The sequence below is a fragment of the Thioclava dalianensis genome, from assembly GCF_000715505.1.
Classification (GTDB): Bacteria; Pseudomonadota; Alphaproteobacteria; order Rhodobacterales; family Rhodobacteraceae; genus Thioclava; species Thioclava dalianensis.
In genome coordinates, this window is record NZ_JHEH01000022.1 from 1 (window position 1) to 55,028 (window position 55,028).

47 protein-coding genes and 2 pseudogenes are annotated in these 55,028 nt (G+C 61.6%); 20 read left to right on the forward strand and 29 right to left on the reverse strand.

Annotation, left to right across the window (positions count from 1 at the left end):
• Positions 1 to 245: 2OG-Fe(II) oxygenase (locus tag DL1_RS14840; RefSeq protein WP_038067867.1), on the forward strand; the 245-nt coding region annotated here is incomplete at its 5' end.
• Positions 246 to 504: 259 nt separating this feature from the next.
• Here DL1_RS14840 and DL1_RS14845 read toward each other — a convergent pair.
• Positions 505 to 1,326 (reverse strand): LysR family transcriptional regulator, encoded by an 822-nt coding sequence (locus DL1_RS14845; protein WP_162178762.1) that lies wholly within the window; start codon positions 1,324 to 1,326, stop codon positions 505 to 507.
• 117 nt (positions 1,327 to 1,443) lie between these two features.
• Here DL1_RS14845 and DL1_RS14850 point away from each other — a divergent pair, with 117 nt between their 5' ends.
• Genes DL1_RS14850 through DL1_RS22250 form a run of 3 tightly spaced genes read left to right on the forward strand, consistent with a single transcriptional unit; the run spans position 1,444 to position 4,119 of the window.
• Positions 1,444 to 2,619, forward strand: coding sequence for an MFS transporter (locus tag DL1_RS14850; protein WP_245739595.1), 1,176 nt, complete (start codon positions 1,444 to 1,446; stop codon positions 2,617 to 2,619).
• Between the two features lies 1 nt (position 2,620).
• Positions 2,621 to 3,919 carry an SGNH/GDSL hydrolase family protein gene (locus tag DL1_RS14855; protein ID WP_038067871.1) on the forward strand — a complete coding sequence of 433 codons (1,299 nt, stop codon included), beginning with the start codon at positions 2,621 to 2,623 and terminating at the stop codon, positions 3,917 to 3,919.
• Positions 3,916 to 4,119, forward strand: a complete 204-nt coding sequence (locus DL1_RS22250) for an SDR family NAD(P)-dependent oxidoreductase (protein ID WP_038067873.1) — start codon at positions 3,916 to 3,918, stop codon at positions 4,117 to 4,119. Before DL1_RS14855 ends, DL1_RS22250 begins: the two co-directional genes overlap by 4 nt.
• 296 nt (positions 4,120 to 4,415) lie before the next feature.
• Here DL1_RS22250 and rsgA read toward each other — a convergent pair whose 3' ends face one another.
• The 4 genes from rsgA to DL1_RS14880 form a co-directional block, all read right to left on the reverse strand.
• The gene (gene rsgA, locus DL1_RS14865) at positions 4,416 to 5,363 is read right to left on the reverse strand and encodes a ribosome small subunit-dependent GTPase A (protein ID WP_342726682.1); all 948 of its coding nucleotides are present in this window, start codon (positions 5,361 to 5,363) and stop codon (positions 4,416 to 4,418) included.
• 474 nt (positions 5,364 to 5,837) lie between these two features.
• On the reverse strand, positions 5,838 to 6,725 hold the full coding sequence (locus DL1_RS14870; RefSeq protein ID WP_038067876.1) for a DMT family transporter: 888 nt from the start codon (positions 6,723 to 6,725) through the stop codon (positions 5,838 to 5,840).
• A 243-nt stretch (positions 6,726 to 6,968) separates the two neighbouring features.
• Entirely contained in the window at positions 6,969 to 7,622 is a 654-nt protein-coding gene (locus DL1_RS14875) for a potassium channel family protein (protein ID WP_038067877.1), read from the reverse strand.
• Position 7,623: 1 nt separating this feature from the next.
• Positions 7,624 to 8,796 carry a low temperature requirement protein A gene (locus DL1_RS14880; protein ID WP_038067878.1) on the reverse strand — a complete coding sequence of 391 codons (1,173 nt, stop codon included), beginning with the start codon at positions 8,794 to 8,796 and terminating at the stop codon, positions 7,624 to 7,626.
• A 197-nt stretch (positions 8,797 to 8,993) separates the two neighbouring features.
• On the opposite strand from DL1_RS14880, the gene DL1_RS14885 reads away from it, so the two are divergent.
• From DL1_RS14885 to DL1_RS21265, 3 genes and pseudogenes are all read left to right on the forward strand, one after another.
• A complete protein-coding gene (locus tag DL1_RS14885) occupies positions 8,994 to 9,383 on the forward strand; it encodes a hypothetical protein (RefSeq protein WP_038067880.1) in 390 nt (129 codons plus the stop codon).
• A 416-nt stretch (positions 9,384 to 9,799) separates the two neighbouring features.
• Positions 9,800 to 12,160, forward strand: coding sequence for a Tex family protein (locus DL1_RS14890; RefSeq protein ID WP_038067882.1), 2,361 nt, complete (start codon positions 9,800 to 9,802; stop codon positions 12,158 to 12,160).
• 68 nt (positions 12,161 to 12,228) lie between these two features.
• Positions 12,229 to 13,070: pseudogene (locus DL1_RS21265) on the forward strand (IS5 family transposase).
• A gap of 155 nt (positions 13,071 to 13,225) precedes the next feature.
• Here DL1_RS21265 and DL1_RS14900 read toward each other — a convergent pair.
• Positions 13,226 to 15,391, reverse strand: coding sequence for a sensor domain-containing protein (locus tag DL1_RS14900; RefSeq protein ID WP_038067884.1), 2,166 nt, complete (start codon positions 15,389 to 15,391; stop codon positions 13,226 to 13,228).
• 665 nt (positions 15,392 to 16,056) lie between these two features.
• On the opposite strand from DL1_RS14900, the gene DL1_RS14905 reads away from it, so the two are divergent.
• The 6 genes from DL1_RS14905 to DL1_RS14930 all read left to right on the forward strand — a co-directional run bounded on the left by DL1_RS14905 (position 16,057) and on the right by DL1_RS14930 (position 22,863).
• Positions 16,057 to 16,845 (forward strand): CPBP family glutamic-type intramembrane protease, encoded by a 789-nt coding sequence (locus tag DL1_RS14905; RefSeq protein WP_038067885.1) that lies wholly within the window; start codon positions 16,057 to 16,059, stop codon positions 16,843 to 16,845.
• 27 nt (positions 16,846 to 16,872) lie between these two features.
• On the forward strand, positions 16,873 to 17,481 hold the full coding sequence (locus DL1_RS14910; protein WP_038067886.1) for a lysozyme inhibitor LprI family protein: 609 nt from the start codon (positions 16,873 to 16,875) through the stop codon (positions 17,479 to 17,481).
• A gap of 88 nt (positions 17,482 to 17,569) precedes the next feature.
• Positions 17,570 to 17,905 carry a hypothetical protein gene (locus tag DL1_RS14915; protein WP_038067888.1) on the forward strand — a complete coding sequence of 112 codons (336 nt, stop codon included), beginning with the start codon at positions 17,570 to 17,572 and terminating at the stop codon, positions 17,903 to 17,905.
• A 57-nt stretch (positions 17,906 to 17,962) separates the two neighbouring features.
• Entirely contained in the window at positions 17,963 to 18,796 is an 834-nt protein-coding gene (locus tag DL1_RS14920) for an SH3 domain-containing protein (RefSeq protein WP_038067890.1), read from the forward strand.
• A gap of 129 nt (positions 18,797 to 18,925) precedes the next feature.
• Complete coding sequence (locus tag DL1_RS14925) at positions 18,926 to 20,854, forward strand: alpha/beta fold hydrolase (RefSeq protein WP_038067892.1); 1,929 nt, start codon at positions 18,926 to 18,928, stop codon at positions 20,852 to 20,854.
• A 20-nt stretch (positions 20,855 to 20,874) separates the two neighbouring features.
• Entirely contained in the window at positions 20,875 to 22,863 is a 1,989-nt protein-coding gene (locus DL1_RS14930; RefSeq protein WP_038067894.1) for an alpha/beta fold hydrolase, read from the forward strand.
• Between the two features lie 32 nt (positions 22,864 to 22,895).
• Here DL1_RS14930 and DL1_RS20960 read toward each other — a convergent pair whose 3' ends face one another.
• Positions 22,896 to 23,834 carry a helix-turn-helix domain-containing protein gene (locus tag DL1_RS20960; RefSeq protein ID WP_051693592.1) on the reverse strand — a complete coding sequence of 313 codons (939 nt, stop codon included), beginning with the start codon at positions 23,832 to 23,834 and terminating at the stop codon, positions 22,896 to 22,898.
• 491 nt (positions 23,835 to 24,325) lie between these two features.
• Between DL1_RS20960 and DL1_RS21270 the strand changes: the two are divergent.
• Positions 24,326 to 25,320, forward strand: a pseudogene (locus DL1_RS21270) (IS481 family transposase); the annotation flags it as partial.
• Here the strand turns inward: DL1_RS21270 and DL1_RS14950 are convergent.
• From DL1_RS14950 to phnC, 6 genes are all read right to left on the reverse strand, one after another.
• Positions 25,317 to 25,934: an LbetaH domain-containing protein gene (locus DL1_RS14950; protein ID WP_038067898.1), complete on the reverse strand. Its 618-nt coding sequence runs from the start codon at positions 25,932 to 25,934 to the stop codon at positions 25,317 to 25,319. The pseudogene DL1_RS21270 and the gene DL1_RS14950 overlap by 4 nt on opposite strands.
• A 9-nt stretch (positions 25,935 to 25,943) precedes the next feature.
• Positions 25,944 to 26,594 carry an SDR family NAD(P)-dependent oxidoreductase gene (locus DL1_RS14955; protein WP_038067900.1) on the reverse strand — a complete coding sequence of 217 codons (651 nt, stop codon included), beginning with the start codon at positions 26,592 to 26,594 and terminating at the stop codon, positions 25,944 to 25,946.
• 4 nt (positions 26,595 to 26,598) lie between these two features.
• Positions 26,599 to 27,966: a phosphonate ABC transporter, permease protein PhnE gene (gene phnE, locus DL1_RS14960; protein WP_081856358.1), complete on the reverse strand. Its 1,368-nt coding sequence runs from the start codon at positions 27,964 to 27,966 to the stop codon at positions 26,599 to 26,601.
• Positions 27,963 to 28,829 (reverse strand): phosphonate ABC transporter, permease protein PhnE, encoded by an 867-nt coding sequence (gene phnE / locus DL1_RS14965; protein ID WP_038067902.1) that lies wholly within the window; start codon positions 28,827 to 28,829, stop codon positions 27,963 to 27,965. The genes phnE (DL1_RS14960) and phnE (DL1_RS14965) overlap by 4 nt, the downstream gene beginning before the upstream one ends.
• A 77-nt stretch (positions 28,830 to 28,906) precedes the next feature.
• Positions 28,907 to 29,818: a phosphonate ABC transporter substrate-binding protein gene (gene phnD, locus DL1_RS14970; RefSeq protein ID WP_038067903.1), complete on the reverse strand. Its 912-nt coding sequence runs from the start codon at positions 29,816 to 29,818 to the stop codon at positions 28,907 to 28,909.
• Positions 29,819 to 29,874: 56 nt separating this feature from the next.
• Positions 29,875 to 30,696, reverse strand: coding sequence for a phosphonate ABC transporter ATP-binding protein (phnC, locus tag DL1_RS14975; RefSeq protein ID WP_038067904.1), 822 nt, complete (start codon positions 30,694 to 30,696; stop codon positions 29,875 to 29,877).
• 487 nt (positions 30,697 to 31,183) lie between these two features.
• On the opposite strand from phnC, the gene DL1_RS14980 reads away from it, so the two are divergent.
• The 3 genes from DL1_RS14980 (at position 31,184) to DL1_RS14990 (ending at position 33,067) form a co-directional block, all read left to right on the forward strand.
• Positions 31,184 to 31,690, forward strand: a complete 507-nt coding sequence (locus tag DL1_RS14980; protein WP_143081673.1) for a DUF6634 family protein — start codon at positions 31,184 to 31,186, stop codon at positions 31,688 to 31,690.
• Between the two features lie 92 nt (positions 31,691 to 31,782).
• Positions 31,783 to 32,547 carry a metallophosphoesterase gene (locus tag DL1_RS14985; protein WP_038067908.1) on the forward strand — a complete coding sequence of 255 codons (765 nt, stop codon included), beginning with the start codon at positions 31,783 to 31,785 and terminating at the stop codon, positions 32,545 to 32,547.
• 133 nt (positions 32,548 to 32,680) lie between these two features.
• Complete coding sequence (locus DL1_RS14990) at positions 32,681 to 33,067, forward strand: hypothetical protein (RefSeq protein ID WP_038067909.1); 387 nt, start codon at positions 32,681 to 32,683, stop codon at positions 33,065 to 33,067.
• Positions 33,068 to 33,545: 478 nt separating this feature from the next.
• On the opposite strand, the gene DL1_RS14995 is transcribed toward DL1_RS14990, so the two are convergent.
• The 3 genes from DL1_RS14995 to DL1_RS15010 form a co-directional block, all read right to left on the reverse strand.
• Positions 33,546 to 34,607 (reverse strand): LPO_1073/Vpar_1526 family protein, encoded by a 1,062-nt coding sequence (locus DL1_RS14995; RefSeq protein WP_038067911.1) that lies wholly within the window; start codon positions 34,605 to 34,607, stop codon positions 33,546 to 33,548.
• A 475-nt stretch (positions 34,608 to 35,082) separates the two neighbouring features.
• A complete protein-coding gene (locus tag DL1_RS15005; protein ID WP_038067913.1) occupies positions 35,083 to 35,655 on the reverse strand; it encodes a hypothetical protein in 573 nt (190 codons plus the stop codon).
• Between the two features lie 221 nt (positions 35,656 to 35,876).
• On the reverse strand, positions 35,877 to 36,932 hold the full coding sequence (locus DL1_RS15010) for an SMEK domain-containing protein (RefSeq protein WP_038067914.1): 1,056 nt from the start codon (positions 36,930 to 36,932) through the stop codon (positions 35,877 to 35,879).
• A gap of 160 nt (positions 36,933 to 37,092) precedes the next feature.
• Between DL1_RS15010 and DL1_RS15015 the strand changes: the two genes are divergently transcribed.
• Positions 37,093 to 38,160: an IS110 family RNA-guided transposase gene (locus tag DL1_RS15015; RefSeq protein ID WP_038067915.1), complete on the forward strand. Its 1,068-nt coding sequence runs from the start codon at positions 37,093 to 37,095 to the stop codon at positions 38,158 to 38,160.
• Between the two features lie 417 nt (positions 38,161 to 38,577).
• On the opposite strand, the gene DL1_RS15020 is transcribed toward DL1_RS15015, so the two are convergent.
• The 12 genes from DL1_RS15020 to DL1_RS15075 all read right to left on the reverse strand — a co-directional run bounded on the left by DL1_RS15020 (position 38,578) and on the right by DL1_RS15075 (position 51,664).
• Positions 38,578 to 39,660 (reverse strand): ketopantoate reductase family protein, encoded by a 1,083-nt coding sequence (locus DL1_RS15020; RefSeq protein WP_211250637.1) that lies wholly within the window; start codon positions 39,658 to 39,660, stop codon positions 38,578 to 38,580.
• Positions 39,657 to 40,427 (reverse strand): glucose 1-dehydrogenase, encoded by a 771-nt coding sequence (locus DL1_RS15025; protein ID WP_038067938.1) that lies wholly within the window; start codon positions 40,425 to 40,427, stop codon positions 39,657 to 39,659. The genes DL1_RS15020 and DL1_RS15025 overlap by 4 nt, the downstream gene beginning before the upstream one ends.
• A gap of 33 nt (positions 40,428 to 40,460) precedes the next feature.
• Positions 40,461 to 41,318 carry an intradiol ring-cleavage dioxygenase gene (locus DL1_RS15030; protein ID WP_038067918.1) on the reverse strand — a complete coding sequence of 286 codons (858 nt, stop codon included), beginning with the start codon at positions 41,316 to 41,318 and terminating at the stop codon, positions 40,461 to 40,463.
• 14 nt (positions 41,319 to 41,332) lie between these two features.
• A complete protein-coding gene (locus DL1_RS15035; protein WP_038067919.1) occupies positions 41,333 to 42,397 on the reverse strand; it encodes a maleylacetate reductase in 1,065 nt (354 codons plus the stop codon).
• A 60-nt stretch (positions 42,398 to 42,457) separates the two neighbouring features.
• Positions 42,458 to 44,980: an ATP-binding cassette domain-containing protein gene (locus DL1_RS15040; RefSeq protein WP_211250639.1), complete on the reverse strand. Its 2,523-nt coding sequence runs from the start codon at positions 44,978 to 44,980 to the stop codon at positions 42,458 to 42,460.
• 84 nt (positions 44,981 to 45,064) lie between these two features.
• Positions 45,065 to 46,132: a substrate-binding domain-containing protein gene (locus DL1_RS15045; RefSeq protein ID WP_038067922.1), complete on the reverse strand. Its 1,068-nt coding sequence runs from the start codon at positions 46,130 to 46,132 to the stop codon at positions 45,065 to 45,067.
• Positions 46,119 to 47,147, reverse strand: a complete 1,029-nt coding sequence (locus DL1_RS15050) for an ABC transporter permease (RefSeq protein WP_211250640.1) — start codon at positions 47,145 to 47,147, stop codon at positions 46,119 to 46,121. The genes DL1_RS15045 and DL1_RS15050 overlap by 14 nt, the downstream gene beginning before the upstream one ends.
• 28 nt (positions 47,148 to 47,175) lie before the next feature.
• Positions 47,176 to 48,156 carry a zinc-dependent alcohol dehydrogenase gene (locus tag DL1_RS15055; protein ID WP_038067924.1) on the reverse strand — a complete coding sequence of 327 codons (981 nt, stop codon included), beginning with the start codon at positions 48,154 to 48,156 and terminating at the stop codon, positions 47,176 to 47,178.
• Between the two features lies 1 nt (position 48,157).
• A complete protein-coding gene (locus DL1_RS15060; protein WP_038067926.1) occupies positions 48,158 to 49,192 on the reverse strand; it encodes a Gfo/Idh/MocA family protein in 1,035 nt (344 codons plus the stop codon).
• Positions 49,192 to 49,476: a YciI family protein gene (locus DL1_RS15065; protein WP_038067927.1), complete on the reverse strand. Its 285-nt coding sequence runs from the start codon at positions 49,474 to 49,476 to the stop codon at positions 49,192 to 49,194. Before DL1_RS15065 ends, DL1_RS15060 begins: the two co-directional genes overlap by 1 nt.
• A gap of 10 nt (positions 49,477 to 49,486) precedes the next feature.
• Entirely contained in the window at positions 49,487 to 50,563 is a 1,077-nt protein-coding gene (locus DL1_RS15070) for an SDR family oxidoreductase (RefSeq protein ID WP_038067929.1), read from the reverse strand.
• A 33-nt stretch (positions 50,564 to 50,596) separates the two neighbouring features.
• Positions 50,597 to 51,664 carry a 2,3-butanediol dehydrogenase gene (locus tag DL1_RS15075; protein ID WP_038067930.1) on the reverse strand — a complete coding sequence of 356 codons (1,068 nt, stop codon included), beginning with the start codon at positions 51,662 to 51,664 and terminating at the stop codon, positions 50,597 to 50,599.
• Between the two features lie 202 nt (positions 51,665 to 51,866).
• On the opposite strand from DL1_RS15075, the gene DL1_RS15080 reads away from it, so the two are divergent.
• Both DL1_RS15080 and DL1_RS15085 read left to right on the forward strand, forming a co-directional pair.
• Positions 51,867 to 52,781, forward strand: a complete 915-nt coding sequence (locus tag DL1_RS15080) for an NAD(P)-dependent oxidoreductase (RefSeq protein WP_081856360.1) — start codon at positions 51,867 to 51,869, stop codon at positions 52,779 to 52,781.
• A 26-nt stretch (positions 52,782 to 52,807) separates the two neighbouring features.
• Positions 52,808 to 54,520 carry an extracellular solute-binding protein gene (locus tag DL1_RS15085; protein WP_162178763.1) on the forward strand — a complete coding sequence of 571 codons (1,713 nt, stop codon included), beginning with the start codon at positions 52,808 to 52,810 and terminating at the stop codon, positions 54,518 to 54,520.
• Positions 54,521 to 54,615: 95 nt separating this feature from the next.
• On the opposite strand, the gene DL1_RS15090 is transcribed toward DL1_RS15085, so the two are convergent.
• On the reverse strand, positions 54,616 to 55,028 hold a 413-nt coding region (locus tag DL1_RS15090), incomplete at its 5' end, for an integrase core domain-containing protein (RefSeq protein WP_038067943.1).

Sequence of the window (55,028 nt, forward strand, 5' to 3'; positions counted from 1 at the left end):
CGGATATTGGCGGCGGGCCGATTTCGGCCAAACGCAAGCTGACGCTGGTGCTACAACTCTCGCCCCCGGATGCCTATGAAGGTGGCACGCTGGAGGTGATGCCCGGTGCGCAGGTGCTCGAGGCCAGCCGGGCGCAGGGCTGTGTGACCGTGTTTCCCAGCTTCACGCTGCATCAGGTCACCCCGGTCCGCAGCGGCGTGCGTCATTCGCTGACCGTCTGGGCGCACGGGCCTGCGTTCCGGTAGGATGGAGACAAACGTGCGGCTTGCGTCACGACAGTGATCCCGGACGGAACGCCAGAGTTTCACAGCAATGCGCATCGCTTTCCGACATTCCACTGACGGTCGTGTCGAAACGTTCGATCAAGTCTTTGCGGATCTTGAGCCGGGTGCGCTGCTCACTCGCCATGTCGATGCAAATTTATCTGAAAGAGCGCGGAATGAGAGCGCCGCAGGGCACGCGCGCTGGTCAGCCCCGCCGCAGACAGCAAAGGTCGCCGATGGGTTAGCCGTCAACGCGCCCTTCACGAACCAAGTACTCGACAACGCTCGAGACGCGGGCGGGCAGTGCTGCCGCTTTGCCAAGGTAGACGACATGGAATTCTTCGCGGGCGACGGGCGCGTCCGGCACGACCTGCAAACGGCCCGTCGCAAGCTCGTCCCGCACAAGGAACCGGCCCACGCGGGCCGTCCCGTTGCCATGCCGCGCAAGGGCCGCAAGGGTATTGCCGTCGGTGGCGCGCAGCCGCGCACCGGCCTCGCGCCAGATCGGATCGCGGCGCGCATAGGCAAAGCCAAGGGGCCCGACCGGGCCTTGAGGCGCGCGCACGGCGACAATCTCGCTGACACCGAGGGACCGGGCCCGCATCGTCGAATCCGGCAGCGGACCGGCTCTGATCCCGAGGTCGACCGGCTGCCCGCCCATATCGATCAGACCATCCCCGATCAGCAACTCGATCTCGAGATCCGGATGCGCACTGAGCAGAGCGGGCAGGATCGGCGCAAGGATGTGGTTGGCATAGGCGGAACTGGTCGCAATGCGGACCGTACCGGCCACGGGACCGCAACCCACTTCGCGTTCCGCCTGATCCAGCGCATCCAGAATGCCGCGGGCCGAGCGCGCAAAGGCCTGCCCCTCGTCGGTGATGGAGATGCGGCGCGTTGTGCGCCGCATCAGCGTGACGCCCAGCCGCTGTTCAAGCCGGGTCATCATCTTGGACACGGCGGAGGGCGTCATCCGACGCGTGAGGGCTGCAGCGGAAAAGCTGCCCTCGTCAACAACGGCCAGAAAGACGTCCATTTCCTGCAGGCGATTGGTGTCTCGCACTGGTGCAACCTATGAATTGAAGGCACAAGTATTGTTACTCATCCGCCAATTTATTCACAAGAGATGACCTGCCACTCTTTCCGTGAGCCGAGACACGCATCACAAGGAGACAGTCAGGTGGCACTTTCAACACAGGCAAGCCCTGCGGCAGATCCCGCGCGCTTGCCCCCGCTCATCGCACTCGGGGTCGGGGCTTTCGGCATCGGGCTTACGGAATTCATCATCATGGGGTTGCTGCCGCAGGTGGCGCATGACCTCGGCGTCGGCCTGCCCTCTGCGGGGCTGTTGATCACGGGCTACGCACTTGGCGTGACCTTCGGGGGGCCGGTTCTGGCGATTATCGCGAGCCGCCTGCCCCATCGGGCGGTGCTGATGCTGGTGATGGCGATCTTCACCGCAGGGAACCTGCTTTGCGCCCTCGCGCCGGGGTTCGCGCTGGTCTTGGCGGCGCGGGTGATCACCGGCTTTGCCCACGGGACGTTCTTCGGGACCGGGTCGGTCGTGGCACAGGCCATCGTGCCGCCGCATCGCAAGGCCTCGGCCATCGCCACGGTCTTTACCGGGCTGACCTTGGCCACCGTTCTGGGCCTGCCCTTCGGCACATGGCTGGGGCAGATCTTCGGCTGGCGCGCCACGTTCTGGGCCGTCGCAGGCATCGGCGCTCTGGCCCTTGCCGCCATCGCCCTATACGTGCCGCAGACCGAGGCTGGCACGCCCCTGAAGATGCGACAGTTGGCGCTCTTCCTGCGGCCCGCACCGCGGCGCGCGCTTGCGATGACGGCCTTGGGCTATGCCGGGGTCTTCATGGTGTTCACCTATATCACCCCGCTGCTGACCGAGGTCGCAGGCGTGCCCGAGGCGCATGTTGCGCTCTACCTGCTGCTGTTCGGGCTGGGAATCGTCGGGGGCAATGTCGCGGGCGGACGGCTGGCGGATCGCTGGCCCGGGACTTCGGTGCCCTTGGTGCTGGCGGCTCTCGCCGCAGGGCTTCTGGTATTGCGTCTGGCGCTGGACCTGCCTGTTCTGACAGCCCCGGCGATGCTTCTGCTTGGCATGCTGGCCTTTTCGACGCTCGCCCCGCTTCAGTCCCAGATGATGGCCCGCACCCCCGCTGGCACCGACACGCTTGGGTCCACCTTGAACATCTCCGCTTTCAATCTGGGCAATGCCATCGGCGCTTGGCTCGGCGGCCTGGCGATCACGGCGGGCTTTGGCCTCTCCGCGCTGCCCCCGCTCGCCGCCCTGCTGCCCTTGACCGCTCTGGCTTTGGCCTTCCTCCCGGAAAGGAATTGACATGCGCACGCTGACGCAAGCGACCGCCACCCTTCTGAGCATGAGCCTCGCCGCGCCCGCGCTTACCGAAAGCTGGACCCCGGTCTGGATGGCCAGCCCGCAAGCCGTCTGGAGTGACACCTCCGTCTTCGAGACAGGGCTGCCGGGCAGCATCGCCGGCGCGACGATCCGCCAGCCGCTGACGCTTGGCCACGCGTCCGTCTTCGAGACAGGGCTGCCGGGCAGCATCGCCGGCGCGACGATCCGCCAGCCGCTGACGCTTGGCTACGCGGCGGATCGGCTGCGGCTGGTGCTGTCCAACATCCACGGCACCCGGCCCCTGCCAATTGATGCGGTGACCTTGGCCCGCAGCGGCGGCGCGGCAAGGGTCGAGGCCCCGCAACCCGTCCTGTTCGGCGGCAGGCCCAGCGCCCTCATTGCGCCGGGGGCAGAGCTTGTCTCCGACCCGGTGCCCTATCCGGTCGAGGCCGGGGACCGGATCGCCGCCACGCTGAGATTTGGGCCGACCGCCCGGGCCGAGGACTTCCACTGGGATGCCCGCGAGACCAGTTATCTGATCGATGCGGATCTGTTGGCCCCGAAGGTGCTGGCCGAAATCCCGGCGCGGCTGACCCTCAGCGCGGTACTATCGGATCGACCGGCACGGCAGGTGGTCATCGCCATGGGCGATTCAATCACCGACGGCAATGGCGCCCCGATGGATGCCATGGCGCGCTGGCCCGATTATCTGGCCCGCGCCCTGTCCGGGCAGGAGATCGCGGTGGTGAATGCAGGGATCTCCGGTGGCCGCCTGCTGAGCGACGGCATGGGGCGCAGCGTGCTGGCGCGGCTCGGGCAAGATGCGCTCGCCATGCCGGGGGCGGATACGCTGGTGCTGCTGATCGGCACCAATGACATCGCATGGCCGGGCACGCCGTTCGCGCCCGAAGCGCCGCCGATGCAGCTCGACCGCCTTCAGGCCGGGTTCCTGCAGGTCGCGGCCCGCGTTCATGCGCAGGGCATGCGGCTGATCCTTGGCACCATCCCACCGTTCGAGGGCGCACTGCCGGACACGCCGATGGCGGCGAGCTACTGGAGCCCCAAGAAAGACGCGCTGCGCCGGGAGGTGAACGACTGGCTGCGCGGTGCAGATTTCCATGACGGGCTCGTGGATTTCGACCGGGTGCTGGGCGCTGAGGATGACGACGCGCGCCTGAACCGGACCTATGACAGCGGCGATCACCTTCACCCGGGCGCCGAGGGCAACCGGGCCATGGCAGAGGCCGTGGCACCGACTCTCTTGAAAGGACCGCCCCCATGAAAATCGATCTCAGCGGCAAGACCGCACTCGCCACCGGTTCAACCAAAGGGATCGGTCTGGCCGCAGCCAAAGGCCTCGCCGAGGCGGGGGCCGACATCATCTTGCATGGTCGAAACCCCGATGAGGTCGCCGATCTCGCCCGGACGCTCGGTGCGCGCGGCACCGCGGTTCAGCTCGACACGGCCGAGCGCGGCGCCTAGCTTGCAGCCGTTGCCGGAGAGGTCGCGCATATGATCGTCTAGGCCTGCGCACCGCAGGCATCTGCGACCACCGGCGCCAGCCTGAGGGTCGACGGCAGGTCATGGCAATGAACCCGATGGGGGCGTTCCTTTCACGCATCCATGTCGCTGCATTTGGCAAGAACATGCTGCGCATCGCATCCTTGACGAACGCCACGAAACCCTAGGCGGGGACGGAATGTGCCAGTGCGTTGGCCTTTTCTCAGATATCGCTCAACGCCTCGGTGTCGGTTGCTGTGTATTCTCCGATCATTGTCCTACTTTCGATTGTTCTTCTGGATCGCTCGGATCGCTTTCCGCAGGGCTTTGCCGTCGGATTTCCGTTCCGACAGCGAGGCCGAATTGAACCGCTCTTCCGCCACCAGCTTGGTCCACCGAGCCAGACGATCCGGTGCGATCTCGCCTCTTTCCACGGCGTTCTTGATCGCACAGCCGGGCTCCGTGTCATGAGAACAGTCGCGAAACCGGCATTGGCCGATCAGAGCGGCAATGTCATCAAACACATCTGCGATGCCGTCTTGCGCATCCGTCAGCTGAAGCTCGCGCATGCCTGGCGTGTCCAGAACGGCACAGCCATTCGGCAAGAAGTGAAGCTGCCGCCGGGTGGTGGTGTGCCGACCCTTTGCGTCATCGTCCCGGATCGCGCCGGTCTCCACGGCCTGACCGCCCATCAGGGCATTGACCAAAGTGGATTTTCCAACGCCGGATGATCCCAGAAAAGCGATTGTCTGACCCAGCTTGCACCAATCTTTCAGCTTCGCTGTCGGCTCTTGCCCAAGTGCATTGACCGCCAAGGCGAACACCCGCCGGGAAATTGCCGAGGCCGCTTGCACGTAAGGATCGATATCCTCGCAGAGATCGGCTTTGGTCAACAGGATCACGGGCGTGACATCCGCTTCAAACGCCATCGCCACATAGCGTTCCAACCGCGCCACGTTGAAGTCTTGATTGCAGGACGTGACGATGAAGACCGTATCCACATTTGCGGCAATCATCTGCAGCCTGCGATCCGTTCCCGGCGCACGCCGTTTGAACAGGCTCTTGCGATGAAGCACTGTGCTTTCTGCCGGATGCTCCTGATCGAGCAGCAGCCAGTCGCCCACTGTCGCATCAGGCCCGGGCGGAATGAGCTGGTCGACGCCATCCCCAAAGACGTGCAACCCGTTGCGGTGGACTTCGGCCACGCGCACAGGCGGAGTTGCCATCAGATCATCAGTACTGGTTTGCTGGGCAAAGAACGGCTGCCATCCGAGTGTTTCCAGCTTGGACCGCGCGCGCATTACCGTTTTGCCCTCGCCAAAAGGCGGCAAAAATTGGGAATAGTCCCGTATCATTGTCTTGAACTTTCATGTTCCGGCCATGGGCAGACGCCTAGGCAATAATAACGTGTCTGATTGGTTTAAAAACATCTTTCACCCGCGCAGCGCGGATGTTGGAGGCTGTTCAGTTTTGCACCGGGAGGACGTTCTGCCTCCCCACATTATCGGGGCATGAAATCTCCATTTCCATCAAACACGGATAGAAAATTCGCCGGAACTTAGCAAGATGGGCAGCTGTTCCCGACATTCGTGATCGTCAACGCATAAGGGAAAATGGGCTCAAGCCGACCGTCGCCGCGCTCTGCGCTCTTTCGGCCAATCACGCGCAACGTCGCACCAAGCCAAAGAGGAACATTCCCGCTAGGCTTCTCCGGCGTGCCTTTGCTCGCGAAAGATCGTGAACATGCCGCTTGCAGCGATGACCGCGGCGCCGATGATCGTCAGCGTGTCGGGGCTCTCACGCCAGATAAGCCAGCCGAAAAGCGTGGCCCAGAGGAGGCCCGTGTAGTCCAGCGGCGCCACCACGACCGCCGGGGCTCGACGAAAGGCCTGCGTTATCATCGTCATCCCGGCTGTGCCGAATATGGCAATCCCAGCGAAGAGCCAGAAATCCTGAGGCCGGACCGGGATCCAGACGAATGGTACGATAAACGCACTCACCAGCGCCCCTGCGCCCGTGATGTAGACAAGCAAGGTCCAAACGCTCTCGCGGCTGTCGACCCATCGTGCGCTGAGCATCAGCAAAGCGTAGACGAGCGCAGTTGCCACGGGCAGCAGTGAAATCAGTTGGAAGGTTGCACCGCCCGGGCGGATGATCACAAGAACCCCGAGAAAGCCTATCAACACCGCGAGCCAGCGACGCCAACCGACCTCTTCGCCCAAGAAAAGGGCTGAAATCAGGGTTATGAAAAAGGGCGCGACAAAAATGAGCGCGGTCGCCTCGGCCAAAGAGAGGTAGATAAAGCTGGTGAAAAACATCATCGCAGCCGCGACCCAAAGCGCGCCGCGCAGCAAATGCGCAAGCGGGCGATGCGAGCGCAATGCGGAACGCCCCTCCATGATCAATGCGATGGCGATGGTAGCAGGCAGCGCGATCACGTTGCGCAGAAAGAGGATCTGGAGCGGCGAGTAGCCGGCGGTCAGCGTCTTTGCGATCGCGTCATTGGCACTCAGGCAGGCCACCCCCAAACACATCAAGACGATGCCGCGCGTGTAGGGTCCGGGCAGATTGGAATTTGCAGAGCTCAACGACGCCTCCCCGATTGGCATGCTCCCAAGGATGGCGCACACGGTCCAGACTTACAGCGCCGATCCAAGGACCAAAAGGGACCTGGCCGAGCCGCCTTTCCTCGGCACGATATGCGGACGCACCGGAAGGCAGCTTTCGGGATCACCATTAAACCGGTTCGGATCCCAAGGGCTGATCCCACTCTCATCGGAGACGCCATCTCGGCTGGCTGGCTCTCAGACCTGAGTACGCCCCAAGCGCCGCTATCCCCGGCTGGCATGCAGCCCGACGAGCCGCGACAACAAGATCACCGTATAAAGCGTCCCGCCAATGGCCTCGAAAGTGACGAAGGACTGGGCGTAGAATCCGACCGGAGTGATATCGCCATAGCCCAATGTGGTGAGCGTAACGTAGCTGAAATAGATCATCTGCTGCCAGTCGATCGCGGCACCGGAACTGGCCACGAAGGAGCCCGGCGCGCACCATTCGATGAAGGCCAGCACGGCCGCAAAGCCCGACCCGATGACGAGATAGAGTGAGGTCGCCGAGAGAAGCACATCCGTCATCACCGTCTTGGTTCCGAATGTGTAGCGCGCCAACACGACGACCATGCCGAGATGATAGGCGATGGAGGTCGCATAAACGCTCAGCGCCGCCCCGTTCGAATGCGCATAAGAATTCAGCAGGCCCGCGATGAACACGGCAAGCCCTGCCCCGCCCACAATGCCGCGCAAGAGGCGGTGATCTGTCAGCGCCCAAGTCGCCACCACGAAGATCGCAGCATAGAAACCATAGAATAGACCGGGCCAGATGCCCCCTGCCGCAGAGAGCGGATAGGTCAGATTGTGAAGCAGGAGCGCAGCCAGAAAGCCTGCATTGGCGACAACCTTGTAGCGGGCCGTGGGGATGGAGAGCATCTCAGGCAGCCTTCCGGTGCCCGAGCGCGGCCATGGCCAGCATGATCAGCAAGACGCCCGCACCCAGCCACAACCCGGTCAGATGCAGGCTCAGCGCGCCCCACCCCCAGCCCGCCAGCGCCGCCACCGCCAGCAGGTACAGCCCGCGCAACTGCGCTGAGGTCACGTGATGAAAGATCGTGCAGCCCAGAAGAAACAGGGAGGGCCCGGATGCGGCGATGAGTGCGGTCTCGACATGGATCGCATCATGGGGATGCGCCACGATCATCTCGATGGCAACCGCGGTCACGATGGCCCCGCAGACCGCGACGCCGTGCGCATAAGCCAGACCCGCGCGGGCAAGGCTGGTGTGATCCGCCGAATGTGCGAACCGGTGTTCGCCCGGCTCGGAGAGGTCAACGAAATAGATCCACCAGAGCGTCACGATCAGCAAGAACCCGATCAAGGCGGCCAGCCCCGTGTCGAAATGGATCTCGTGACGGACCAGATATCCCCCCAAGAGAAGAATGGATTCCCCAAGCGCGATGATGAAGATCAGCTGGTTGCGCTCGAAGAGGTGCAACCCCTTCAGCGTCCAGCTCGACATCGGGGTCGCGCCCTTCCCGGGCAGCCAGAAGCCTGCATAGGGGGCTGCATAGTCGATCAGCACCGCCAAGATCCATAACTCCAGCCGGACCGGCGCAACGAAGGCTCCGAGGATCCAGAACACCCCCGAAATCGCGCTCCAAGCCCCGAGCTGCGCGTAGTTGCGCCCCATGACCTGACCGCGAAACACGAAGGCCATATACCCGGCCCGGATCAGCGCCATGGCGACATAGGCGAAAGCGAATAACTCGGCGCGTTCGCTGAACGCCTTGGGCGCTGCCACCGCCATCAGCAGCGCACAGCCCATCAGCACGATCATCAACCCGCGCCCGCTGGGATGGTCGGGGTTAACCCAATTCGCAGCCCATGCGGTGTAGTTCCAAGCCCACCAGACGGCGGCGAAAAGCGTCACATATTCCAGCGCGCCCAACCAGCTTGCATGCTCCAGAAGGTAGTGCGAGAGCTGTATGATGGTGAAGACATAGACGAGATCGAAAAACAGCTCCATCGTGGTCACGCGGGGCGTGTCTTCGGCACTGAGGTCACGTAAGGCACCTGTCGGAACAAGGCGGTTCAATAGGCTGGACATGAAGGTTCCCTGCTGGCTTTTCGCGATTATCCCTCAAATCCGTCTCCATTCAACTACCGGAATTCTTGGGGTGATCTGCCCCCGCTCATCCAAAGCCCTTTGACGCGGTTCGATCACAGCCTCTGTGCCTAGGCCCCATTTTGCGCGCCGCTCAGCGGTCCGGGGCATGCAGCGGTTGAGACCGACCCAGAGCAGCCATGAGGCGCCGCGCCCGTCTCGTCCGCGCCCAGATCGAGAACCACGACACCCGGTCTGAGGAGAGAACATCTCGGCACCTCATCGACCCGATCACGTTCGATGATCAGAGACTCGCGGCCGGGGAGTTTATCTCGGCAGAGTGTTCCTATGTCCTCCGCCCCGTCGGGCCGAGCGATCCGACCGACAATTTCACGATCATCTTGACCAAGATCGGATGGGACGACATCGTCGGCATTACATCGCTCGGAGCTTTGCAGAAGGGCATCGGTCACCAGCTCATTTCGGGCGAAGACAGCCATCCGCAAGCCGAGGAATCCTCTCTTTATGTGTGTTTTGCGCCCGGCATCGAAATCTCGACGCCGAACAAGTGTCGGGCAACTTGCTCCTGACAAACGAGGCCGGTCCGCTACCGCTTGCCTGGGTCGGGCGCCGGACGCTTCATTTCAACGGGTCGAAAGCAGTTCACCGCATGATCCGAAATCCTTGGGGCGGTCTGGACGGGACCTGCACCGCCGCCACCTCGTCACGTCTCCGCAGCAGCCGATCTTGGCATGAGCAACCGCCGTCTTGTTCGGTGCCGCGGAGTTGCGCGGCATTCCAACACCGCGCAGTGGCTCCCGGTTTGGCGCCCGTCCGCTCGACCTGACGCACGGGGGCTTCGGCGGCTCCTTTCCCAGAAAACCCCCGTCTCGTACCGATCCGAGTTTCTGAGCGCCGTGCAATCCCGCCTGCCCTCGGTCTTGCCCCTTTTCCCCACCCGCGGAGGCGGGTATTGCTGGCGGCCCGACTGCATCAGGAGAGAGCCTTGGCCCAGAGTGATTCCGCCCCCGTCCAAGCCCGCATCGCGCAGACCATCGCCACGGATATCGCGGCGCGCCCGGCGCAGGTGACCGCGGCGATCGGCCTTCTTGATGGGGGCGCGACTGTGCCCTTCGTTGCGCGCTATCGCAAAGAGGTCACCGGCGGGCTTGATGACACGCAGCTGCGGCTGCTCTCGGATCGGCTGGGCTATCTGCGCGAGATGGAGGCGCGGCGCGAGACGATCCTCAACTCGATCCGCGAACAGGGCAAGCTGACCGACGATCTGGCCCGCGCGATCGGACGGGCCGAAAGCAAAGCCGCGCTTGAAGATATCTACCTGCCCTTCAAGCCCAAGCGCCGCACCAAGGCGATGATCGCGCGCGAAAACGGGCTCGAGCCGCTCTGCCGCGCGATTCAGGACGACCGGAGCGCCGTGCCCGAGGTCCTGGCGGCGGGCTACATCACCGAGGCCGTGCCCACGGCGAAGGACGCCCTGCAGGGCGCGCGTGACATCCTGACCGAGGAGCTGTCGGAAAATGCCGATCTGCTCGGTGCCCTGCGCGACTTCATGCGCGCCGAGGCCATCATCACCGCGCGCGTCGTTCCCGGCAAAGAAGAGGCGGGCGCGAAGTTCTCGGATTACTTCGACCACCGCGAGAAATGGGCCGACATTCCCGGTCACCGTGCGCTCGCCATTTTGCGCGCGGCGAAGGAAGAGATCGTCACGATGGAGATCGCGCCCGACCCGGAGACCGGCGAAGACCGCGCGATCAGCAAAATCTCAGCGACCCTCGACACCCAAGCCGGGCGTCCCGGCGATCTGTGGCTGCGCGATGTGGCACGCTGGGCGTGGCGCGTGAAATTCTCGGTCTCGCTTTACATCGACCTGCTGGGCGAGCTGCGCCAGCGCGCCCATGAGGAGGCGATCAAGGTCTTCGCGCGCAACCTGCATGACTTGCTGCTGGCAGCCCCCGCCGGGCCGCGCGCGACGCTGGGTCTTGATCCCGGCATCCGCACCGGGGTGAAGGCTGCGGTGGTCGATGCGACCGGCAAGCTCTTGGAGACCGCGACGCTCTATCCGTTCAAGCCGAAGATGGACCTGCGCGGGGCCGAGGCCAAGATCATCGAGATGGTCAAGCGCCACGGGGTCGAGCTGATCGCCATCGGCAATGGCACCGCCAGCCGCGAGACCGAACGGCTGGTCGTCGATACGCTCAAACTGCTGCCGCCGGGGGTGAAAGCGCCGACGCATGTGGTCGTCTCGGAAGCCGGTGCTTCGGTCTATTCGGCCTCGGAACTGGCTGCGCGCGAATTCCCCGATCTCGATGTCAGCTTGCGCGGCGCGGTCTCGATCGCGCGGCGACTGCAGGATCCGCTGGCGGAGTTGGTGAAGATCGAACCCCAAAGCATCGGCGTCGGGCAGTATCAGCATGACGTTGATCAGCGCCGCCTGTCGCAGGCGCTTGAGGCAGTCGTCGAGGATGCGGTGAACGCCGTGGGGGTCGATCTGAACATGGCCTCTGCGCCGCTTCTGGCGCAGGTGGCGGGGCTCGGTCCCGCGCTGGCGCAGGCCATCGTCGCGCATCGGGACGCGCATGGGGCCTTCCCCTCGCGGCGCGCTCTGATGAAGGTGGGCGGGCTTGGCCCCAAAGCCTTCGAGCAATGCGCGGGCTTTTTGCGCATCCGTGACGGCGACGAGCCGCTCGATGCCTCCTCTGTCCACCCCGAAGCCTATGCGGTCGCCCGCAAGATCGTGCAAAGCTGCGGCCGCGATATCCGCGAGATCATGGGCCAGCCGACCGCGCTGAAAGGCCTGAGCGCGGAGCAGTTCGTGACCGGCGATTTCGGCCTGCCAACGATCCGCGATATCTTTGCCGAGCTGGAAAAGCCCGGTCGCGACCCGCGCCCCACCTTTAAGACCGCGCAATTCACCGACGGGGTCGAGGATATCAAGGACCTCAAGCCGGGGATGAGCCTTGAGGGAACCGTGACCAATGTCGCGGCTTTCGGCGCGTTCGTGGATATCGGAGTGCATCAGGACGGGCTGGTGCATGTCAGCCAGCTCGCCGATCGCTTCGTGAAGGATCCGCACGAGGTGGTGAAAGCGGGCGATGTCGTGCGCGTGCGCGTGACCGAGGTCGACATCCCGCGCAAACGGATCGGCCTGTCGATGCGCAAGCAATCCGAGGGTGGCACGAATGCGCAAGGGAAAGGCCCCACGCTGCAAGGTCACGACCGAGGCAAGCCCAATCCGCAAGCCCCCCGTGGCAAAGGCCCCGGCAAAGGGCAAGACAAGGCGACCGCGAAAGACAGCGGCAACGGCGCGTTGGGCGCCGCGCTGCGCGACGCGATGAACCGGCGGTAGGGTCAGCTCAGGACCCATTGATTTCTGTTGCGTCGCGTGAGTCACGGCTCCGAAAATGGAGCGGTGACGTGAGCGATCTCTACTGGCTGACCGACGCGCAGATGGCGCGTCTGGAGCCCTATTTCCCGACGTCCGACGGTAAGCCGCGCGTAGATGACCGCCCTGTTCTGAGCGGGATTACCTTCATCAATCGCTATGAGTTGCGGTGGCGAGATGCACCTGCGGATAAGGTCCGCCCAAGCCCCTGTACACTCGCTGGACGCGATGGAGCGAATATGGCGTATTTGGACGTATCATGTTTGGCTTGGCCGCCGAGCAGGGTGAGAAGAAGACGGCCATGATCGACGCGACCTATCTGAAGGCACGTCGAACGGCGACCAGCATGGCCGCCAAAAAAGGGGGGCGTGGTCGTCTGATCCATTGCCCGGCAGGGCATTGCGCAGCAATGGGCCGAGAGGGGGGCGAGCCAAAGGCGGCGTGAAAACGAAGCTGTAGGCCATCTGCGACAGCCAAGGGCGCCCACTCAGCTTCTTCGTCACCGCCGGTCAGGTCAGCGACGACATCGGAGCACGGGTATTGTTGGGTGGCTTGCCAAAGGACGGCTGGCTGCTGAGCGACCGCGGCTCCGACGCGGACTGGATCCGGGAAGCGTTGAAAGACAAGGGGATACGCGCCTGCATCCCGGGCCGAAAGCAGCGACAAACAACTGTCAAATACGATAAGCATCGCTACAAACGCCGCAACCGCCCCTCTCGGCACCTCGCGTGCCGTGATGCCTGCCGGGCAGCGATGCGAGATCATCTTCGGTAGGCTGAAGGACTGGCGACGCGTCGCGACCCGAGACGACAGGTGCCCCAAGGTCTTCCTCTCCGCAATCGCGCTCGCAGCTACCGTCATCTATTGGCTATGAGCCTAGCTGCGGATGTGGCCCGGATTCGATGTCATCCCGATATCCACCCCTTATAAGCGTGATCGAGCGCAATGATTTCAAATGTCGCCGGTTTGACCCTATCCACTCCGTCCCGCGCGCGATGTCGCGCGGGCCAATATCGCAAGAGGCCTCAATCAGCGGTACGGGATCAAAGACTCGCACAGGGGCGAGTTCGATCTGAAGTTGATTTCTGTCTGCGCCGAAGGCTGCAGCCATCGGGCCGAAAAGACCTTCTCGGGCAAGGGCCGGTCGAAAAAGAAGCCCTGCCCCGCGCCGCATCCTAAGCCCTGTAAGATATCGGCCTGCCTCTCATTTTCGATCCCTTCTGCGACCACCTTGCACCCCAGCCCCTTGGCCAAGGCGATGGTGGCCTCTACGATCTTCAACGTCTTGCTGTCCGTCGAGAGGTCGGCAACGAAGAAATTATCGATCTTAATCTTGTCGACCGAAAACTGCATCAAAAGGGCGAGCGAGGAATAGCCCGTGCCAAAGTCGTCGACGACCAGCTTCACGCCCATCTCCTGTAGCTGTGAGACCACCTGTTGCGCCGCCTCCGGTGCCTTCAACATGACGTTTTCCGTCAGTTCGATTTCGATCTGATCCGGGCGGACGCCGTGGTATTCGCACATGTCGATGATATCTCGGACGATCGAGCCGTCTTCGAGTTGTTCCGCTGCCACATTGATGGAAACCGGACACGGAACGGTATAGCCCCCCTCTTCCCATGCCTTGATCGCTCTGCAAGCTGCCCCCACAACCCACCGGCCCAGAGCACGAAGCATGCGGTATTCCTGCGCGATCGAAACGACGTCCGCCGGGGACACCTTGCCAAGTTCGGCATCAGTCCATCGCAGCAGCGCCTCAACGCCAACCAAGCGACCGGAGTTAAGATCGACGAAAGGTTGGAAAGCCAGTCGAAGGCTACCCTCATCTAGGGCCAGTGCCAGACGCTCGGACATCCTTTGCCGCGCCTTGATGCGCTTCTTCATATCCGCGTCATAGGCCGAAAAGCCGATTTTGCGTATTTTGGCATCATACATTGCGATATCGGCGGCCTGCAGCAAGTCCCGCGTGGAGGTGCAATCTTCTGGGTAGCGCGCCATCCCGATGCTGGCCTCGATCCGATGGCGATGACCGTCTATCACGATGGGACGGCTTAGCGTGGTCAGCATACTCCTGATGTGAATGGCGACCGCATCTGGATCGACTGCATCATGGAGCACGACGAATTCATCCCCTCCAAGCCGGGCAATAAGACGCGCGTCCGGCATGGCCGCCCTAAGACGGTGGGACGTCACTTTGAGTACCTCGTCACCGGTGGCATGCCCGAAAGTATCGTTGATCTGTTTGAACCGGTCGAGGTCGAGATAATACAGGTGCAGCCGGTTGTTGGGCTCCAAAAGGGCTTTCGCCAAGTAGTTCTGCAAATGTGCGCGGTTGGCCAACTCGGTCAGCGGGTCAAAAAGGGCCAGATGGCGCATCTTTTCTTCGTTGTCTCGACGTTGCGTAATGTCCTGCACGAATGCGAGAAAGATCGGCGGGTTTTCATTGCGCGCGTAGTGAAGCGCAATATCGCACGGATATCGGCTGCCATCCTTGCGTTGGTGCACGGTTTGAAACGACAGCATATCCTCCGTGCCGTCAATCAAGGGTGCGACCATCTTCCGGAAGGTCGGTTCATCAAATTCGGGTTTGATATCCACCGGGGTCAGGCACGATAACTCGTCAGCTTCATAACCAAGGTTGTCGCGTGCTCCACGGTTCACCAACATGAAATGCAGGCTCTGCGCATCAAAGACAAACACCTCATTGGCCGAATGTTCCACCACGCGCCCCATACGAGACAAAGCACGCTCTCCGCGTTTTTGGTCGGAGACGTCGTGACGAATTGAGACGAAGCGTTCGATTTTCCCGTCAAGGCCGCGCAACGGTAGGATGACACTATCGACCCAATAGATGGATCCGTCTTTTGCACGATTGCAAATCTCACCGTGCCAGGCCTTGCCGCTCCGGATGGTTTTCCAAAACCTCTTCCAGAAATCTGAGTCGTGGGTGCCAGAACTTACAATGTTATGAAAAGAGCCGATCAGCTCCTCCTTGGAATAGCCGCTCAGCGCGCAGAAGGCAGGGTTGATATGTGTGATCCGGCCCCTCGCATCCGTCTCGCTGTAGATCATGTGCTCTTGGATCGCCGCAAGCACCGGGTCCCAACGGGTGCCTCTGGCATCTTTCGGAAAGGCCTCCACCAGAACACGCAGATTATCCGTGTCTGAACCTACCGCTTGAAATTTATGTGCCATGATCGCCCTGCCCTGCCTCTGCGTTGGAACAAAGTGGCGTAAGAGGGTAAACAATCTGATAAATCCCAAGGCAGAAATGAGCTTCCAGACAGCGAAATGGAGTCACTCTCGATCCGCGAGTGTCCCCAGCGGTCGACCTTCCGATCGAGCCGTCAGGTCGTGGGATCAATCGCCGCGCAAAGGTTCGTCTCCCGTCCTCAGCGTCGATCACTTCGAGGTCGCGAAAGGCGGTAGAGGTCCGGGGAGCAGGTCATCAGACGCCAGATCAGGTACAGACCGATCGCTATGAATATGGTGGACATCGCCATGTTTATTCCAAGCGAACCTGCGCGCGCGAAAAAACACCATAGACGGTAAACGCCGCCAGGGCGAACCAGCACATAGCAGCCATATATCCCAAGATTCTGTTCGCCATATCGGTCAATCCAGGAGCGCCAAGAGACTCGAACGATACCGCCAGGAGGTGGCCAAGCCAATCCGGGGAACAGTGAGCTCGACGGCACCGGGCTTGCCGCAAACCGGATAGGGTGGTGGCGCGAAACGGATAGCGAGAGGCTGGGGTTCCGCATATTCTTAGATGCGTCTATTGTGCTGACACGGCGAATTTTTTTCCAGTCAGATCCGTGCAGTGCGGACATGGTCGCAGAGCCGTGTGAGGTAACAAGATGCCGCAGAACGTTGCCAATCTGAGAGAGGTTTCCAACCGCGACGGGCTCTTCTTTTTCGAGCGCTCGGATTGCGATTTACCGTTTTACCGCGGAGTGCCAATCTTTCTCGGCACAGGACGTTGGTTGATTGTTCTCGCGTCTGTTGCGCTGGCTTTCACGGCTCTCATTCAGGCGCAACAGATGTTCAACACGGGCGTGGCGACCTTCATTCCCTCGTTGCTTTTCGTGCTGATCCCACTTGTGACATTGGGACTGGTCGGAGGTTGGCAGGCACCCTCTGCGCTCTTTCGTCCACTGCGCCGCCGCGATTTCCTGCTCATCATCGGGTTTCTCGTGCTGAACTGGATCGTGACGATCATCGTGGGCCTGCTGATCGTCGGTATGTTTCAAGGCTTGGCAAACCCGGCCGTTGAGCGTGTGGCCGGTGCCTCAGGAGCGGATCGCGCGATTTATTTCGGCGCGACGGCGATCCAATTGCTGGGCGAGGAAATTCTTACGATCCTGCCGTTCCTCGCCTTTTTGACGCTGCTCAATGGAGCGTTGGCAAGAAAGACCGCGCTCGCTCTTGCGGCGCTCGGGGCGGCCGTCATTTTCGCGCTCGTCCACCTACCGACCTACCAGTGGAACGTGCCACAAGCCTTGGTCGGACTGGTCCCGATCCGCCTCGTCCTCTTGCTGCCTTTCATCATTACACGAAACATCTGGGTCTCTACCGGCGTCCATATCCTGAACGACTGGGCGATTTTCACCATGACAATGATCGGCGGTCCGGATGCGGCGGGCTGACAGGTCGAACCTTGAGAGGAGTGCATAATGACCCTCGGAAACCTCACTCTGATCGCTCTTCTGGCGATGTCTCCCGCAGCAGTGCTGGCGCAGGACGGTCCCACGTTCGACTGCACCAAGGCTGAAAGTTCAGCGGAAAAGCTGATCTGCGACGACCCCGAACTCGCAGCGCTCGATCGTCGGCTCGCGGAACGCTTCGCGGCGGCGGTGAAAGTGGCGGAAGGTCTCGATACCGGAGCCGAGAAAACCACCAAGACGCTTCGCGCGATGCAGAGAGGCTGGATTTCGGGGCGTGACGAGTGCTGGAAAGAGCCCGATCTGCGCGCCTGTGTCGAGACCGCGTATCTGCGGCGTGAGGCAGAACTCGTAGCCGAATTCACTCTCGAGGCGCCGAAGTCGACGGTCGAGCTGATCTGTGGCGACGGCGCGCGTGCCCTGACCGTGGACGAATTCGCAACCGAGCTTCCCGGAATTCGGGTCGAAGAAGGCGACCACGTCGAGATCGGCGCGCAGCTTTCTGCGGATACACCCGGAACCTATTACCTGCGCGGAGCGGGCGGGATCGTTCTCGACGATGGGACCCCGCGTATTCAAGATGCCTATGGAAAAGAGACTGACTGCCGGATCTCTGGCTGAAGGGTTGCGGGCGTCCCGCTGACTTGAACTGCTGTCGCCTCGATCCGCCGCGGCAGCTCAAAAGCTATCTGACAGGGAGTATGAGACCATGAGATACTACACGATCGCGCTGCCTTTGCTCGTCTTGTTGTCGGGCTGCATCGAAGGCACGCAGAGCACCACCGCAATAAACAGTTCCGGTGGCACCTCGAGCGGGACGATCATCCCGCGCAGCGACGGCGGCTATGCGCTGACCTTCTCGGCGCAAGGCAATGCGTGCTCAGCCGTTTTCGACGACCCGAGGCCACGTGGAAGAGAGCTGTCGCCGGTCACCTGCACCGGAGACGGAAGTGGTAACGCGACGATGGTCTATTCCGACGACGGCACGCCTGATCGCGTGACCTTTGGCGGTCTCGGGATTGGCAGTGGCACCTTGGTATTCTGATATCAGACCTGGCGGGGTCTCGCCCGCCCGGCCTTGCATGGCAAAAGGGGAACCGAAATGAAACGCTTGTTGCTCTTCATCAGCTTCGCGCTCGCATGCACAGGCCTCTTTGGTCTGTCCGCTCGGGCCGATGGCGGCCCGGATTATTGGCAGGTAACAGGGGTCGCCGCCAACGACCATTTGAATATCCGCTCCGGCCCCGGCACTGCGAACCAAATTGTGGCCATCGCGCCCAATGGTGCCGTCTTTCGCAACCTTGGGTGCCGGGGCGCGGGATCCGCACGCTGGTGTCACGTCGAGACACCGGACGGGCACAGCTCGGGTTGGGTGTCCGGGCGGTTTCTGCGCGAGACTGGTGCGCCGGGTTCGGGTAGCGGTGGGACGCGGCAGGTCGGCGTGCCGGAGCTATACGAGCGCAGCAGCGGAGAGATCGAGCTGCGGTTTCCAAGCGGTTGCACCGTGCTTTATAATCCAGCCGGTCGGGTCATCACGGCGGGCGGCTCGTGTTCCCGCGCGCAACGCAGTCGCGCCGACGATGCCGTTGCGCGTCACATGCGCGAACAAGGCAATCATGCCGATCATTCGGGTGGAAGTGCTCCGGCTGCAAACGTCAATGTCTCAGGGAATGGCACTATCTATGGCGGAGGCGCGCTGAATGGCCGGATCTTCGGCCACAAAGAAGGTGCCTACGCGGTGACAATCTCCGGCGACGGCATGACCTGCACCGGGCTCTTCAAACACGCACCGGGCACGGTGCGGAGCGAAACGGCCTCGCTCCATTGCACCGATGGGGCGCACGGCACCGCAGTCCTCGTTCGTAATCGGAGTGGCAATGGGAACACCCTGACCATGACCCTGACGAATGGAACCGGTGGTTATGTGCTATTCTAAGCTCGGCGCAGGCGTCCGGCGGGTTCGAAATCATCTTGTCTGACAAAGCCTTTCCGGCGCCGATCTCAAAAGGTGCCGGGGGACGGGTCTTGAGGGTATGTGGTTCGGTTTTGAAGAAAGGTCTTATTGATGTCTCCTGATCAGATCGTCGCCACGGTGATCACCCTCATGAGCACCACGGCAAATCCTGCTTTTGAGACGCTGAAAGCCGGCGGCTATGACACAGGTTATCCGGTCGCGATCGAGGCCTGTCCCCGACCGCTTGGGCCGCTGGAAGTCGAGGGGCAGACGGTGATCTGCGGTCGCGTCACCGTGCCGGAGGATCACGACGCACCTGACGGGGCGACGATCCCACTTGCCTTCGCGGTGCTCAAATCCCACTCCACCGCCCCCGCGCCGGACCCGGTGATCTATCTGCATGGCGGTCCGGGAGGATATACGGTGCAGACGATTCCGACGAACGCCGCGCTGTTCGATTTCCTTCGCGACAGGCGCGACATCGTTCTGTTCGACCAGCGCGGCTCGGGGATCTCGGATCAGACCATTGCCTGCTATAACGAGTTTTCCGAAGATTTCATGCAATTCGCACAAGCCGACGAGGAGACGATGTTCGACGCCGACCAGCCATTGGCGAAATGCCTTTCGGAGACGGTCGCGACTGGCGTTGATCTGTCGCTCTACAATACGACGCAAAGCGCGCGCGACGTGCGCGCCATCATGGATGCTCTTGGCTATCCCGACTACAACGCCTTCGGCATCTCCTACGGCACCAAGCTGGGCCAGGAGCTTTTGCGCAGCGCTCCCGAAGGCTTGCGAAGCCTCGTAATCGACAGCATCAGCCGAGTGGACAATCCGGCCTATGATACGAACGGCGTGCCAGTGGATCAGGCGCTTGGCTGGGTCGTGGACTACTGCATGGCGAATGAAGCCTGTGCGGCAGCCTATCCGGATCTGGAGGAGACCATCCACGCGGCCGGAGCCCGCTTGGCGCAAGAACCGAAGCTGACGCTCGCAGGGGAAGAGATCGATCAGAGCCTGATGTTGGATCTGATGGATGCCAGTAACACGCGGGCGATGCCGTTCACGGCTTATCTGCCGCAGGTTTTCACCGAATTGGCGGAGGGCAAAACAGCGACGCTCGAGAAGCTCCTCAAGGGGGGCTTCAACCCCGACGGCTCCCCGGAGGCGATCCTTGCCAGATACGGCGCTGCCATGGGTGAAATCGACAAGACGATTGCCGAGGTGGCGTTGATGCAGGCCGAGCAGATGCGTAGCACGCAGGCTGCGGTGGGCAAGCTGCTCTCGACCCTGTCCGACGACCTCGCAGCCTCAGGCGCTCTTAACACCGAAGCGCTTCTGGATGAACAGCTTTCCGCAGTCGCGACCACGATGGAAGCGGATGTGTTGCTGGCCTTTCTGCACGACTACGTTCAGCTTGTCGGACAAGATCCTGACCGGGAGGCGATCGAAACCCTCATCGACCGATATGTGCCCGAGGTCGAAAAAACACGGTTACTTGGGCTCGTAACGGCAATGACGCAGGAAGACGTCGCCGCCTTCTACCAGCGCGCCCGAACGGACTCGGCCAACATCACCTCGAAATCTCGGATGATCTTCACCTTGGGTATCATCGCCTGCCAGGAGGATTTCCCATTCAATTCTCGCGAGGGCTACAACGATGTAGCGGCCGGGTATCGCTTTCCCTCCATCGATACGGGTGTGCGCAAGACGACCCTGCCGCTCTATGGTTTTTGCGACCTCTTCGAGAAGCATCCACGCGCGGGCTTCCACGCCCCCGTCAGCAGCGACATCCCTGTGCTTGCGATGTCGGGAACAAAGGACACACAGACCAACCCTGATGCCGCCGCAAAGGTCGTGCGCTCCCTCACAAAGGGTCAAGCCGTGCTCTTCCCCGAGGCTGGCCATGCCGTCATCCAGTTCTCGCAATGCGCGAAGGACGTGGCGGAAGGGTTTCTGGAAGACCCCAATACCGAGGTGAACGCCGCCTGCATCGAAGGGCTGAAACCGCAATTCTATGTGCCGGCATCGACGCAATAGACCCAGAGGAAGGATGCGAAATGTCGCCTGATCAGATCATTGCTCTCATCGCTGCGCTGACGGCCGAGCCCGACCCTAACGCTTTTTCCCAACTGAAGAACGGCGGTTTCGATCCCTCCTTTCCCGTGACGATCACCGCATGCACGCGTCCGGTCGCTCCGACCGAAATCGAGGGCAAGACGGTGATTTGTGGCAAGATCCAAGTGCCGTTCGACCATCGCAAACCCGAAGGAAAGACGATCGACATCGCCTTCAATCTTTACAAGGCGCGCTCACTGTCACCGCAGCCCGACCCGGTGATCTACCTCCACGGCGGTCCCGGAAGCGGCACCGTCAGCCGGGTGGCAAAAACCGTCAGCTACTTTGAGCACCTGCGGGAGCGGCGCGACATCATCGCGATCGACGAACGCGGCGTGGATGCGAGCGCGCCCGATATGGATTGCTATTCGACCCTCGGAGAACAGCTTGGCCCCGTGGTTGATGCGATTGGTGGCGCCGCCATCCCGTCTCTCGGGCTGGATTTCATCAAGGGCTGCCTTAAGGAACTCGAGGCCAAGGGCATCGACTATTCCCTCATCAACACCGAGCAGAACGCGATGGATGTCCCGGCCGTGATGTCGGCTTTGGGCTACGACCACTACAACATCTACGGGATTTCCTACGGAACCAAGCTGACGATGGAGATTTTGCGCCAGAATCCTCCCGGCATCCGTGCGGCGGTCATCGATGGCAACGCCCCGCCGTGGCTGCCGCTTTATTCAATGTTCTGGCAGTCGCATTCCACGCCGATCCGCAAGACCCTGGAGCCTTGCGAGCGCGATCCTGTCTGCAACGCGGCATATCCCGACATCATCCCGCGCACCTTCGCGCTCATCGACAAGCTGGGCGCCGAACCGGTGGAGGGTCCGAACGGCAAGGTCGGTCTGGAGGAGCTGTTCTTCACCATCGACGGACGTGTGGACATGAAGGGCCATTACGCTGCGCTTTCGCCCTATCTCCCGCTGATGGTCACCCAACTCGAAAAGGGCGAGACCACGATCTACGACGAGATCACCTCTGGGGAACTGCCGCCGAAACCGGCCAGCGCCGATGCCGATGCCGCGCGCGCCGCCGCGCAGGCGGCAGGCTTGAGCGCCTCCGAAATGGTGTTGGTTGATGCGATGTTGGCTGCCGCCGATCACATGCGGATCGCGGAGAGCACTGTGGAAAATGCCGCGCAGGCGCTCGAAGCAGACCTTGATGCCGAAGCCCGCGGCACCGATCTGGCCGAGATATTCGACGACCGTCTGGCCGACGCCATCCGCGCCCTCGATGATCCCGACGAGCGGCTGGCCGCCGGGCGCGACTACCTCGACCTAAGATTCGTGAAGCCTTCGGTCGATCCGCTGATTGCCTTGGCGAAGACCCATTTCGATAGTGAAACCGGCGCGACCATAGCAGCCCTCGCGCGTCAGCTTGGCCCCGACGACCTGACCCGTGTCTTCGACTTGATCCGCATCGATAATCAGGCAACGGTCAAGGACGTGGAAGGCATGCTTCAACTGCTGCTTTACGCCTGCCAGGAGGATTTCGTGGACGGCTGGAACTCGCCTGAGAAGTTCCGCGCGCTGATGATCGAAGATGGCTCCTGGGGCCCGGTGATGCAAGACATCATGGTCGACTGGCTGTCCACTCCCTTCGTCGAACCCTGTGCCCTGTTCGACGAGCACCCACGCAAGGACTGGACGACCATCGGGTCATCGGACCGGCCCGTGCTGTCGATGAACGGGGAGCTCGACACGCAGACCGCCGGGATATGGGGCGCGCTTGCGGTGCAGAACTACAGCAACGCGCAGGTGGTCATGGTGCCCGAATCCGGCCACGGCACCATCCAGTTCAGCCAATGTGCCAAGGACATCACCGCCGCCTTCATCGAGGATCCGACGGGCAAGCTTGATACGTCTTGCGTCGAAGATCTTCGCCTCCCGGTGATGATGCCCGACGGAACGATGCATCCACTGCCATATTGATGCTGGGTGCGCACGGCGCCCGCGCATGACGATCAGCGTCCGCCCCGGATTGGCGCACGGGCGCGGCGCAGCGTTTTCGATGGCAACTCCCCGAAACGCTGCTTGTACGCGTGGCCCGTGCGCCCGAAGTGGAATAGACCGCACGCGAGTGCCGCAGAGGTCACGGTGGTCGCCTCTTCCGCCGTCATGAGACGTGCGCGCAGCGCGCTCAGCCGCAAATCCGCGATATACTGCCGAGGCGATTGTCCCAGCCAGGAGGAGAACGCCCGCTGCAAGGTCCTGAGATCGACCCCGGCCGCATCCGCGACCTCCTGCACGGTGAGGGCACTCGAGTAAGATTCTGCGATGAAGTCCCGCGCCGTCGCGAGAACTCGCTGCACGCTCTGATCTCCCGGAGTCAGTCGATCCGGGGCCGCGGGCGACATGGATTCCATGAACATCTCGTCGATCAAGGCTTCGATCAGCGCGATTTTCGTATCGAAGACGAAATCTGCCACGTCGTGGATTTCGAACGATAACTCGAGAAGCTGCCGGAGTTGCAGGCATTTGTTATAATTCGGAACGTGTTTGCCGGGCGGCTCGCCCGGCTCGCCCATGGATCGACCCGCTGGCGCTATGACGGAGTAACTCTCATAGGCTCCCCCGTCGGACCCAGGCATGAGGCGGCTGTGCCACTCAGCTTTTCCGATGCGAAACATATCGCCGGGTTTGAGAGCATAGCGAGCTCCGGCCACCGAAACTTCGCTATGTCCTCCGCCGACGATCGTGAGGACGGTGCGGTCCGGCTCGATGAACGTGCCTTCGTGCCCGGTGGAGTTCACCGCGACGACCGTGAACCCACGCGGCCCGGGAGGCAGGCGCCTGTGACGCAGTCTCTGCACCGGGCCAAAAAACTTGAAATCGCGGACTTTGGAAAAGATCTGCGGAAGTTCGGATCCGGGTCGAAACTCATTGATAGAAATCTGAGACATGAAGGCACGCCCAATTCATCACGGTTGCGTTATCGTACCACGCCTCAGCCCCGTCCGCGAAGCCGAACTTGCCTTTTCTTCACCAAGCACATCCCGGTCTCGACGCCGATTTTTTGTGTAACGTCAGAGGGGTTGCGATGCTCCTCCATGCAGGTCGAACTCGGCATCGGCAAGAAATCTCCGCTTGGGAGACGCACCACGAAGCAGAGGAAATCAACTGCGCGCCCTTATTGCGCGCGCAGGCGGACGATAAAATTGTTCCCAAAAGCGCAGAGGCGTTCGTTTCCTTGGTTGCCTTTTGAATGCAAGGAAAGCTCAAAAACAGGAATATTTGGCGCAAATGACTGCTTTGTCGTTGGCCTTCAACATTGGTCACATCCGCAGCTAGCTGTTTGATCCCAGGGTTTGATGGTGTGATCCTTTCTCAGGACTGGAAGGAAGCATTATGGGACAAGTTCGTCATGGCAGCGCCACGATCCCGTTGACCGACAGGTGAATGCGCGCATTCACCGAGAGGGGCGCACGCCGTCAGAGCTGCAGTACAGCGGTCGCAAGCTTCGCTCGCGCAGCTGAGCAAGGAGCTGGGCATCAACCCCAAAACCGTCGCGAAGTGGCGCAAGCGCGCGACTGTCGAAGACTTGAAGCCCGGGCCAAAGGAGCCGCGTTCGACCGTTCTTACGGAAGCGGAGGAAGCAATGATCGCCGCCTTCCGGCGGCATACGCTGTTGCCGCTGGATGATTGCCTCTATGCCTTGCAGCCAACAATCCCGCGCCTAACCCGGTCAGCGCTTCATCGTTGCCTGCAGCGGCATGGGATCTCGCGCTTGCCGGATATCGAGGGCCCCTATCGGGACATTGCTGCGCAATACCCTGCCGGGCGGCGGACAAACCAAAGCGGCAGAAGTTCAAACGCTACCCAATCGGCTTTTTCCATATCGACATCGCGGAAGTTCAGACGGTTGAGGGGAAGCTCCATCTCTTTGTGGCCATTGATCGAACCAGCAAGTTCGCGGTCACCCAACTTGTCGAAAAGGCCGATCGCAAGACAGCCTAGGAATTTCTTGAGCACCTGCTCAAGAGGGTTCCCTACCGCATCCACACGATCCTGACCGACAATGGCATCCAGTTCGCCGAGCAACCCCGGAACAGGAACACAGCGTATTCGCGCCAGATGCGCTTCGATATGATCTGCGAGGCAAATGGGATCGAGCACCGCCTGACCAAACCGAACCATCCTTGGACCAACGGTCAGGTCGAGAGGATGAATCGCACGATCAAAGAAGCCACAGTCAAGCGATACCACTACGACAGCCACGATCGGCTGCGCACACACCTCGCGGACTTCATGGCAGCCTACAACTTCGCCCGCCGGCTCAAGACGATCAATGGGCTCACGCCTTACGAATACATCTGCAAAATCTGGACGTCAGAGCCAGACAGATTCATCATTGATCCGATCCACCAAATGCCGGGACTAAATACCTAGGCCTTGTATTTTGCGACAAATTCCGCAGCCGGGAGCGCACGGAAATCAGCCAGCGCCGCGTGCAGGCGCTCATGCTCCCAATCCCACCAGGCGAGGTCGAGCAGGTCCTGCGCGACCTCATCGGGAAAGCGCATTCGCAGCGGTTCGGCCGCGACCCCGGCGACGATCGTGAACGGCGCCACATCCTTCGTCACCACCGCGCCCGATGCGACCACGGCCCCTGCCCCGATCGTGACTTCGGGCTTGATGATCGCACCATGCCCGATCCAGCAATCCGGCCCCAGTGCCGTTCGGCGCGACGCGCGTTGAACGAAGAATTCGTCCCAGTCGGCCTCATCCGCCCAATAATAGTGAGATCTGTAAAGGAAGTGATGCTGCGCCGCGTTGCGCCACGGATGATCGGTCGGCCCGATCCGGGTGAACGCCGCGATATTTGCGAATTTCCCGACACTCGTGTTCGTAATATCGGCATAGCGGTCGCAATAGGCGTAATCGCCGAAATCGGAATTCAACACGCGGCTGCCACGCCCCAGCTCGCAATAGCGCCCGAAGGTCGAATTGCTCACCTCGCAATCGGCGGGAATATGGGGCGTATCGGGATCAAGCTTGGGCATGGTCGCCTCTCAGAAAGGACGGGGGCGTCCGTCGGACTGCAGGAAAGCGCCGGTCTGCGCCAGTTGCAGCCCGGCGGCCGTGTCGAGGATTTCGCAGGCGACATCTTCGGGGTCGCGATCGGCCTCTGGCCCGCCCATATCGGTGCGCACCCAGCCGGGGTCGATCAGCGCAACGGGAATCCCTTCGGGTTCAAGCTCGGTGGCAAGCCCCTGCATCACCTTGTTGAGCGCCGCTTTCGAGGCGCGATAGGCGATCCGGTCGGGCTTGCGATACCCCATCCAGGCCATCTGCGAAGATATCGCGAGAATGCGCCCGCCCTTCCCCGCGCGCAAATTGGGCAGCAGAGCCTGTGCAAGCGCCAGCGGGGCGAGCGTATTGATCCGCATCGTCTCGGCAAAGCCGTCGAAATCCATATCCAAAGGGCTTTGCGTCGCGGGCCCGATGATGCCCGCATTGAGGATCAAGCAATCGAGCGGACCGCTCTGTGTCGCAACCCCTGCGAAGGCGTCGAAATTCGCCATGTCGAGCGTATGGAGCACGACGCCCTCTGGCGCCCCACCCCGTCGCAGCGTTCCCTGCACATCCCAACCGCGCAGGACGGCTTCCTCGGCCATAGCGCGACCGAGCCCCCGATTGACGCCGGTAATCAGCAGACGCATGCGCTCAGCCCTTGATGAAGCGACGGCGCAACCAGCCCGAGATCGTGTCCATCGCCATCACCGTCAGGACGATCAGGATCACGTAGTAGCAGACCTCTTCCCAATCCTTCTGGGTGATGATCGCCTGCGTCAGCAGCAGGCCGATCCCGCCGCCCACCAGCGCGCCGATCACCGTGGCCGAGCGGGTATTGGATTCGAGATAATACAGTAGCTGCGACAGGATCACCGGGGCGAGCTGCGGGATCACCCCGAAGCGCGCGCGTTGCAATCCGTTGGCCCCGGTCGAATTGACGCCCTCGACCTGCTTGCCGTCGATATTCTCCAGCGCCTCCGAGAACATCTTGCCGAAGGTGCCGGTGTCGGTCATCAGGATCGCGAGCGAGCCCGTCAGCGGCCCCGGCCCGAAGGCGCGGCTCAGGATTACCGTCCAGATCAGCCCGTCCACCCCGCGCAGGAAATCGAAAAAGCGGCGCAGGCTCAGGCGGATCGCGTTGAGCGGTGTGAAATTGGTGGCCGCCAGGAATGCCAGCGGCAGCGCGATCATCCCTGCGCCCATCGTGCCGAGGAAAGCCATCAGGACGGTCTCGAGCATCGCCCAGGCCACCGCCGAGTGGTGCCACATGTTGTTGTGCCAGAAATCGCTCGCCATCGCCTGGATGTTGGGCATGTCCGGGTTCACCCGGTCCTTCCAGAGCGCGAGTGCGGCGAGCTGGCCGGGGCTCTTGCCATGGAACGGGCTATCGAGGGTGAAGAAGAACAGTTCCCAGCCGGGAAAGTAGCGGAAGGTCTCGGTGCGGTTGCGCGTCATCGAGAAGCGCCAGTCGCCCTGATCCACCGAGACGCGGGTGTTCGAGACCGAAATCCATTCGGGCATCGCGCGCCCCGGTGGCAGGTCGAGCTTCACGTCACGCCCCTCCACCGAGACCGTCACGAGGCCGAAATCCGGGATCGCGAGCTTCGCGACGCGGTCGGCGAGATATGAGACATGCGCGCCGCCGGGCAGGTCGATCTCGGTGTGCTGGCCGGTGCCGCGATGCACCCATTCGGGCGGCGCATCCGCGGGGTAGGTCCCGCGCCGCTCGCCCTCGATCGCCACCACGGTCTCGTCGCTGCGCGCCTCGTAGGCCACCTGCGTCTTGTAGGACCAGAAGTCGCGCAGCAGCACACGGGCATGATCGGGCTTGGCATGGCCCAACACGGTCGCGAGGTCGAAGGCGAAGACGATGTAGATACCGTAGGCCAGCAGCACGAGCGGCACGGCGAGCGCGCGCCGCTTGCGCCAGCGGAAATTCGTCACGAGTGCGTGGGTGCGCGCCGCAAGATCGGGCTTCGCACCGGTCGCGCCCTGAAGATCGGTCGTGCTCAGGCTCATATTCGCCCCTCGTCGAGCTTGCCGCCGCGCACCAGCCGCGCGCGGGCCCGGTCGGAAATTGTGTCCACCACGACGATCGTGGCGAAGAGAAGCGCAAAGATCGCGACGACCGAGTCGTAGCGTCCCGTGCCCCATTGCAGCGCGGTCTTGAGGTCGTAGCCGATCCCGCCCGCGCCGACGAAGCCGAGGATCGCCGAGGCACGGATGTTGATCTCAAAGCGTAAGAGCGCATAGGAGGACCAGTTCGGAGCAACCTGCGGGATAACCCCCAGCCAGATCCGCTGAAACCAGCCCGCGCCCACCGATTGCAGCCCCTCCACGGGCTTGAGGTCGGAATTCTCTGCCACCTCGGAGAACAGCTTGCCCAGCGCGCCGAAGCTGTGCAGCGTGATCGCGAGCATCCCCGCCACCGGGCCGCCGCCCAGCAGGTAGATCAGCACGAGCGCGGTCACGATCTCGGGCAGCGCGCGCATCACATCCATCATCCGGCGGAACACCGGGATCAGTCGCGGCCAGGGAGCGAGCCCGCGCGTGGAGAGCACTGCGAGGACCATCGCGCCAATCCCGCCAACCACGGTGGAGACGGCCGCGACGTTGAGCGTCTCGATCAGTGCGGGCACCGCCGCCCAGAGCCGCGCGGGCAGGTTGCGCCACTTGGTCAGCGCCTCCGCGAGGATCTCTTTGGGAAAATCGAGAATGCGGTGGAAGCCTTCGAAGAAGCCGCCCGCGTTGCGATCATCCGCGACCGTGAACCCCGAGGCCATCAGCGCCACGAAGATCACGAGGATCAGCCCGCCATAGAGCCGCTTGCGCCGTGTCTGGGCGAGATAGTTCTCGGTCATCTGGATATCGGTGGCGCTCATTGGCCCTCCCGCGAGGCGTCAGGTCGTGAAACGGGCCGGGAATGTGCCCCCGGCCCGCGTGGTTCGAAGACCGAAGATTACGAGCCCTGCTCGATCTTCTTCTTACGCACCTCGATGATGGTGTCGTAGTAGTCAGGCGAAATCGGGACGAAGCCCGCGGAGTCGCCGCCCGCCACGTTATACTGGCACTCGGCGTCGGTCTGCTTGAGATCCTCGAGCAGTTTCGTGACCTTCGCCTTGGCGTCCGCGGGGACCGTATTGCGGATCACGAAAGGGCCGTTCGGGATCGGCTTCGAGCGCCAGATCTCGACGAGGTTGTTCATGTCCACGAGCCCGGCATCCACGGCCTTGCGCAGTGCGCCGTTGTTGAAGCCGTCTGCCCACGCGCCCTGGCCGTCGGCCCAGGTCACACCGGCGTCGATGTCGCCATTATAGACCGCGATGATGGTCTGCTCGTGGCCGCCGGTGAACTTCACCTCGCCGAAGTAGTCGCCCGACTCCATCGAGTGACCGGTCGCCTTCGGGATCTCCACCGAGGGGATCAGGTAGCCCGAGGTCGAATTCGGGTCGCCGAAGCCGAAGGACTTGCCCTGCATGTCGCTCAGCGAGGTGATGCCGCTGTCCTTGCGCGTGAAACCGACCGAGTAATAGACGTAGGAGCCGTCGGGGTTCGCGGTGGTCAGGATCGGGGTCACGGCACCCGGATCGTCGAGCGCGATCTTGGCGTAACCGGAAGCGCCGAGGATGGCGAGGTCGATCGTGCCGCCCATCAGGCCCTGGAGAACGCCGTCATAGTCTGCCGGTGCGTAGAGCTTGACCGGAACGCCCAGTGCGTCCTCGACATGCTGCTGCAGACAGGCGTTATTGGCCAGGCGATCCTGGGCGTTCTCGCCGCCAAGGATGCCGATGTTGAATTCCTTGAGCTCCTCGGCCGAAGCCGCACCGGCAAGGGCGGTGGTCGCGGCCAGGATGGCAAGCATCTGTTTCATGGTCGTTCCCTCTTGAAGATGGCCCCGCCTCCACCGGGCTGCGGGCCGGTTGCTACTCAGTCGCCCATCAGGGCGGCCGCGTATTTGGTATCCGGGCCGAGCCCTTCGATCGCGGTCGAGGTGGCACTCTCGGAAAAGCTGGCATCGGCGCCGTAAATCTCGCGCGCAACCCCGGTGGTGAGCTGTTCGGGGCGCCCGTCGAACACCACGCGCCCGTCGCGCATCCCAATGACGCGGTCACAGTATCTGCGAGCGGTATCAAGCGTGTGGAGGTTGGCGATGACCATGCGTCCGTCCTCGGTCTGGATGCGCTTGAGCGTGTCCATCACGACCTGCGCGTTCATCGGGTCGAGCGAGGCGATCGGCTCGTCTGCAAGAATGATCCGGGGGTCCTGCATGAGCGCGCGAGCTATCGCGACGCGCTGCTGCTGCCCACCCGAGAGCGCCTCTGCGCGCTTACCTGCCTGCTCGGCGATGCCCAGCCGGTCGAGGATTTCCAGCGCGCGGCGGATATCGGCCTCGGTCCAGAGGTTGAACAGCGTCGAAAGCGTCGAGCGCCGCCCCAGCAGGCCATGAAGCACGTTGGAGGCCACATCCATGCGCGGCACGAGGTTGAACTGCTGGAACACCATAGCGCAACGGGCCTGCCAGTCGCGTTTGGCCTTTCCACTCAGGGCGAGAATATCGGTCTCGTCAAAGAGGATCTGGCCCGAGCTGGCATCGCCCAACCGGTTAATCATGCGCAAGAGCGTGGATTTCCCCGCACCTGAGCGCCCGATCACACCGGTGAAGCCTGCCCCTTCCAGCGACAGGGAGACATTATCGACGGCCGCCTTGGCGCCAAAGACTTTGCTGACTTGTCTGAATTCGAGCCGCATGTGCCCTCCCACGTTTCAACGGAGGGCTTAGGCAGCCGATGTAACGACTCCATCATTATTGCGTGACGAAAATGTGATACTCGACGGCGCCGTGTTCGTGCATAGCACCTGTGTCGCGGGCCCCGCGCGTCGTCTCCCCCAGACGTGGAGAGTAGGTGCAACCGGGCCTGACTTACGCTGGCTCCAATCATTCTGATGTGACGCGGCAAGCCCGGGACGTCGCTTATTCAATGGGCGCGGGCGAATACCGCAAGGGCCTTTTCGAAGAGGTGTGCGAAAAATCGGCTTTGAGAGCCGTCGCGTGACCTTCTGAGCCAACAAACTCAGGGGCCTCACCTGCCAAGCGCAGCATGCGAATAATTAACCATTTATTTTCAATTACTTACACATTCACAAGGCGGACAAAAACGAGTAACATCCACCCAACAACTTCCTCCGTCCCAAGGATGACACTGCCGCCATGACTGCCTCGAGAGCCACCCGCGCCATGCAACCCTACCTCGAACGGATTGAGCACCTGCGCTCTCTCAGGGACCGAGGCGCAGATTCCCAGAAATTGAAACGGCACATCCGAGAGGATCCTGCCCTGAGCCCTCTCTATCAGACCTATCTTTTCCTGATCACACTGAAGGATATGGGCATGGCTGAAACGCGCGGCGTCTTCGAAGTCGTTAACTTTGAGGATTGGATCGTTAGCCTCAGCACATGCAACCCTTCGATTGAGGATCTTGCGGATGGCCCCCTTCTTCTAAGGTGGTGCCCGATCAAGGAAAATGGTGCTCCCTTGCTTGTCGGACAAGTCTCCGGCCACCCGCATCTGCGCGAGGGCGCGCGCGTCCAGACATCGCCTCTCATGAACTTGCAGCCTACTGAGAGTTGGGCCCGGAGTTGCAATCGGTTCTACAATCTCGGTGAACGTGATGACGGGTTCTTGGCGGAACTTCGCAAAGACGGACGCCTCGCACCGAATGCGCAGCGTCTCGATCCCTTCTAAGGCGAGCTCAGAACCGCGCCCTGGTGAAGCGGACCAACATCCCATCGCGCACAAGACCCGCCAGCCCTGTCCTTGAAATCGTGGAACCGATCATGACCAACGCGCTAATCCTCGCTGACTTGCATCTCGACCTCTGGCATCGGGCAGGCCTCAACCCGCTCGACCAGATTGATTTCGAAGGTGTCGAGTTGATGATCATCGCTGGCGATCTGACAAACAAACCGCGGGTGCGTTGGAAACAGGCCTTCGAGTTGATCGGTGAGCGCATCCCATTGGATCGGGTGCATGTGCTCCCAGGAAATCATGATTATTACGACTTCCGTCTGGATGGCGATGATCGGCTTGCCGAGATCGCCCGCACAGCGGGCGCCAAGTTTGCGCAGAAATCCGTGATCACCTACGGCTCCACGCGCTACCTGTGCTGCACGCTTTGGACGGATATGCGCATTGGCACTGGAACGTTGGACGAGAATGCCGCCGAGGCTGCGCGGATCATGAACGATTACCGCTATATCCGGGTCGCGCACGCGGGCTTTCGCAAAGCGCGCCCGCTCGACACGGTTGGGTTGCATCGTGAGCATGTCGCATGGCTGGAGGCGCGGTTGTCAGAACCGTTTGCAGGCGAGACCGTTGTCGTGACCCATCATGCGCCCCATCCTTTCGCGCTGTCGCCGGGCGGACCGGTGCCGCAAGCCTATGCTTCGGACCTGAGCGATCTGATCAAGCGATATCAGCCTGATCGATGGCTGTTCGGGCATACCCATCTTACGACAGAGTTTCAGATTGGAACGACCAAGCTGCGCAATGTCTCGGTGGGGTATCCGGCGAAGGCGGCAACCAAGCATGGAAAGCTATGAAAATTACTGCTGATCGTCCGAACATTCTCGCGTCACCCGACACCCTCGGCGATCCGGCGCAACTCGTTTGGGCCGAGGGCCGAGCCGACCCGGTCGTGTCGAAGTGAAAACAACCTGCTTGCGGAGAGAGCGGATGGAGATCGAAGGCAACAGCTTTTCTCAGGTGGAGATCGAAGTGTTCCGGAAGGCTTATTCGCGCCTTGCGAGCGCATGGGGCCTGTCGGAGCACGAAGCCTCTGGCCTCCTCGGAATGCCTGAGCCAGTTTGGAGCGGCCTGCAGGAGCCGAGCGATGCCCCATCTCTGACCGAGGATCAACTCCTCCGGCTTTCTGCCGCGCTTGGGATCTACAAGGCACTTGAACTCTATTACGCCAAGCCGCTCGCGCGCTCCTGGATGACGCGCACCAACGCCGGGCCGTTGTTTCTCGGCGCGCGCCCTGTTGATGTGGCAATCGAAGGGGGATTGAAAAAAATCTTGGAGATCCGGAAATATCTCGATGCTTGCTTTGCTGGAGCGTGAGGCGTGGCCCGCACGGTCAGTGGATGGTGCCAGTTCACTTCAGCTAGTGAGCGTATACGGTTCGAAGGAAACCGGAGCTGTTACACGATGTGGGCAATTTGGGCGCATTTTGTTGAAAAACTCTTCGATCAGAAAGTTGCGCCGAGGACTTGGAATTCCGTTCGCCAAACCCGCAGGTTGGGAAACACAGTTTTGTAGAGAGCTGTTTGGCAGACGAATATTCTGAAAACTAACGGCAGCCGCTCAAGCAAAGAGTTTTTCAACAAAATCGGCGGAAAGCGGGAGTTCGCTGCACCTCGGACGAACGGCAGCGATACCACCAGTCGGCGCATCGAAACGCCAAGGGCCCAGTAGCCCTTGGCGGCCAATTATGCGTGATAAAACAGGCGTTCGGTCCATTCTTGCAAGACAGGGAGCAGAATTGCGGTGGTGCATCAACATTAAGTGATGATTCATCGTTCAGTCGAAAATGATGTTCCTAGGGCTTGATCCATATTGAAAGATCAACATTCTGCAATGGGCCTTTTGCCAGGTTCGCATGAGCTAGTGCGATTCCAATCGAAGTAAGCCGGGAGTTCCTAATTATTGGCTCGTTGTATTTTGCCATTACTTCGGCGATTCTTGGGAAATGAGCATTCATCACGCCTTGGAATTCATCTCCAGAGGGCTGGGAGTGTCTGGTGACCTCTTTATATCGTTCAGAATACTCGCCATATATTCCAAATTGCGGCAAAATCTTTTCAAGTTGAGGTCCTCTGACGGCAAATGCTTTTCGACCGTTGCCATAAGGTGATTCCACAATGAGACCTCGTAGCAACAACAAGTCGTAGTCAGTGAACTTATCCCGAAGATCGGCCTCAGATACGCCCTTTGTGATGATGTCCCCATATCGAGATGAAAATATCTCGAGCGCATCTGAATAGATGCCGAGACCGGACGGCGGGATTACACAGCCATGCGCCGCGAGATAGTTTATGGCTGATTGACTTGTTGAGATGTTGTCTAAGAGCGGCAGACAGAGACGCGAGTAATAGTCTGCGAGTTCTTGGATGTTCGTCAGCGTATTGATTTGAATATTCTGGAAGATGAACATCATGCTGAGGGTGTTAAGATCAGAATCGGGAATGGAGCCAACCTTAGCAATTGCATCGTTCAAGGTCAGCGAAAGGCGGCTTCGCTCTGCAACCTTGGATCGCTGCGCCACGAGATCGGTTAGAACCTCCCGTAAGCCTTCGTCGCCACTTCGAGCGAATGCTTTCTGAGCATCAAGAGTTGCTGCAAGAAAGTCCGGTTCACGAAACGCCTCCGATCGAGTCGTGCCGTCGGCTGCAAAACGCTCTAAAACGCCAGCTTCGAATATCTTTAGTCGGTCTTCGATTTGTGCTCGACAGGCATTACCCAGCGTTTCAACGTGGGCTGTCAATGCTGAAAGTATCTCCACCATCTGAGTAGGTGAGAGCCCGCCGTTGACGGTAACATCGCCTTTTGCCTGAATTGCGGTTGAGCCTTCAGTTGCGTTCTGTTTTTGGTCGCCAAGCATTATTTGATTTTCGTGTCACGGCCGGACTGAATGCCGGTTGAGCCCCCCCGCACGTCCTGATTCTGGCTTTTCCGGGACCGCGAGGCGCGAATTCCCCAAACGCCAAGAACAATTGTCACGATTAGGGCAATTCCCCAAAGGATAAGATTTGGTATATCCATGACGCCTCCTGCTGTTGGCGGTAGGCTATCCAAAAAATTCTGCGGAATCCACAGCGCAAGGTGGCAGACCCGATGAAAGGCCGCCTCGTCCGCACTGCTGACCTTGACCTTCCAGATCATGCTGCACAATGTCGCTGATGGCTTGTTTGAGGAAGCTGCGCCGCGGCAAGGCCGAACTTGGCGAAGGTCGGGATTGGGCCGGCCGTGCCGCTGTGCCTGGGCGACCTCGCATGCGCCGCTGCTATGTCGCAGCATGACCGGTTCGAGTCCAAGCCGCCGTTTGTGTACACTTGCAGCAGAGAAGAGGATGCGCCTTAGGACGATAGAGGGTGCAGAAGCAGCCCGTCTTCCTGCTCTACGTAACATTCGATGTTTCCACGGATTTTTTCGAAAACCTGTGGAAGGTATTCAAAAAGATCATTTATCTTCAAATCATGCCCTGGGAAGCCATGATATCGGCTGAGGTAAGAGATCATTTCCGATCGGTCATCTGCTGGCATCGTCACCAGCGGATCAGACACCCCGTAGTTCCAAAAATTCGTTAGGTGGATGAACTTCGAACTGTATTCGTATGCCAAGGATACCCACGAGTGATTATTCTTGGCGTAAGTGTGAAATTGGACATCGCGGATGTCCGTAAGTTTCCCCTTGGCGGTGCATCGTTGCCAGCGTGAACCCGAAAGGGCCTCCCGGCACAGTTCATCGCGATCTGCGAGGGGGACAGAGAAGGCCAAGTAATCAACCCGAATGAGGTTATCGATTTCCTGCCGTATGATCGCGGCACAGGCACCGTATAGTCCCTGAGCGTATAGCATTCCGAAGGCCTGATTGTGTTCACGCGAGCGCTTCTCGACGAGGCGCATATATGATCTGAGGTTCTCATGCATTAGGCCTCGCCTTTCTCACCTCGATCCCGCGCAGCGACGCTGGCCTTTTGAGGTTTCACATCATTGGCTCAGGCTGCCCCACGGTGCAATGGCAGCTTCAGTCCGCGCTACTGACCTCGACTTCTGATCGCATGCTGCACGAGCTCACATATGACCGGTTCGGGGAAACTGCACCGCAGCGACGACCTCTGTTGCCAAGGTCAGCTTCGGGCCGGTGTGTTTCAGACCGGTGCTGGACCAAGGGCGGTGAAGTTCATCGTCGAGAACAAGGTCTCAGCTGAGAGTTTCCGTTCGACCAGAAAATATGGAAGTGCTTCGGGCAGGTTCGTCTTTTGCGCGCCCGGAAAGCCGATGCTGATTCGGGGTGAGGATCCGTCGCCGTCGTCGTCGTAATCGACAAACTCCCAGCTTCGCAGCAAGCGAATATCTTCCTGTAGGACCCTCGGGTCGCTGTGTTTGCGCGAAACCAAGTCAGCATTGGCGGATAACCCGTTCGAGTACATACCAGGCTTATCGAGCCCGAGCGCGAGATCGCTGTTATCAAGCAACCAGCCTAAGAACTGGCGCGTCATGCGCGGGAGCAATTCCAGCCGGTCAATAAAACCATCGAGGGCCTTCTGTGCTTCATCGCGGCTATCGAACAGCCCACGCTCCTCGTCGTCGGCAAAAAGTAGCGAGGCGTCGCTGCGTTGGACCGCTGGACGCTCCTCGACGATCCCCGCGAGCGAGGTTGGGAATTTGCCGTCAATTGCAACCTCAAGTTCGACAGTGATGCGTTGCAGCTCGGCGCGCAGTTTCTCGTAAACTGCGCGGATCGTATCAATGTCGCTGCCAATAATCTGGCTCGCCAGTTCGGTCATTCCAATGATATTGCGGCGCTTAAATCCGACCCTCGCAGCCTGAACATTATCCAATTTGTATTTTGCTTGGCGCTCGCCGATGATCAGGACGTAGATCTCGTCGTAGAGATTCGCGTCTGCGTCGCTGATCGCGGTGAGCGTTTTATTGATCTTCTGCGGCGTTGCCTGCGAAGTCACTTGGATTGCGCGTTTTCTTGCGCTGGTCGTATCACCAAGATCGAGGCCAGGCGCATTCCGCCGTGTCTCGTTGAGATTGACCAAGTTCGCCTTGTGGATGAGGTTGAGCAGGTCCTTGAAGAAATCTTCGAGAATGCGATTGAGGTCGGTAAATCCGAGCTTGCTACGTGCGCGCACGCGCCCCGAAATTGTATCAAGATCGTCGATGATCGAGCCGATGAAAACTCCACGCGCGGTCATGTGAACTAATTCCTCGGATATTGTGGCTGGCCGCGCACTATACTTGCAACGTCCGCTTCAAGAAAGCCCCGCTGCAGCGAGGCCGGCCCCGGCGAATGACGGCTAATGGGATGTGCCGGCTGCTTCCCCGGGATCAACCGTGCAACAAGGAGAAGCAGCCATGTGTGCAAAGAAGACAGGACGTTTGGAAGACCTTGCCGTCGTCGGGATCGACATCGGCAAGGAAGCGTTTCACCTGGTCGGGTTCGACCGGTCCGGCCAACTGGTCATCCGAAAGCAGATCAAGCGCTTGGCCTTGAACACCACTTTCGAGCAACTTCCGCGCTGCATCGTCGGGATGGAGGCTTGCCTCAGCGCCCATTTTGTCAGCCGCACGCTGCGGAGAATGGGGTTCGAACCGCGGATCATCCCGGCGATCTACGTGAAGCCGTTCAACAAGGGCCAGAAGAACGATTACAACGACGCCGAGGCCATCGCAGAAGCCGCGTTGCGGCCTAATCTCCGGACCGTTTCGGAGAAGAACCAGGACCAGCTCGACCTTCAGGCCCTGCATCGGGTTAGGGCACGGCTGGTTTCGCGACGCACGGCCAGCATAAACCAGATCCGGGCCTTCTTGATCGAGCAGGGCATCACCGTCAGGTCGGGGCTACGGGCGCTGAAGAATTCCTTCGAAACGATCCTCGAACAGCGGCGAGACGAGATCTCGCCCCGGATGCGCGGCATCCTGATCGGACTTTACGGCGAGTGGATGTGGCTGGACAAACGGATCGAGGATGTCTCGGGCGAGATCGAAGAGATCAGCCGCACCGAGGAGAACTGCGTCAACATCATGACGATAGCCGGCATCGGGCCAATGATCTCCACAGCGATGGTCGCGGCCGTCGGCAAAGGCGAGGCCTTCGATCGAGGGCGCGATTTCGCAGCTTGGGTTGGCCTGGTGCCCCGACAATTCAGCACGGGCGGACGAACGATCCTCGGCCGGATCACCAAGCGCGGCAGTCGCTACCTGAGGATGCTGTTCGTGCAGGCGGCGAAGGTGATCATGATGCGCCCACACCGCTGGTCCGACTTCAGCTTTGGCCCGTGGCTCACTGAAGTCGTGGGACGCATGCCCAGAAACAAGGCCGCCGTAGCGCTTGCCAACAAGCTCGCCCGAACCGCCTGGAGCGTTCTGCGTCACGGCACCCGGTTCGACGCCCCACAAGACGCGGCCATGGAAGCGATCTGACACCCTCCACGGCCACAAAGGAGTTCGCGAAAGAGAGGACAGCATGGAACGGAGAAGATACGCCCCCAGAGTCTGACGGCCCACTGGGTCATCATCAACCTTGCGGCTAATGAGACCACGGCGCGTGCGTAACCCCATCAAGGCCACGGCCCGCGAGCCGATCAAAAGGCCGGATACATATGAGCGATTTCCGAAGTCGTGCCAAATTCTCAATTGCGAACAGCAGCCGGCACGTACAAAGGGCCGTTCACTGCGCCCAAGCAGGAATGTGGAAGTTGAGTTCCGCTGCACACGCCACGAACGTCGGAATAGCGCGTCAAAGAAGAAAAGACCGAATATTTCTGAGATGGTGTAGAAGCTCCTTTCGGGAAACTAATGATGAAGCCACACCGCGCGACGACACCCGAAAGTTCCGCGCTAAGCCTGCGCCAGCCCCCGGTAATGCGCTACAAGTTCGCGCGCGTTGTCGGGGTGATGCCTGCGTCGGCCGGCCTCAATCTCCTTCGCCATCTCCACGACCTTGCGGTTCATCGGCGCCGCCTTGCCGCGCGCCTCGAGGAAATCGACCACCAGCCCGTTCACCTCGTCGACCTCGGCGCGACGGCCCTTGCGCCAATCCTGCAGCGAGGTCGTCAGCGTGTCGTCCCTTGAGAAGGTGCGAACGACCTCGTCGAAGATCTCGTCGACATAGCGTTCCGGGTGGTTACTCATCACCGGCGGCATCCCGATGATCGGCATGATGGTGGCGCCGTCGGCGAGTGCTGCCTCCATTGCCTCATAGCCGGCGCGCCGCATCACTTCGAGAAACTCGGGATCGCGGACGCTGTCACGCATAGCGGTGTCGATGATCGCCGTGGGGATCAGTTCGGCTGCATTCACCACCAGCTTCATCCATTTCGCCGAGCGGATATCGTCCACCACCTGAACGGTGCCGGAATGGCGCAGGATATCGGCGACGTCGTGCACCCGCGGCTGTTGCTCGGGGTCGAGCGCGCCAAGCGCGAACCAGCTTTCGTCCGTGTCGTTCTGGCGGGTCGTGATCCCCGGCTCCCACATGTTCGACGCGATCTGGATAACCGCGCCGATCGTGCGATGCGCGCCGACGATGTCGGCGATCGCCTCGTGAGTCATGCCGTTCTGCAGTCCCACGACGAAGCCGTGCTCCGCCAGAACCGGCTTGATCATCTCTGCCGCCCAGCGAGTGTCGTAAGCTTTCACCACCATGAAGACGAGATCAAAGGGCTCCTTGATCTCGGCGATCTCGCATAGGTGCAGCGCCTTGACCGGCGTGTGCAGTTGGCGGGTTGGCAGGTTGACCGTCAGCCCCTTCTCGCGCATCGCCTCGACATGCGCCGGCCATTGGTCGATGAAGGTGACGTCGAGCCCTGCCAGAGCGAAATCGGCCGCGACCGATGCGCCTTGCGCGCCGGTTCCGATAAAAGCGATCCGGGGGAATGGGGTTTGCTTCGTCATCGGGCGTATCTCCTCGGTTGCGGTCATTGCATGATCATCCCGCCGTCGATCTGCAGGCATTGGCCGGTCATGTAATCGGAGTCCGGTGAGAGCAGGAAAGCCACCGTTCCGGCGACATCGGCGGGCGTCGAAGTCCGGCCGAGCGGGATCCCGGCGGCGAAGTTGCGCAGGGCCTCACCCGGCTCGGAGGAGACGCCCATTTCCATCAGGTCCTTGTCGAGCACCGTCCAGAGCTCGGTTTCGACCACTCCGGGAGCGAAGGCGTTGGCGGTGATTCCGTGCGGGGCAAGGGTGCGGGCCGCCGCCTGTGTCAGGCTGATGACCGCGGCTTTGCTCGCGCAATAAGGCGCGAAATCGCCGAAGCCCGCCCGGCCCGCCATCGAGGCGGTGTTGATGATCTTGCCTTTGCGTTTAGCCGCAATCATCGCCTTCGCCGCCTCCTGAATGCCGATCATCACGCCCATGCCGTTGACCGACATGACCTGCGTCCAATTTTCTTCGGTCGTCTCGAGGAACGGCTGCGGACGGTTGAAGCCTGCGTTGTTGACGATGGCATGGAGAAAGCCGAACTCCGTCTCGCAGGCGGCGATCGCCGCGCGGGTGGCAGCCCGGTCGGTCACGTCGGTCTTGCAGAAAATCGCGCGTCCACCGTCGGCGGTGAGGGCTGCGGCGGCCTCCGCGCCAGCCTCTTGATCAAGATCGGCGATCACCACGCCGTATCCAGCCGCCGCGGCGCGCCGCGCAATCTCGAGACCAATGCCCCGTGCGGCACCCGTAACGACGACGCCGCCCATTTGTTCTTGTTCAGACATGATATCCTCCCCTGCTCAGGTCGCGCGGTGCAGCACGAAATCGTAGTTGGACTCCCACAGCGTTTCGCCGTTTTCGATCGGGGTGAACTCGGCGATCAGGGATTCCTTGACGCCGAACACCGCATCCGAGGTCAGGTATTTGTCGCCCGCCACGAAAGTATGGGTCGTCACCGGATCGAAGCCCTCGGCGCTGACGATAAAATGCATATGCGCCGGGCGATACGGGTGACGCCCGAGCTTGCCCAGCATCTTGCCCACCGGACCGTCGTCAGGGATCGGGTAGGAGACCGGCTTGATCCCCTCGAACCAGTAGCGCCCGTCCGGCCGCGTGGTGAACACGCCGCGATTGTTGTTGCGCGGCTGAATGTCTGGCTGCTGGACGTCGTAGAAGCCGTCCTCGCTGTCCGACCAGACGTCGATCCGCGCCCCTTCGACCGGGTTGCCGTCGAGATCGGTGACCGTGCCATAGAAGCGGCAGGTCTCGCGCCCGCCCGCTTGTGTGATGTTCGCGCCCAACTCGTATTCCGGCACGCCATCGACATGGAACGGGCCGAGCACTGTGTTCTCGGTCGCCCCGGTCGGGCGGCGGTTGTTGATCGCATCGACCAGCATCGAAACACCAAGCACGTCGGAGAGCAGGATGAACTCCTGACGGTTCTCGTCGCAGATCTGTCCGGTCTTGGTGAGGAAATCGATCGCGATATCCCACTCGGCCTGCGTGAGCTCGACGTCCTTCACGAAAGCATGCAGGTGGCGGACGAGGCTCGCCATCACGGTCTGGAGGCGCGGATCGGCGCTCTCCGAAACCCGGGCGTTGACGGTTTCGACCGAGGCGTCCTCGGTGAAATAGGCGATCTTCGGCTCTTGGGTCATGTCATTCATTCCTATCAGGTCGTGATGGGCCGCTGACCGGCATGGGCGCGCCTCAGCAGGGCGAGAATGCCGTCGCGCGTGATTTCGCGCGGGTTCTTGTAGGGGCTCTGGACGGCCATATCGGCGGCGCGCGCCAGATCGCTTTCCTTGAGGCCATAGTCGGCCAGCGCGAGAGGGGCGCCGATGGAGCGCGCGAAGTCGTAGAGTCCGCCGCCCAGGTCGCCACCAAACAGCTCGGTCGCGCGCGCCAGTTCGGCAGACGCCGCCGCGGCGTTATAAGCGGCGGTATGCGGCAGCAGGATCGCGTGCGTTTCCGCGTGGGGCATGTCGAACCCGCCGCCGAGCGTATGGCAGAGCTTGTGATGCAGCGACATGGCGACCGCGCCCAGCACGGTGCCGCAGAGCCACGACCCGTAGAGCGCATCGGCCCGGGCATCTCTGTCGTCCGGCGCCTCGACGATCCGCGGCAGCGCCGATTTCAAGGCACGCAGCCCTTCGACCGCCATCAGCGACGTGACCGGGTTCGCATCGGGCGCGTAGAGCGCCTCGACCGCGTGGGCCATCGCGTTCAACCCGCTCGCAACGCTCATCGCGACCGGCAAGCCCAAGGTCAGATCGGCGTCGTAGATCACAGTTTCCGGGCGGATCTTGGGGTCACGGACGGTCGTCTTCTGCCCCTTCTCGGTCTGGCCGAGAATGTCGGTCACTTCCGAGCCGGCATAGGTCGTCGCGATCACCACCTGCGGTGCTTCATTGCGCCAGGCGATGGCCTTGCCCAGACCGATGGTCGAGCCGCCGCCGAGCGCCACGACGCAATCGGCCTTGGTTTCGTTATAGATCTTGAGCGCAGCCTCGGTCACTGCGACGGGCGTGTGCATCGCGGCTTCGGTGAAGGTTCCGGCCGCCATCTCCCCGAGGTCTTTCGCAAGCGCCTCGGCGTCGTTTTTCTGGAACGGCGTCGACAGGATCAGCGCGCGGGCGCAGCCCAGTCTCTCCACCTCCTCGGCGACCTTCACCGAGATCCCGGAGCCAAAGACGATACGCCCGGGGCTGGATGTGTAGATGAACGCTTCAGGCATGGTTCCTCCCTGCGCCTCGCACAGACGAGGCGTTGAATTGAGCCAGCGTGGTCCGCGAGGTTACTCCTCGCGGCGCCGACGCGCGGTCGTGTAGATGAGCGCCGCCACGAGGATCAGCACCCCTTGGAAGCCGTATTGGTAGGCCTGCGACAGCCCGAGGAAGGACACGGCGTTGAGCACTTCGGTCAGAAGCACCGCCCCCAGCAGCGAGCCAATGAAGGTGCCGCGCCCGCCGAGAAGGCTGGTGCCGCCCAGCACGACCGCGGTGATGCTGCCCAGCGTATAGTTCACGCCCTGCGCCGGATCGCCGACGCCGATCTGAGCCATCAGCATGATCGCACCAAGTGCGGTCAGCAGCGACACGGCGATATAGCCGAGCACGAAGGTCCGATCCGTGCGTATCCCGATCCGCCGCGCGGATTCCTCGTGCGAGCCGACCGCGCGAAGCTGCCACCCTGCCCGCTTGCGGCGCAGACCCAGCTCCATCGCGATGGCGATCACGATCATCACCACGAAGGCGATCGGGACCGGCCCGAAGCTACGGGTGAGCGTATCGATCACGTCGAAGGAGATGTAGCCGCCCGGACCTTCGCGCAGCACGAAGCTCAGGCCCTGCAGGCCGATGAACATCGCCAGTGTCGCGGCGATGGGTGTGAAATTGGCGAAACGGATCAGCACGCCGTTGATCAATCCGACGACGATCGCCGCGCCGAACATCAGCGCGAAACCGAGCGCCATTGTCGAGGCCGGGCTGCCATCGTTGATGAAGAACGACCCGATCACCACGAGGAAACCGGCGAGAGGTCCGACCGACAGGTCGATCCCGCCCATCAGCAAGGCAATGGTCTGCCCCAAGGCGATGAAGCCCAGTGCGGTGGCGAGGATCAGGATGTTCGAGACGTTGAAGGACGATAGGTAATTCTCGTTCTGCGCGCTCACGAACAACGCAAGCAGCACGGTCACCAGCGCAAGCGGCACGATCGTCGCGTTGTCGGTTTGCACGAAATGGCGCAGCTTCGCGCCGAAGCCCTCTTTCGCGCTCCGTTCCTCGGCCACGTGATGCGCATGCGTGTCGGCCTCGACCGCAGCACCGACGATGCGGGCTTCGGTGATGTCATCGCCGCGCAGCGTCTCGACGATACGGCCCCGCGACATGACCAGAACGATGTCGCAAAGCCCTTCCAGTTCCGCCGCGTCCGAAGAGTTGACAATCACCGGCGTGCCCGCATCAGACACTTCGCGCAGGATCCGGTAGATCTCGAAGCGCGCACCGACATCGACACCCTGCGTCGGCTCGTCGGCCACGATGAAGCCCGGCTCCGACAGAAGCGCGCGGGACATCACGATCTTCTGCTGGTTGCCGCCCGAAAGCTGGGAGACCTTCGCCTCGACGCCTGCGGCCTTCACCGCCAGCGAGGAGAACACCTCCTGCACTTTCTGCATTTCCTTGCTGCGATCCAGCACGCCGCTCGAGGCATATTTGTCGAGCGAGGCGAAGGTCGCATTTTCCCGGATCGTCAAATCCGCAGCGAGGCCTTCCGTATGGCGATCCGACGGCATGAAGGCCGCCGCGTGTTTCAGCTCTTTCGGCGAGAGCGTGCGACCGTGGAGCTTGATCGCGCCGCGATAGGGCTGAAGGCCCACCAAGGCGCGCATCAGATCGGACTGGCCGTTGCCTTCGACACCGGCGACGCCAATGATCTGGCCGCGCCCGAAGGCGAAGGCCACATCCGAGAATTTGCGCCCGCTGAGGCCTTCGACCTCGAAATTGATCGGGGGATTGGCGTCGGCGCATTTCGGCGGGAAGGCAGAGGCCAGGCGGCGACCGACGATCAGATCCAGAAGTTGGGAATTGCTGATCTCGCTCGCAGGCGCGCTGCCCCGATGACGGCCATCGCGCAGCACGGTCACGCGATCCGCGATCTGCCGCAACTCGGCCAGACGGTGGGTGATATAGATGACGGCGGTGCCGGAGGCCTTCAGCGCCCGAACCTTCGCGAAAAGCATATCCGTCGCGTCCTGATCGAGCGCGGCCGTCGGTTCATCCAAAATAAGCACACGGGGCTGGACGGCGAGCGCTTTCGCCAGTTCCAGCAGGTGTTTCTGCGCGATGGTTAGCGTATCGACACGCGCGTTCAGCGGCACCTCAAGGCCGACCTCTTCCAGCAGACGCTTACCAACGCGGTCTTTGCGATCGCCTTCGAAAACAGAGGCAGGCAGTGACACCTGCAGGTTCTCGAGCACTGTCATGTCAGGCAAGATCGCCGGGTGCTGATAGGAGATCGCGACGCCAAGCGCCGACGAGCTTTCCGGCGAAAGCGGCATCACGTCCCGCCCGTCGAATTCAATTCGGCCGGTGCTGGGCTGCAGAACGCCTGTAATCAGGTTCATCAGGGTCGATTTCCCGGCTCCGTTCTCGCCCAGGATCGCGTGCACTTCGCCCGCGTGAATGTCGACGCTCACATCGCTCAGGGCGCGGACCGCCCCAAAGGATTTCGACACGCCGCGCAAGCGGATCACGGGGGTGCCCGTTGACGTTTCGCGGAGCCCGTCCGCCTTCTCCATCGGTTCGATTTCAGCCAATGCTATCATCCGTTTAGTTCCGCCGATCTGAGGGGTTGGCGCGGGTATCTCCGGGCGGATCGCGCCGCCCGGAGACAGGGGAGGTTACTGGCCGACGGCTTTCGCCTGCTCGTCACCCGAGAGCTGAGCAGAGAGATAGATCGCGCCGGGCAGATCCGAGCGACACTGGACGGGGTTCGGATCCCCATCGGTCGAGTCCTCGAAGTTCGGGGCCTTGAAGACTTCCTCCGACGGCGGGGTGCCACCGGTCGCTTCCGCGATCGCCCATTGCACGGCGAGACGAACGTTGTCGTTGCCGGTCGCGACCGTGAAGAGCTTGAAACCGGGGTTGTCGGCGTGGACCTTCTCCCAGAAGCAGCCGAGCGAGTTGCCATCGGACGTGGCGATCGCCGGGATCGAGCGGTCGAAGTTCGCAAACACTGGCAGCGCGCCTACGAGCGACGGACCGAAGTCGGACACGATTACGTCGATATTGTCATGCTGCGCGATGGCAGCCGACAACACCTGCTGCGTCAGGGACGGATCCCAGTTGGTAACCGCAAAGGGGGCCGGGTTCAGGAACTTGTAGCTGTCGTCGAGGATGTTCTTCATCCCCTTCAGCTCGTCCAGACCCTGGCTGTTGCCCGCCGGGCCCGACAGGAACAGGATGTTCGCGCCGTCCGGGAAGTTCTCCTTGATCCACTTGCCCCAGCTTTCGCCGTCATAGACGAAGTCGGCACCGACGAAGCGGGTATAGTTCTTGCCGGCTTCCCCGCCGACATTCACACGGTAGGGCACGACGACGGCACCGGAGCGGTAGGCTTTGGTCAGCGCGGGCAGGATCGCGGGACCGGCATCGCCGAAGACGACCATCGCGTCGACACCGCGTGCCGCCATCGAGTTGATGTCGGAGATCGCCTTCTGAGTGTCGCCCTGACCGTCGGCATAGTAGTAGTCGGTGATGCTCGGACACTTCGCGGCTTCCTCCTTGCCCGAAGCGGTCGTCACCAGCCGCCAACTATTGCCCCCGAAACCATCGAGCAGCGCCAGCGAGGCTTTGTTCGGGCCGCACCAGGAGGGGGCGTCCTCCGCGCTGGCCGCCGACGCCGAGAGGGCAACTCCAAGCCCCAAGGCCATATAGGCAGCGCATCCTTTCAGGTTAGACAGTTTCATGGTTCTCCTCCTCTGTAGAACTTGTTTGTTCTGTCTTGAAACGGTTTGTCCATTCGATCGAGTAGACCCCGATGCCGAATACAAGAGCGAGCGCCTGCACGATGGTCTGCGCCGAGTAGGGCACACCGATCGACAGAGCGAACTGGCTTAGCTGATTGAGAAAGAAGGCGGCGATGACGACCGAGATCGGAAAGCCGCGCCCTCCCAGAAGCGATGTCCCTGCCAGCACCACGACGGCGACCGAGGGCAGAAGCAGGCTGTTGCCCTGAAATGCCGTGGGTTCGCGGGTGATGCCTGCGATCAGGATGCCCGCGGTGCAGTAAAGGATCTGCGCCGCCACATAGGCCATCGCCTGATACGGTTTGACGCTCAGACCCGCCGCGCGGGCCGCCGCCGGATTGGCCCCGATCGCCTCGAAGCGACGGCCAGCCACCGTCTTTTTCAGACCGAAGGACACGAGTGCCAGAATGGCGAGGGCGAACAGGACCGAATGGGGAATGCCCAGGGTCTGACCGCCCGCGATATGGGCCAGAAGGTTCGTCGTGATCCGCGGCACGCCGCCGGAGATCGCGAAGACCGCCGAGAACAGAAGCGCGTTCATCCCGATGGTCGCTACGATCGCGTTCAGGCGGAAATAGGCGACCATGATGCCGTTCAGAGTCCCCGCCGCGAGCGCAAAGCCAACCGCGATGACAAGCGCGGGCAGAAGCCCAGCATCCTGCCCGTTGGGCATGTGGGTCGCGATCACCACCGCGAGCGATACCGACCCTGGCACCGAAAGATCGAAGCCGCCCTGTTGCACCACCAGCATCTGGCCGAGCCCGACGATGCCAAGCACCGCCGCGAAAGGCAGGCTACCCATCAGCGACCCGGCGGTGACCGCCGAGGGCGCGAAGATGACGCAAAGAAGGATGAGCGCCAGCGTCGAGGCGACGATAGTGACGAAGCCCTTCGACAAGGGCATCGACATCAGACCCGTCGGGCCTTCGAAGCTATGCGGCGTCGTCTCAGCCATGATTTCTCCTCCTCCCTCGCGTCGCGTCTCAGCTGATTTCCAAGGTGACCTTGACCGCCTTTTCGGGCGACTTGCCAAGCTCCAGCGCGGTCATCGCGTCATCGATGTTGTAGCTGTGGGTCTGGATCGGCGAGAGATCGAGCCCGGTGCGCTCCAGGAACCGGATCGCCGCCGGCCAGACGCCGGGAGAGCCGATGCAGCCGCGCACGTTGAGGTTCTTGATCTGGATCTTGCCCAGCTCGACCGGGAATTTCTGGCCGATATTGATGCCGACCATAGAGACATTCCCGTCGTCGCGGGCATAGTCGAAGACATTGGCCAGCGAGGCCGGATGGCCCGCGCATTCGACCACGAGATCTGCGCCGCCCTTGGTCATCTCCTGCACCGCTTCAATGGGATCGCCGTCGGTCGGATCGATCGTGCCATCCGCACCGAGCTTCCTCGCGATCTCACGACGCAGCGGCACCGGGTCGACCACGATCACGCGGGCGCCCATGCCGATTGCGGCGGCAGCCGAGACGAGGCCGATAGTGCCGCCGCCAGAGACGACGACCGTATCCGCCGCGCAGACGCCACCATGGCGCATCACCGCGTAATACCCGCAGGTGAAGGGCTCGATCAGCGCGCCTTTCGCGTCATCCACCGCATCGGGCAGCTTGTGCAGCCATTCGGGACGCGCGGCGAAGAATTCACGATCCGCACCGTCCATCGAGAAGCCGAAGTGGTGGATGCGCTCGGGCGTGTTGATCACGCATTCGCCGACCACACGATCCCCGGGCTTGAGTCCGTCGACATTCTTCCCGACTTCGACGACTTCGCCGACCCATTCGTGGCCCGGAACGACCGGGTAGGAAATCGGGATGATGTATTGACCGGCCAGCAGCTCGTAATCGGAATGGCAAATCCCGACGCGGCGCGACTGGATCAGCACCTCGTTGTCGGTGATGCCGGGCGTCTGCACCTGCGTCACGATGGGCTTGTTTGGTTCGTCGAAGATCAGGGCTTTCATGTCAGGCTCCAACTTTCGCTGCGGCGGGTTGCGCCACGCGTTCGATTTGACCACTGCGGGAGGAGGCGAAGACCGCCTCGAGCAGCGCGATATTGTCGACCAGATGATCGGCGGTGATCGGGTAGGTTTCCTGTCCGCGCACGGCGCGGGCGAAACTCACCAGGTTGTCTTTCACGGGCTCGGCCTTGCCGATCTCGACCGTCTCGATCGGGCCACCGGCCATGGCCGAGGTCACGATCCAGCCGTCAGGCGCTTCCACATGCGCCTTGTCGCGAATGTCGATCCAGCCTTTCGAGCCGTAAACCGTGAAGCGGGACATGAACGGGTTCGACAGCGAGGCCGACACGTAGGACGTCCCTCCCCCGGCGAATTTCACATAAGCCGCCACCGTGTCGCCCTGCGGCAGTTTCGAAGACAGCTGCTCGCAGATGCACAGCACGCTTTCCGCGCGACCCAGAAGGCGGACCGACAGATCCAGCAGGTGAATGCCCGTCGCGGTCATGCCGCCTGCCGGCGCCTCGCTCGCCTGAACACGCCAGTTGCTCGGGTCCATGCCGACGAACTTGTCGTGGCTGAAATTGGCCTCGATTTGCTGGATACGGCCCAGCTCACCCGCATCGGCCTTCGCCAGCATATCGGCGATCGGCGGCTCCCACCGGCGCTCGTGGCCCATGCCCAGGACGAGCCCGGCCTCGGCACAAAGCGCAACCGAACGAGCGGCTTCTTCCGCAGTGAGCGCGAGCGGCTTTTCGCAGAAGATGTGCTTGCCTGCGGCGACCGCCTTCGCGATCTGATCCGTATGCAGCGAGTGCGGCGTTGCCAAGACGACGGCCTCGACCTCCGGATCGTTCAGCGCATCCGCGTAATCCGCGCTGAGCGTCACGCCCTTATCGGCGCAGAGATCGCGCACCGCATCCATGTTAGGCTCCACTGCGCGGACGACTTTGATATCCTCGGGGGCGCTCGACAGAACGGAGAGCATCTTCTGCCCCCACCAGCCGAGCCCGACGAGGGCGATTTTGACCGGCCCCGACATCAGCGATTGTCCACGCGCTTCGAGAACGGACGGATCGAGACGGACTTCCACAGACCGACCTTCGCGAAGGGATCGTTGCGGTTGAAGTCTTCGACCTCTGCAAGGCTGTCAGCCTCCAGCACGAAGCAGCTGCCGATCATGGTTTCCTCGTCATCCGCGAGCAGCGGGCCCGAGATAACCGTCTTCACCGGCGCCTGAGCCAGATAGGCCTTGTGGTCCTCGTAATTCGCCAGCCGTTTGTCGACGGCGCCGTCATGGTCAAGGCAATGGATCACGTAGTGCATTGCGGTCTCCTCAGTTTCCGGCCGGAATGATCTTGCGCGCGCGCAGCTCGTCGAAGACGTCGAAGAAGCTGTCAGGCGTGCTCTGATAGGCGTCGAAGCCCAGTTTCCGGCTGTTCGTCATATCGGTGAAGCATTCCAGCTCGCGACCCAGGTCGGCGTCGCTGTGCCACCACGAGGCGAGCTTGGTCACAGGGATATCCTGCAGCCCATATTGCGCCACCATCTCGGACCAGATCGCGGGGGCATCCGCCATCTGCTCTTCGAGCGGCGTCGTGTGACCGGGGTATTCCGCGACCTCGAGGCCGAAATACTCGGCGATCCGCGCCCAGAGCCAAGTCCAGCGGAAGACGTCGCCATTCGCAGTGTTGAACGGCGTGTTCGCAGCTTCCGGCGTCGTCGCCGCCCAGTAGAACTGTTTGGCGAGGATGCGCGCATCGGTCACGTCGGTGACCGCGTTATATTGCTCGGGCGAGCCGGGATAGAGGAACGGCTTGCCAGTGTGCTTGCAGATCGACGCATAGACCGCGAGCGTGACCGCCATGTTCATGTAATTTCCGACCGTGAAGCCGATCATCGTGTGCGGGCGGTGCACCGACCAGGTGAAGCCGTATTTCTCGGCCATCTCCAGCAGCACATCTTCCTGCGCGTAGTAGAAGTTCGGCCCCGGCAGACGCGGACTTGATTCAAGGAAGGGCGTGTAGGGCGTAACTTTGGCGTAGTCGTCGAACGAACCGAGGTAATGCTTGAGGCCCGTGACCAGCGCCCCGTGCTTGATGGGCGCGCCTGCGATTCCCTCGAATAGGTTGCGCACCATCATCCCGTTCACGCGGACGTTCTCTTCCTCGTTCGCCTGACGCGACCACGTGCAATAGAACACGTGAGTCACGTCCTTTGCCGCAGCCAGCGCGGCCTTGCTGCCCTCTGCATCGGTCAGATCGCTGGCGATATGACGGTCGGACCACTCAAGATCGACGTCGCTGCGCGACACCGTGACGACCGTCCAACCATGAGATTTCAACTCGCGCGCGGTGTAGCTGCCCGAGAGACCGGTAGCCCCAACAATCAACGCAATATTCTGTTCAGCCATGGGTCTTCGCCCCTTTCTTGCAGTTCGGTTTCGTCAGGTGGTGACGAGAATTTTCAGATGTTCCCCAGCAGGATCGAGCAGCGCCTCGAAGCCTTTCTCCACGACGTCCTCGGCGCGGATGCGGGCCGTGATGACTTTCTCGATCGGGAAATTGCCCGAGGCGACCATACGCGCGATGCGCGGCCAGATCTGGGTCGGGTAGCACCAGGTCGCTTCGACCGTGATATCCTTGAGCGCCCAGAGCATGGCGTCGATGCTGGCGGGCTTCATGTGCAGACCGACCTGAACGACTTTGCCCTGACGGCGCACCGCCTCGACGCAGGCGTTGAGCGAGCGCTCGAGACCCACGCATTCCAGTGCCACGTCGACGCCGACGCCTTCCTCGGTCAGATCGCCCACGACTTCCTGCAGGTTGCCCGCGCCGGGATCGACGACGAAGGCATAGGGAGCAATCTCGGAGATGATCCGGCGACGGTTCGGGTTGGGCTCGGAGACGATGATCGTGCTTGCGCCCGCTGCATGGGCCGAAAGCACCGTCAGCGCGCCGATCGGACCTGCGCCCGACACCAGCACGGTGGAGCCTGCGGTCACCCCGCCCCGGTCGACGCCGTAAAGCGCAACCGCCGCAGGTTCGATCATCGCAGCCTGCTCGTCGCTCAGCGCGTCGGGCACGGGCTGGGCGTTGTAGTCCTTGACAACGGCCTTCTCGCCCATGCCGCCCCAGGCCCAGCTGAGGCCGATGCAGCCGAGCTGCGGCGAGAGGTGATAAAGACCGCGCTTTCCGTAGTAATCATTGCGTGGCGCTACGAGCGGCTGGATCGAGATCCGATCGCCCTGCGCAACATCGCTGACCGAATCTCCGACCTTCAACACGCGGGCCGAAAACTCGTGCCCGAGGATCTGCGGGTTGCTTGCACCGGTGTAGACATGCGGCTCAGCGGGCGTGACGATCGGCCCCGCGATATACTCATGAAGATCGGTGCCGCAGATGCCCGTGATGATCGGCTCGATCAGCACGTCATCGGGGGCAAGCTGCCCGGACGGCTCCTCCACATCCTCGACGCGGATATCCTTTGCTCCGTGAAAACGAACGGCTTTCAATTCGACCTCCTCCTGTCCTGTCTGCGCGGCGACTGCGGCCTGTGATCCGCTTGACGGACCGCGGCACCGTCGCGCTGCTTGAATTGATTCGTAGCAAACCGATCCGATCACATCAGGAAAAAAATCTCCGCTCCGGAAAAATTACTTCAGTGTTCGCCGAAGCGGCATCTTAGGGTGAGCCAAGACAAATGGAGACATATGGATGAGCAACATGGCGAGTGCACCCCACCTCCCCCAATCCGAATCTCGCGCGGTCGGCTGGATCGGCGTCGGAAAAATGGGCGGGCCGATGGCGCGAAATCTCCTCGACAGCGGCGTCGGGCTTACCGTTGTGGAACCCGATTCGGGCAACCGTGCGAAGCTTGCCGAGAAAGGCGCAAAAACCGCCGACTGCGCGCGCGATCTGCGCGATATGCAGGTCGTCTTCTCTACGCTGCCCAATGACGACGCGCTGATGGCGGTGGTATCGGGAGAGACCGGGCTAATTCACGGCCTACCGCGCGGTGCCTTGCTGGTGGAAATGAGCACCGTCTCGCCGGAATGTTCCGAGCGCGTTGCGCAAATCCTGAGCGAGGCGGGCCTGCGCTACTTGCGTGCACCGCTCTCCGGCAGCACGGATCTCGCCGCAAAAGCGGCACTGACGGTTCTTGCGTCGGGCGATCGTGCGGGCTGGGACGAGGTGCTCCCCCTCATCAAGACCTTCTCGGCACGGCAGTTCTTCCTCGGAGAGGGCGAGGAAGCGCGCTATATGAAGCTCGTGCTAAATACCCTCGTCGGCGCTTTCTCGGCCGTGCTTTCGGAGGCGCTGGCCATTGGCGCGAGCGGGGGGCTGTCGCGGGCCGACATGATGGAAGTGATCTGTGAAAGCGCCGTTGCCTCGCCGCTGTTCAAATACAAGCAAGAGGCCGTGGTCAACGATGACTACACCCCCGCTTTCACCGTCTCGCAGATGATTAAGGATTTCACGCTGATCAGCAATGCCGCGCGCCGCAATGACGTGCCGGTGATGACCACCGGCCTGATCCTCGAACTCTATCGGAGCGCGTCGAATGCTGGCATGAGGGACGAAGATTTCTTCGCATTGGTGAAATGGCAGGAAAAATTGTCGACAAGGTGACTCCGGTCGGACAGCATCCGGACGCAATGCAACCACAGGATGCTGATCTGACGAGCCACGAGCTTTCCAGAATCGTCGATTTTCTTCGGCGGTTGCGGGCGCCGTTCGACCATCAGATGCCCGGTGCCAAGCCCGACGTCTATCAGAATATCACGCTGGAACTGGTGGACGCGCATCTGCGACTAAGCCCAATCGACAAGTCAGGGCTCATCAGCCTTGCCGATGTGCCCTATAGCACCGGCAACCGCATGATCATGAAGATGATAGATGACGGGCTGATACGGCAAGTGCCGCGCGGGAACGGATTGAAGACGCATTTCCTCGAGCCTTCGGAGAGCTTGTTAAATGCCTTCATGAGCTATGCCATCCACGTCAAAGGTCACATGGCGAAAACCTTCGGCCTTCGGCAAGGCACCGAAACGAGCGAATACTACTTCGGCGGCAGCTATTTCGCAGCTCAGATCATCTCGCCGGTGCGCGGCGAGGACATCACCGGACTCAACCTGAGCGACATCAAATTCCTGCTCAACGATGACAACTACTTCATCGCGATGCGCAACATGTGGTCGGATTTCCGCAACGAATTCGGCAAACGTAGTAGCTTTGACCTGCAACGTCTCCCCAACCTCTACGCCAAGTCGCGCCAGACCTTCTCGGAGATGTCGCCACGCTATGACGTCATTGCGATGAACATGCCGTGGCTGGGCGAATTCGCCGAACGCGGAGAACTCGCACCACTCGACGATCTGATCTCGGATGCCGCTATCAACTCGCTTGATTTCCACCCCTCGGTCTGGGGGACGGGCAACTGGAAGGGCACGCAATACGGCATTCCGCTCTATTGCACGATCGAGATCCTCGCGGCGCGCAAGGACTTGTTCGATGCCGAGGGGGTCACATATCCCAAGACTTTCGACGAGACGATTGCGGCCGCCCGCGCATTCCACGATCCACAAAACGAATTCTACGGCATCGCGTGGAACGGACAACGCGGCATGCCGATCGCGAATTCCTTCATGTTCTTCCTCGCCGCCTGTCGTACCACCGTCATCGACATGCCGCTGCGCAATCAGGAGAGCTGGAGTTTCGATACGTTCGACTCGCTCAAGCTGCAGATCGACACTGAGGACGCGCTCGAAGTGATCGAATACATGAAGCAGCTTGTGGAGGTCTCGCCCCCCGATATCGAGAGTATCGACTGGGAGCGACGCATCCATTACTTCATGTCCGGTCAGGCTGCGATGACCTATTGTTGGACGATGCGCGCCGCCCGCTTCGAACACGAACTGAGCTCGCGGGTGGCCCGTCGCGTGGCTTACCTTCCGCCCCCTTCGCGCCGGATGCGGCGTGTCTCCGCACCGGTCGGCGGGTTCCTGTTGACCATCCCCTCCTATGTCGAGCCGACCCGGCAGAAACAGATCATCGACGCGATTGCCTGGATGGTGTCCCCCGAAGCGATGAAAGAGCACGTGAAAAACGGCTTCCCCGTCGCACCGCGCTTCTCGGTCTGCGCAGACCCCGAAGCCCTCGCTTCCTCGCCCATCGTCAGCATGGTGGATCGGATGGCGCGCAAGAACGAACTGGTGACTTGGGCGCGCCCCCCGGTGCCCGCCTTCAACCTGATCGAGCGGACGTTGGGCGAGGAAATCCACGACATTGTCTTCCACGGCAAGTCTCCGCAACGCGGTTTGAGAGATGCCGAAAACCGGATCCTCTCGGCAATCAGGGCAGAGGCGTGAGGCGGCCAGAGCTGTCAGAAATACCCGCTGCGAAGTCTGGCGACACTGGAGGAAGGCTTGGGGAGCTCCGAGGAAAGTGACCTGCCATGGGTCTTTCATCCAGCCGCGACCGGAGCCCGGTTGGTGTTTACGCCGATCGGCGCAGGTTGAGCAATCGCCCGACGCGCGGAGCTTTCATCTCGCGCAGTGGGGCGGGCGATTGCGGTGGTTAGGGTCCGCGCGTAGTCGGCCGGGGTCTGGTAATCCAAGGCCGAATGCGGGCGTTCGGTGTTGTAGTCGGCGGCCCAAGCGGCGATCACGACGCGGGCGTGTGCCAGGTTGCGGAACATGATCTCGTTGAGCAGCTCATCTCGCATCCTGCCGTTGAAGCTCTCCACGAAACCGTTCTGCATTGGCTTTCCCGGTGCGATGTAGTGCCATTCGACCCGGTGCGCGGAACACCACCGCAGGATCGCGTTACTGGTCAGTTCGGTCCCGTAGCACGTCAGGAAGCCGGCTGTTTTGTAAG

Coding starts and splice junctions, on each gene's coding strand:
- DL1_RS14920 (WP_038067890.1), top strand. CDS start 17,963: ATGAAACGCTTGTTGCTCTTCATCAGCTTCGCGCTCGCATGCACAGGC.
- DL1_RS14855 (WP_038067871.1), top strand. CDS start 2,621: ATGCGCACGCTGACGCAAGCGACCGCCACCCTTCTGAGCATGAGCCTC.
- DL1_RS14930 (WP_038067894.1), top strand. CDS start 20,875: ATGTCGCCTGATCAGATCATTGCTCTCATCGCTGCGCTGACGGCCGAG.
- rsgA (WP_342726682.1), bottom strand. CDS start 5,363: ATGGCAACTCCGCCTGTGCGCGTGGCCGAAGTCCACCGCAACGGGTTG.
- DL1_RS15030 (WP_038067918.1), bottom strand. CDS start 41,318: ATGACCCAAGAGCCGAAGATCGCCTATTTCACCGAGGACGCCTCGGTC.
- DL1_RS14885 (WP_038067880.1), top strand. CDS start 8,994: ATGAGGCGCCGCGCCCGTCTCGTCCGCGCCCAGATCGAGAACCACGAC.
- DL1_RS15050 (WP_211250640.1), bottom strand. CDS start 47,147: ATGGCTGAGACGACGCCGCATAGCTTCGAAGGCCCGACGGGTCTGATG.
- DL1_RS14925 (WP_038067892.1), top strand. CDS start 18,926: ATGTCTCCTGATCAGATCGTCGCCACGGTGATCACCCTCATGAGCACC.
- DL1_RS15025 (WP_038067938.1), bottom strand. CDS start 40,427: ATGGGCGGCGTCGTCGTTACGGGTGCCGCACGGGGCATTGGTCTCGAG.
- DL1_RS14880 (WP_038067878.1), bottom strand. CDS start 8,796: ATGTCCAGCCTATTGAACCGCCTTGTTCCGACAGGTGCCTTACGTGAC.
- DL1_RS14955 (WP_038067900.1), bottom strand. CDS start 26,594: ATGCGTCTGCTGATTACCGGCGTCAATCGGGGGCTCGGTCGCGCTATG.
- DL1_RS22250 (WP_038067873.1), top strand. CDS start 3,916: ATGAAAATCGATCTCAGCGGCAAGACCGCACTCGCCACCGGTTCAACC.
- DL1_RS14875 (WP_038067877.1), bottom strand. CDS start 7,622: ATGCTCTCCATCCCCACGGCCCGCTACAAGGTTGTCGCCAATGCAGGC.
- DL1_RS15005 (WP_038067913.1), bottom strand. CDS start 35,655: ATGCATGAGAACCTCAGATCATATATGCGCCTCGTCGAGAAGCGCTCG.
- phnE (WP_081856358.1), bottom strand. CDS start 27,966: ATGAGCCTGAGCACGACCGATCTTCAGGGCGCGACCGGTGCGAAGCCC.
- DL1_RS15010 (WP_038067914.1), bottom strand. CDS start 36,932: ATGACCGCGCGTGGAGTTTTCATCGGCTCGATCATCGACGATCTTGAT.
- phnD (WP_038067903.1), bottom strand. CDS start 29,818: ATGAAACAGATGCTTGCCATCCTGGCCGCGACCACCGCCCTTGCCGGT.
- DL1_RS14990 (WP_038067909.1), top strand. CDS start 32,681: ATGGAGATCGAAGGCAACAGCTTTTCTCAGGTGGAGATCGAAGTGTTC.
- DL1_RS14950 (WP_038067898.1), bottom strand. CDS start 25,934: ATGCCCAAGCTTGATCCCGATACGCCCCATATTCCCGCCGATTGCGAG.
- DL1_RS15085 (WP_162178763.1), top strand. CDS start 52,808: ATGCAACCACAGGATGCTGATCTGACGAGCCACGAGCTTTCCAGAATC.
- DL1_RS20960 (WP_051693592.1), bottom strand. CDS start 23,834: ATGTCTCAGATTTCTATCAATGAGTTTCGACCCGGATCCGAACTTCCG.
- DL1_RS14910 (WP_038067886.1), top strand. CDS start 16,873: ATGACCCTCGGAAACCTCACTCTGATCGCTCTTCTGGCGATGTCTCCC.
- DL1_RS15070 (WP_038067929.1), bottom strand. CDS start 50,563: ATGGCTGAACAGAATATTGCGTTGATTGTTGGGGCTACCGGTCTCTCG.
- DL1_RS15020 (WP_211250637.1), bottom strand. CDS start 39,660: ATGACCGCAACCGAGGAGATACGCCCGATGACGAAGCAAACCCCATTC.
- DL1_RS15065 (WP_038067927.1), bottom strand. CDS start 49,476: ATGCACTACGTGATCCATTGCCTTGACCATGACGGCGCCGTCGACAAA.
- DL1_RS14985 (WP_038067908.1), top strand. CDS start 31,783: ATGACCAACGCGCTAATCCTCGCTGACTTGCATCTCGACCTCTGGCAT.
- DL1_RS15080 (WP_081856360.1), top strand. CDS start 51,867: ATGAGCAACATGGCGAGTGCACCCCACCTCCCCCAATCCGAATCTCGC.
- DL1_RS14900 (WP_038067884.1), bottom strand. CDS start 15,391: ATGGCACATAAATTTCAAGCGGTAGGTTCAGACACGGATAATCTGCGT.
- DL1_RS15060 (WP_038067926.1), bottom strand. CDS start 49,192: ATGTCGGGGCCGGTCAAAATCGCCCTCGTCGGGCTCGGCTGGTGGGGG.
- DL1_RS15045 (WP_038067922.1), bottom strand. CDS start 46,132: ATGAAACTGTCTAACCTGAAAGGATGCGCTGCCTATATGGCCTTGGGG.
- DL1_RS14980 (WP_143081673.1), top strand. CDS start 31,184: ATGCAACCCTACCTCGAACGGATTGAGCACCTGCGCTCTCTCAGGGAC.
- phnE (WP_038067902.1), bottom strand. CDS start 28,829: ATGAGCGCCACCGATATCCAGATGACCGAGAACTATCTCGCCCAGACA.
- DL1_RS14995 (WP_038067911.1), bottom strand. CDS start 34,607: ATGCTTGGCGACCAAAAACAGAACGCAACTGAAGGCTCAACCGCAATT.
- phnC (WP_038067904.1), bottom strand. CDS start 30,696: ATGCGGCTCGAATTCAGACAAGTCAGCAAAGTCTTTGGCGCCAAGGCG.
- DL1_RS15035 (WP_038067919.1), bottom strand. CDS start 42,397: ATGCCTGAAGCGTTCATCTACACATCCAGCCCCGGGCGTATCGTCTTT.
- DL1_RS14905 (WP_038067885.1), top strand. CDS start 16,057: ATGCCGCAGAACGTTGCCAATCTGAGAGAGGTTTCCAACCGCGACGGG.
- DL1_RS15015 (WP_038067915.1), top strand. CDS start 37,093: ATGTGTGCAAAGAAGACAGGACGTTTGGAAGACCTTGCCGTCGTCGGG.
- DL1_RS15055 (WP_038067924.1), bottom strand. CDS start 48,156: ATGAAAGCCCTGATCTTCGACGAACCAAACAAGCCCATCGTGACGCAG.
- DL1_RS14915 (WP_038067888.1), top strand. CDS start 17,570: ATGAGATACTACACGATCGCGCTGCCTTTGCTCGTCTTGTTGTCGGGC.